Annotated in this window: 50 protein-coding genes (1 of these 50 running past the window's edge); 23 read left to right on the top strand and 27 right to left on the bottom strand. The window is 67.5% G+C overall.

Going from position 1 to position 56426, the window contains the following annotated elements; translation table 11 throughout:
* On the top strand, positions 1 to 337 hold the 3' portion of the coding sequence (locus INR38_RS23690) for a tripartite tricarboxylate transporter substrate-binding protein (protein WP_207443556.1). 638 nt of this gene lie to the left of the window's left edge; 337 of the gene's 975 nt are visible here — the last part of the coding sequence; its start codon lies beyond the left edge, outside the window; it ends in the stop codon at positions 335 to 337.
* Between the two features lie 30 nt (positions 338 to 367).
* Here the strand turns inward: INR38_RS23690 and INR38_RS23685 are convergent, their stop codons facing one another.
* Positions 368 to 1219 (bottom strand): LysR substrate-binding domain-containing protein, encoded by an 852-nt coding sequence (locus tag INR38_RS23685; protein WP_043823861.1) that lies wholly within the window; start codon positions 1217 to 1219, stop codon positions 368 to 370.
* A 181-nt stretch (positions 1220 to 1400) separates the two neighbouring features.
* Between INR38_RS23685 and phnD the strand changes: the two genes are divergently transcribed.
* From phnD to phnX, 5 genes are read left to right on the top strand one after another with little or no spacing between them, the layout of a single operon-like run.
* Positions 1401 to 2288: a phosphonate ABC transporter substrate-binding protein gene (gene phnD, locus INR38_RS23680; protein WP_013803445.1), complete on the top strand. Its 888-nt coding sequence runs from the start codon at positions 1401 to 1403 to the stop codon at positions 2286 to 2288.
* A complete protein-coding gene (gene phnC / locus INR38_RS23675) occupies positions 2285 to 3163 on the top strand; it encodes a phosphonate ABC transporter ATP-binding protein (RefSeq protein ID WP_034391485.1) in 879 nt (292 codons plus the stop codon). The genes phnD and phnC overlap by 4 nt, the downstream gene beginning before the upstream one ends.
* Entirely contained in the window at positions 3163 to 4008 is an 846-nt protein-coding gene (gene phnE / locus INR38_RS23670; RefSeq protein ID WP_013803443.1) for a phosphonate ABC transporter, permease protein PhnE, read from the top strand. Before phnC ends, phnE begins: the two co-directional genes overlap by 1 nt.
* A gap of 47 nt (positions 4009 to 4055) precedes the next feature.
* On the top strand, positions 4056 to 5144 hold the full coding sequence (gene psrA, locus INR38_RS23665; protein ID WP_207443557.1) for an iron-containing alcohol dehydrogenase PsrA: 1089 nt from the start codon (positions 4056 to 4058) through the stop codon (positions 5142 to 5144).
* Between the two features lie 54 nt (positions 5145 to 5198).
* Positions 5199 to 6044, top strand: a complete 846-nt coding sequence (gene phnX, locus INR38_RS23660) for a phosphonoacetaldehyde hydrolase (protein ID WP_141829278.1) — start codon at positions 5199 to 5201, stop codon at positions 6042 to 6044.
* A 163-nt stretch (positions 6045 to 6207) separates the two neighbouring features.
* Here the strand turns inward: phnX and fghA are convergent, their stop codons facing one another.
* Positions 6208 to 7080: an S-formylglutathione hydrolase gene (gene fghA / locus INR38_RS23655; protein ID WP_278251427.1), complete on the bottom strand. Its 873-nt coding sequence runs from the start codon at positions 7078 to 7080 to the stop codon at positions 6208 to 6210.
* A gap of 142 nt (positions 7081 to 7222) precedes the next feature.
* The gene (locus tag INR38_RS23650) at positions 7223 to 8332 is read right to left on the bottom strand and encodes an S-(hydroxymethyl)glutathione dehydrogenase/class III alcohol dehydrogenase (RefSeq protein ID WP_012204334.1); all 1110 of its coding nucleotides are present in this window, start codon (positions 8330 to 8332) and stop codon (positions 7223 to 7225) included.
* Between the two features lie 238 nt (positions 8333 to 8570).
* Here INR38_RS23650 and INR38_RS23645 point away from each other — a divergent pair, with 238 nt between their 5' ends.
* Entirely contained in the window at positions 8571 to 9608 is a 1038-nt protein-coding gene (locus INR38_RS23645; RefSeq protein ID WP_012204335.1) for a helix-turn-helix domain-containing protein, read from the top strand.
* Positions 9609 to 9619: 11 nt separating this feature from the next.
* On the opposite strand, the gene INR38_RS23640 is transcribed toward INR38_RS23645, so the two are convergent.
* The 10 genes from INR38_RS23640 to INR38_RS23595 all read right to left on the bottom strand — a co-directional run bounded on the left by INR38_RS23640 (position 9620) and on the right by INR38_RS23595 (position 18594).
* Entirely contained in the window at positions 9620 to 10936 is a 1317-nt protein-coding gene (locus INR38_RS23640; RefSeq protein ID WP_207443558.1) for a DEAD/DEAH box helicase, read from the bottom strand.
* Positions 10937 to 11228: 292 nt separating this feature from the next.
* The gene (locus INR38_RS23635) at positions 11229 to 11741 is read right to left on the bottom strand and encodes a hypothetical protein (RefSeq protein ID WP_207443559.1); all 513 of its coding nucleotides are present in this window, start codon (positions 11739 to 11741) and stop codon (positions 11229 to 11231) included.
* Entirely contained in the window at positions 11738 to 12400 is a 663-nt protein-coding gene (locus INR38_RS23630; RefSeq protein WP_242699172.1) for a peptidoglycan recognition family protein, read from the bottom strand. The genes INR38_RS23635 and INR38_RS23630 overlap by 4 nt, the downstream gene beginning before the upstream one ends.
* Positions 12401 to 12640: 240 nt before the next feature.
* Positions 12641 to 13951, bottom strand: a complete 1311-nt coding sequence (locus INR38_RS23625; RefSeq protein ID WP_012204342.1) for a citrate synthase — start codon at positions 13949 to 13951, stop codon at positions 12641 to 12643.
* Positions 13952 to 13976: 25 nt separating this feature from the next.
* Positions 13977 to 14276 (bottom strand): succinate dehydrogenase assembly factor 2, encoded by a 300-nt coding sequence (locus tag INR38_RS23620; protein ID WP_012204343.1) that lies wholly within the window; start codon positions 14274 to 14276, stop codon positions 13977 to 13979.
* A complete protein-coding gene (locus INR38_RS23615; protein WP_012204344.1) occupies positions 14276 to 14980 on the bottom strand; it encodes a succinate dehydrogenase iron-sulfur subunit in 705 nt (234 codons plus the stop codon). The genes INR38_RS23620 and INR38_RS23615 overlap by 1 nt, the downstream gene beginning before the upstream one ends.
* Before the next feature lie 27 nt (positions 14981 to 15007).
* On the bottom strand, positions 15008 to 16813 hold the full coding sequence (sdhA, locus tag INR38_RS23610) for a succinate dehydrogenase flavoprotein subunit (protein WP_012204345.1): 1806 nt from the start codon (positions 16811 to 16813) through the stop codon (positions 15008 to 15010).
* A gap of 33 nt (positions 16814 to 16846) precedes the next feature.
* Positions 16847 to 17212, bottom strand: coding sequence for a succinate dehydrogenase, hydrophobic membrane anchor protein (sdhD, locus tag INR38_RS23605; protein WP_012204346.1), 366 nt, complete (start codon positions 17210 to 17212; stop codon positions 16847 to 16849).
* 36 nt (positions 17213 to 17248) lie between these two features.
* Complete coding sequence (gene sdhC, locus INR38_RS23600) at positions 17249 to 17671, bottom strand: succinate dehydrogenase, cytochrome b556 subunit (protein WP_012204347.1); 423 nt, start codon at positions 17669 to 17671, stop codon at positions 17249 to 17251.
* A gap of 134 nt (positions 17672 to 17805) precedes the next feature.
* Complete coding sequence (locus tag INR38_RS23595) at positions 17806 to 18594, bottom strand: GntR family transcriptional regulator (protein WP_207443560.1); 789 nt, start codon at positions 18592 to 18594, stop codon at positions 17806 to 17808.
* 218 nt (positions 18595 to 18812) lie between these two features.
* On the opposite strand from INR38_RS23595, the gene INR38_RS23590 reads away from it, so the two are divergent.
* The 5 genes from INR38_RS23590 (at position 18813) to acnB (ending at position 24910) form a co-directional block, all read left to right on the top strand.
* Entirely contained in the window at positions 18813 to 19799 is a 987-nt protein-coding gene (locus INR38_RS23590; protein WP_013803435.1) for a malate dehydrogenase, read from the top strand.
* Positions 19800 to 19813: 14 nt separating this feature from the next.
* Positions 19814 to 20620: a trans-aconitate 2-methyltransferase gene (tam, locus tag INR38_RS23585; RefSeq protein ID WP_012204350.1), complete on the top strand. Its 807-nt coding sequence runs from the start codon at positions 19814 to 19816 to the stop codon at positions 20618 to 20620.
* Entirely contained in the window at positions 20617 to 21636 is a 1020-nt protein-coding gene (locus tag INR38_RS23580) for an aldolase/citrate lyase family protein (protein ID WP_207443561.1), read from the top strand. Before tam ends, INR38_RS23580 begins: the two co-directional genes overlap by 4 nt.
* A gap of 31 nt (positions 21637 to 21667) precedes the next feature.
* Complete coding sequence (locus INR38_RS23575) at positions 21668 to 22255, top strand: hypothetical protein (RefSeq protein ID WP_013803433.1); 588 nt, start codon at positions 21668 to 21670, stop codon at positions 22253 to 22255.
* 63 nt (positions 22256 to 22318) lie between these two features.
* Complete coding sequence (gene acnB, locus INR38_RS23570; protein ID WP_012204353.1) at positions 22319 to 24910, top strand: bifunctional aconitate hydratase 2/2-methylisocitrate dehydratase; 2592 nt, start codon at positions 22319 to 22321, stop codon at positions 24908 to 24910.
* 76 nt (positions 24911 to 24986) lie between these two features.
* On the opposite strand, the gene INR38_RS23565 is transcribed toward acnB, so the two are convergent.
* Entirely contained in the window at positions 24987 to 25805 is an 819-nt protein-coding gene (locus INR38_RS23565; protein ID WP_207443562.1) for a helix-turn-helix transcriptional regulator, read from the bottom strand.
* Positions 25806 to 25936: 131 nt separating this feature from the next.
* Here INR38_RS23565 and INR38_RS23560 point away from each other — a divergent pair, with 131 nt between their 5' ends.
* Positions 25937 to 26362: a hypothetical protein gene (locus tag INR38_RS23560; protein ID WP_207443563.1), complete on the top strand. Its 426-nt coding sequence runs from the start codon at positions 25937 to 25939 to the stop codon at positions 26360 to 26362.
* 355 nt (positions 26363 to 26717) lie between these two features.
* On the opposite strand, the gene INR38_RS23555 is transcribed toward INR38_RS23560, so the two are convergent.
* Together INR38_RS23555 and INR38_RS23550 are read right to left on the bottom strand one after the other, a co-directional pair.
* Positions 26718 to 26990 carry a hypothetical protein gene (locus tag INR38_RS23555; RefSeq protein ID WP_207443564.1) on the bottom strand — a complete coding sequence of 91 codons (273 nt, stop codon included), beginning with the start codon at positions 26988 to 26990 and terminating at the stop codon, positions 26718 to 26720.
* 493 nt (positions 26991 to 27483) lie between these two features.
* Entirely contained in the window at positions 27484 to 27756 is a 273-nt protein-coding gene (locus INR38_RS23550) for a hypothetical protein (RefSeq protein WP_207443565.1), read from the bottom strand.
* Positions 27757 to 28210: 454 nt separating this feature from the next.
* Here INR38_RS23550 and INR38_RS23545 point away from each other — a divergent pair, with 454 nt between their 5' ends.
* A complete protein-coding gene (locus INR38_RS23545; protein ID WP_063326757.1) occupies positions 28211 to 28630 on the top strand; it encodes a hypothetical protein in 420 nt (139 codons plus the stop codon).
* A 176-nt stretch (positions 28631 to 28806) separates the two neighbouring features.
* Positions 28807 to 31683 (top strand): aconitate hydratase, encoded by a 2877-nt coding sequence (locus INR38_RS23540; RefSeq protein WP_207443566.1) that lies wholly within the window; start codon positions 28807 to 28809, stop codon positions 31681 to 31683.
* A gap of 143 nt (positions 31684 to 31826) precedes the next feature.
* Here the strand turns inward: INR38_RS23540 and INR38_RS23535 are convergent, their stop codons facing one another.
* Positions 31827 to 32726, bottom strand: coding sequence for a LysR family transcriptional regulator (locus INR38_RS23535; RefSeq protein WP_013803426.1), 900 nt, complete (start codon positions 32724 to 32726; stop codon positions 31827 to 31829).
* 136 nt (positions 32727 to 32862) lie between these two features.
* On the opposite strand from INR38_RS23535, the gene INR38_RS23530 reads away from it, so the two are divergent.
* The 3 genes from INR38_RS23530 to INR38_RS23520 all read left to right on the top strand — a co-directional run bounded on the left by INR38_RS23530 (position 32863) and on the right by INR38_RS23520 (position 36919).
* Positions 32863 to 34566, top strand: coding sequence for an acyl-CoA dehydrogenase family protein (locus INR38_RS23530; RefSeq protein ID WP_207443567.1), 1704 nt, complete (start codon positions 32863 to 32865; stop codon positions 34564 to 34566).
* A gap of 75 nt (positions 34567 to 34641) precedes the next feature.
* The gene (locus INR38_RS23525; protein ID WP_034391509.1) at positions 34642 to 35646 is read left to right on the top strand and encodes a tripartite tricarboxylate transporter substrate binding protein; all 1005 of its coding nucleotides are present in this window, start codon (positions 34642 to 34644) and stop codon (positions 35644 to 35646) included.
* 157 nt (positions 35647 to 35803) lie between these two features.
* Complete coding sequence (locus INR38_RS23520; RefSeq protein ID WP_207443568.1) at positions 35804 to 36919, top strand: CoA transferase; 1116 nt, start codon at positions 35804 to 35806, stop codon at positions 36917 to 36919.
* Positions 36920 to 36926: 7 nt separating this feature from the next.
* On the opposite strand, the gene INR38_RS23515 is transcribed toward INR38_RS23520, so the two are convergent.
* On the bottom strand, positions 36927 to 38582 hold the full coding sequence (locus INR38_RS23515; protein WP_207443569.1) for a GDYXXLXY domain-containing protein: 1656 nt from the start codon (positions 38580 to 38582) through the stop codon (positions 36927 to 36929).
* Positions 38579 to 39550, bottom strand: coding sequence for a DUF2157 domain-containing protein (locus tag INR38_RS23510; RefSeq protein WP_141829246.1), 972 nt, complete (start codon positions 39548 to 39550; stop codon positions 38579 to 38581). Before INR38_RS23510 ends, INR38_RS23515 begins: the two co-directional genes overlap by 4 nt.
* Before the next feature lie 253 nt (positions 39551 to 39803).
* Between INR38_RS23510 and INR38_RS23505 the strand changes: the two genes are divergently transcribed.
* The 4 genes from INR38_RS23505 to INR38_RS23490 all read left to right on the top strand — a co-directional run bounded on the left by INR38_RS23505 (position 39804) and on the right by INR38_RS23490 (position 45107).
* On the top strand, positions 39804 to 40337 hold the full coding sequence (locus tag INR38_RS23505) for a hypothetical protein (RefSeq protein WP_207443570.1): 534 nt from the start codon (positions 39804 to 39806) through the stop codon (positions 40335 to 40337).
* Positions 40338 to 40473: 136 nt separating this feature from the next.
* A complete protein-coding gene (ccoG, locus tag INR38_RS23500) occupies positions 40474 to 41943 on the top strand; it encodes a cytochrome c oxidase accessory protein CcoG (RefSeq protein ID WP_207443571.1) in 1470 nt (489 codons plus the stop codon).
* A gap of 245 nt (positions 41944 to 42188) precedes the next feature.
* A complete protein-coding gene (ilvD, locus tag INR38_RS23495) occupies positions 42189 to 44045 on the top strand; it encodes a dihydroxy-acid dehydratase (protein ID WP_207443572.1) in 1857 nt (618 codons plus the stop codon).
* Between the two features lie 69 nt (positions 44046 to 44114).
* Positions 44115 to 45107, top strand: a complete 993-nt coding sequence (locus tag INR38_RS23490) for a Bug family tripartite tricarboxylate transporter substrate binding protein (protein ID WP_012204371.1) — start codon at positions 44115 to 44117, stop codon at positions 45105 to 45107.
* A 228-nt stretch (positions 45108 to 45335) separates the two neighbouring features.
* On the opposite strand, the gene INR38_RS23485 is transcribed toward INR38_RS23490, so the two are convergent.
* The 5 genes from INR38_RS23485 to INR38_RS23465 form a co-directional block, all read right to left on the bottom strand.
* Positions 45336 to 47498 (bottom strand): TonB-dependent siderophore receptor, encoded by a 2163-nt coding sequence (locus tag INR38_RS23485; protein ID WP_207443573.1) that lies wholly within the window; start codon positions 47496 to 47498, stop codon positions 45336 to 45338.
* 248 nt (positions 47499 to 47746) lie between these two features.
* Positions 47747 to 49192, bottom strand: coding sequence for a PLP-dependent aminotransferase family protein (locus INR38_RS23480; protein WP_012204373.1), 1446 nt, complete (start codon positions 49190 to 49192; stop codon positions 47747 to 47749).
* Between the two features lie 32 nt (positions 49193 to 49224).
* Entirely contained in the window at positions 49225 to 50094 is an 870-nt protein-coding gene (locus INR38_RS23475; RefSeq protein ID WP_012204374.1) for a hypothetical protein, read from the bottom strand.
* 122 nt (positions 50095 to 50216) lie between these two features.
* Positions 50217 to 51605, bottom strand: a complete 1389-nt coding sequence (gene yegQ, locus INR38_RS23470) for a tRNA 5-hydroxyuridine modification protein YegQ (RefSeq protein ID WP_012204375.1) — start codon at positions 51603 to 51605, stop codon at positions 50217 to 50219.
* 21 nt (positions 51606 to 51626) lie between these two features.
* A complete protein-coding gene (locus INR38_RS23465) occupies positions 51627 to 52538 on the bottom strand; it encodes a LysR family transcriptional regulator (protein ID WP_207443574.1) in 912 nt (303 codons plus the stop codon).
* Between the two features lie 144 nt (positions 52539 to 52682).
* On the opposite strand from INR38_RS23465, the gene INR38_RS23460 reads away from it, so the two are divergent.
* Entirely contained in the window at positions 52683 to 53453 is a 771-nt protein-coding gene (locus INR38_RS23460) for a sulfite exporter TauE/SafE family protein (RefSeq protein WP_207443579.1), read from the top strand.
* Positions 53454 to 53463: 10 nt separating this feature from the next.
* Here the strand turns inward: INR38_RS23460 and prfH are convergent, their stop codons facing one another.
* From prfH to tolA, 3 genes are all read right to left on the bottom strand, one after another.
* Positions 53464 to 54063, bottom strand: a complete 600-nt coding sequence (gene prfH / locus INR38_RS23455) for a peptide chain release factor H (RefSeq protein ID WP_012204378.1) — start codon at positions 54061 to 54063, stop codon at positions 53464 to 53466.
* The gene (locus tag INR38_RS23450) at positions 54054 to 55208 is read right to left on the bottom strand and encodes an RNA ligase RtcB family protein (protein WP_207443575.1); all 1155 of its coding nucleotides are present in this window, start codon (positions 55206 to 55208) and stop codon (positions 54054 to 54056) included. The genes prfH and INR38_RS23450 overlap by 10 nt, the downstream gene beginning before the upstream one ends.
* Before the next feature lie 399 nt (positions 55209 to 55607).
* Positions 55608 to 56426, bottom strand: an 819-nt coding sequence (gene tolA, locus INR38_RS23445; protein WP_207475999.1) for a cell envelope integrity protein TolA, incomplete at its 5' end; no start/stop codon positions are given.

The following is a 56426-nucleotide window of genomic DNA, read 5'->3' as shown; positions in this document are numbered from 1 at the left end:
CAAGGGTGGAAAAGTCCATGCCGTGGCCCAGACGGGCGTGAAGCGCGCCAAGGCCTTCGCGGAGATTCCCACTGTGGCGGAGCAGGGCTATTCCGGGTTCAACGCGAGCATCTGGTTCGGCCTGGTGGGCCCCGCAAGAATGCCCGCCGATCTGGTGGCCCGCATCAATGCGGACGTCAACCGCATCCTGGCCATGCCCGAAGTGGTGGCCAAGCTCGAAGAGTTCGGCGCAGAGGATGGAGGGGGGACACCGCAGCGCTTTGACGCCTTCATGCGCGATGAACGGGCGAAGTGGGCCCGGCTGATCCAGGCGCGCGGAATCAGGGTGGAGGGCTGAGGCGGTGGCCGAGGTGGCCCGGCGCGGCCCTCAAATCGCCTCCAGAAAAGACCTCACCAGCAGGCTGTCGCTGCGCTCGCGCATGCAATAGACATAGGTGGTGGTGCTGGCCGGGTCGCCCGCGATGCGCAGCGGGCGAAAGCGCGGGTCGGGGATGAATTCGGCTTCGGACACGGCGCCCAGTCCCAGGCCGCGCGCCACGGCTTCGCGTATGGCTTCGCGGCTGCCGATCTCCAGTTCGGTGCGCGGCTGCACTCCGGCGGCCTGCAGCACCGATTCCAGCGCGGTGCGCGTGGTCGAGCCGTGCTCGCGCAGCAGCAAAGGCTGGCCCTGCAGTTCGGACAGCGCGATTTCGCTGCGCCGCGCGAAGGGATGGGCCACATGGGCGAACAGCACGATGGCGTGGCGCGCGTACTCGCGTGCCAGCAGCTCCGGGCGGTCGTAGAGGCCGGCGAGCACGGCCACGTCGGTGTCGTAGCGTTCCAGGTCGGCCAGCACCTGCTGCGAGTTGCCCATGCGGATGGACAGCTGCATGCCCGGGTGCCGTGCGCGGTAGGCGGCCACCATTTCGATCACATGGAAGGGCCCCACGGCGCCGATCTTGAGCTCGCCCTGGTGCAGCTGCCCCGAGTCGCGCAGGAAGAACTCGGCCTCGGCCTCCAGCGCCATGATTTTCTGCGCCATGGGCAGCAGTCTGGCGCCTGCGCCCGTGAGCGTCATGCGGTAGCCGCGGCGGTGGAACAGCTCGATCTGGCTTTGGCGCTCCAGCGTGGCGATCTGGGTGGAGATGGTGGGCTGGCTCACGCCCAGTGCGCGGGCGGCGGCGCTGAGGCTGCCGTGGTGGGCGACGGCGATGAAGGCGCGGTAGCGGGCGTTGCTCACGAAAGTCGGTATCTCATGGTTTTGTCTATGGATGCTGTCAAAACCGATTCTGAAACTTTCACATGGCAGAAATATGTCGCTCCTAGCATTCAGCCATCCCCACCCGCCTGGCGATTTGGCCGGCGATTCACGGATCCACCGATCTGCCGATGTGCCTGACCTGATGCAAAGGAACGCTCCCATGAAGATGAACCGCAAGACCTGGCTGCGCCATGCCGGCGCCGTGCTGGCCCTGGCCGCCACCGCCGCCACCGCTACCACTGCCGCCTTTGCCCAGAGCGCCGAGCTGCGCGTGGGCCTGATCCCTTCGGAGGACGCGCAGGCCATGATCCGCGCCAGCCAGCAGGTCATGGACCAGCTGGCCACCCGCACCGGCATGAAGGTGCGGCCCTTCGTGGCCAATGACTACAACGGCGTGATCGAGGCGCTGCGCTCCAACAAGATCGACATCGCCTTCCTCGGCCCGTTCTCGTACGTGCTGGCCAGCCAGGTGGCAGGCGCCGAGGCCTTTGCCGTGGCCGTGACCAAGAAGACGGGCAAGAGCGCGTACCACAGCATGGTGATCTCCCGCAAGGACAAGGGCCCGGCCAGCGTGGCCGACCTCAAGGGCCGCAGCTTTGCCTTTGTGGACCCGACCTCGGCGTCGGGCCACCTGTTTCCCAAGGCCGGGTTGATGGCCGAGGGCTTCGATGCGGACAAGGGCTTTTCGCGCGTGATCTTCTCGGGCTCGCACGACGCCAGCATCATGGCCGTGGCCAACGGCAAGGTGGATGCGGCGGCCGTGGCCGACCGCATCTTCGACTCGGCCGTGAGCAAGGGCCTGGTCAAGCGCGAGGACTTCCAGATCGTCTGGCGCTCCCAGCCCATTCCCGAGTCGCCCATGACCTGGCGCAAGAACCTGGACGCCGGCACCAAGCAGAAGGTGGCTGCGGCCCTGGCCGAGGTCAAGGACCTGCCCTGGGGTGACCAGGGCGTGCTCGACGGTTTCGCGGCCACGGATGACAAGGCCTACGACGTGGTGCGCCAGACGGCCAAGGCCCTGAAGCTGGACCTGGGGAGCATGAAATGATCCGCATCCGTCAATTGCGCAAGAGCTATGGCAGCAACCACGTGCTGCATGGCATCGACCTGGATGTGCAGCCCGGCGAGTTCGTCGTCATGCTGGGCCTGTCGGGGGCCGGCAAGTCCACGCTGCTGCGCTGCATGAACGGCCTGGCCCGCGCCGACAGCGGCACGCTGGAGGTGGGCGGCATGGACCTGATGCTGGGCGGCGGCAGGCACAGCCGGCGCGAGCTGGCTCGCCACGTGGCCATGGTCTTCCAGCACCACAACCTGGTGCCGCGCCTGTCGGTGCGCAAGAACGTGCTGACCGGGCGCCTGGGCCAGACCGGCACCCTGGCCTCGGTGCTTCAGCTGTTCCGCGAAAGCGATATCCGCCTGGCCGACCAGTGCCTGGAGCGCGTGGGCCTGGCCCACAAGGCGCTGGAGCGCACCGAGGCACTGTCGGGCGGGCAGATGCAGCGCGTGGGCATTGCCCGCGCGCTGGCCCAGCAGCCCCAGGTCATCCTGGCCGACGAGCCCGTGGCCAGCCTGGACCCCAAGACCGCGCGCAGCGTGCTGCAGTACCTGCGCGATGCCACGCGCGAGCTGGGCATTGCCGTGGTCTGCAACCTGCACCAGGTGGACTACGCGCGGGAGTTCGGCGACCGTGTGCTGGGCCTGGCCCAGGGCCGCATGGTCTTTGACGGATCGCCGCAGGCGCTGGACGAGGCCGCGCTGCAGGCCATCTACCATGCGCAGCCCACTGCAGGGCAAGGCGCAGGGCAGGGCGCAGAGCCGGACACACCTCCGGGCACGGCGGCCATAGGGCCTGCCGGCCTGCATGCGCAGGCGCCGGTGCCTGCCTCGTGGATGCGGGCCAGCGCGCCCGCAGGAGGACTGTGATGACCAGCGCCAATTCCTGGAGCCCCGAGCCGCGCGACCGCTGGCAATGGACCGCGCCGCGCCCCCACGGCGCCCTGGGCTGGACCGGCTATGCGGCTGCGGCCCTGGCCATCGCCTGGGTGCTGCACTGGAGCGCGGGCGGCGCGCAGATGAGCTGGGGCGAACTGGCGGCAGGCATGCCCCAGATCGCGGATTTCGTGGCGCGCTCCGTGCCGCCGGACTGGAGCATGCTGCCGCGCCTGATGGCGCCCGCGCTGGAGACGGTGCAGATCGCCATCTGGGGCACGCTGCTGTCCGTGGTGCTGGCGCTGCCGCTGTCCTTCATCGCGGCCAGCAACCTGCATGGCTGGCACTGGCTGCGGCGCATCACGCGGCAGTTCCTGAACGTGGTGCGCAGCATCAACGAGCTGATCCTGGCGCTGGTCTTTGTCTCGGCCGTGGGCCTGGGGCCGTTTCCCGGCGTGCTGGCCCTGGCCCTGCATGGCATGGGCATGCTGGGCAAGTTCTTCGCCGAGAGCATCGAAGAGATCGACGACGGCCCGCTGCAGGCCCTGCGCAGCGCAGGCGCCACGCAATTGCAGCTCATCGTCTTCGGCGTGATACCGCAGGCCATCACGGCCTGGATCGCGGTCGTGCTCTACCGCTTCGAGGTCAATCTGCGCTCGGCCACGGTGCTGGGCATGGTGGGCGCGGGCGGGCTGGGGTTCGAGCTGGTCGGCAGCCTCAAGCTGTTCCGCTACCAGGAGACGGCCACCTGCATCGTGGTCATCACCGTGATGGTGATCGCCGCCGATCTCGTCTCCCACTGGCTGCGCCGCCGCATCCAGCAGGGCACCCGCCATTGAGGGCTGCGCTTTTCCCGGCGCCCCCGTTTCATTCAAAGGACCGATTTGTGTGGACCTATCACAACCCCGTTGCCATCCATGCCGGCCCCGGCCGCCTGGACCGCCTGCCCGAGCTGCTGGCCGGGCGCGACTGCCTGCTGGTGACGTTTCCCGAGGCCGAATCCCTGGGCCTGGTGCAGCAGCTGCGCCAACGGCTGGGCAGCCAGCTGCGCGGCGTGGTGGACGGCATTGCGCCCAACCCCGATGTGCAGTGGCTGGCCCCGCTGTATGACCGCGTGCACCGCGAATACGCCGAGGTCCCGTGCATCGTGGCCCTGGGCGGCGGCAGCGCCATCGACTCGGCCAAGGCACTGATGTGCGCCACGCCCACGCGGCGTTTCGGCGAACTGCTGCAGGCCCTGGAGCAGGGGCTGGCCCTGCCGGCCGCAGGCCACAAGGCGCTGATCGCCATTCCCACCACGGCCGGCACGGGCAGCGAGGTCACGCCCTGGGCCACGATCTGGGACCAGGCCGCTGGCCGCAAGCACTCGCTGCACCAGCACTGGACCTGGCCCGAGGCCGCCATCATCGACGCGCAGCTCATGCAAAGCCTGCCGGCCGGCGCCACGCTGGCCTCGGGGCTGGATGCGCTGTCGCATGCGCTGGAGTCCATCTGGAACCGGCACCGCAATCCCGTCTCCACCACCTTGGCCGTGGGCGCCGCGCGCCGCACCCTGGCCACGCTGCCCGCGCTGATGCAGGACCTGGGCAGCCTGCCGCTGCGAAGCCGCATGGCCGAGGCCGCCCTGATGGCCGGCCTGGCCTTCTCCAACACCCGTACGGCGCTGGCGCATTCGCTGTCCTACGACATCACGCTGCGCCATGGCGTGGCCCACGGCATTGCCTGCTCGTTCAGCCTGCCGCTGGTGCTGGAGATGGCCCTGGGCGCCGACGACCAGGCCGACGCGGCCCTGCTGTCCATCTTCGATGCCGCCACGGGCGAGCTGGCCGTGCAGCGCCTGCGCAACTTCCTCGAAGGCCTGGGCGTGGCCACCGATCCCGCCCACTACGGCGTGCCTGGGGATGAGTGGCAGCAGCTGCTGCAGTCGGCCGCAGCCGGCCCGCGCGGGCGCAATTTCATCCGCACGCTGGAATGAACAGGCGCGTGCGGCCCTCTTCTGTTTGAACCTCTTTCCTAGTCAAAAAGCACCATGAACCACACCACCGTCTCCACCGCCGCCGCCGATCTGTCGCCGCTGCAGGCCGTCATCTTCGACTGGGCAGGCACCCTGGTCGATTTCGGCTCGCTGGCGCCCACGCAGATCTTTGTCGAGGCCTTTGCCAGCTTCGGCATCACCATCACCCTGGCCCAGGCGCGCGGTCCCATGGGACTGTCCAAGTGGCAGCACATCCACGAGCTGCTGCAGGACGAAGGCATCCGCGCGCAATGGCACAAGGCCTTCGGCCAGCAGCCTGGCGACGCCGACGTGGATGCCATCTACGCCCGCTTCATGCCCATGCAGATCGCCAAGGTCGGCGAGTTCTCGGCACCCATCGAAGGGGCGCCCGAGCTGCTGGGCTGGCTGCGCGCGCAGGGCTTGAAGGTGGGCTCGTGTTCGGGCTATCCGCGTGAAGTCCTGAACCAGCTGCTGCCCCAGGCAGCGGCCAACGGCCTGGCTCCCGACCATGTGGTGGCCGGCGATGAAATGGCCGCAGGCGGTCGCCCCGGCCCCTTCATGGCGCTGGCCAATGTGCTGGCGCTGGGCATCGGCGACGTGCGTGCCTGCGTGAAGGTGGACGACACCGTGCCCGGCATCGAGGAAGGCCGCAACGCCGGCATGTGGACCGTGGGCCTGACCCTGTCCGGCAACGAAGTCGGCTACTCCCCCGCCGAACTGGCCGCCGCCCCCGCCGAAGAAGTGCGCGAGCGCGTGGCCCGCGCCGAGGCCAAGCTGCGCGCAGCTGGCGCCCACCACGTGATCGCCAGCGTCAAGGACCTGCCCCAGGTGCTGGAGCGTATTGCGCAGGACATGCGCGCTGGCCATAGGCCAGGTTGAGGCAATCTGCCCTGCACCTGTTGGGCTCATCACCCTTTGAAACTGGCGCGGCCAAAAAAACAGGGACGCCGAGCAAGAGCCGCCTCGCGGCGATGGCGTCGTCCCCCTCCCTTGCGAAGCAAGTAGAGAGGCGCCGTGCCACGGGGGGAAGGCGCGTAGCGCCTCAGGGGGTGTTCAACACCTCTGCATGATGGCGCAGATGGTCATCAATGAAGCTCTGGATGAAGTAGTAGCCGTGGTCGTAGCCGCCGTGGCGGCGCAGCGTCAGCGGCTGGCCGGCCTGGGCGCAGGCGGCCTCGAAGGCTTCGGGCAGCAGCTGCTTTTCGATCAGGAACTTGTCGGCCAGGCCCTGGTCCACGAGGATGCCGGCCGGGTAGGGCGCCTGGGTCTGCGCGGCCATCAGGCAACTGGCGTCATGCGCTTCCCAGGCCTTGCGGTCATCGCCCAGATAGCCTGAGAAGGCTTTCTGGCCCCAGGGGCAGTTGACGGGGTTGGCGATGGGTGCGAAGGCCGACAGGCTCTTGAAGCGGCCCGGATGGCGCAGCGCCAGCGTGAGCGCGCCGTGGCCGCCCATGGAGTGGCCGAAGATGCCCAGCCGCTGCGCGTCGATGGGCAGGCGTGCGGCGATCAGCGGCAGCAGCTCGCCCAGCAGATAGCTTTCCATGCGCCAGTGCAGTGCCCAGGGCTTGGTGGTGGCATCCAGGTAGAAGCCCGCGCCCACGCCGAAGTCCCAGGCATCGGCCTCGCCGGGCAGGCCTGCGCCGCGCGGGCTGGTGTCGGGCGCGATCAGCGCAATGCCCAGCTCGGCGGCCAGGCGCTGGGCGCCGGCCTTGGTCATGAAGGTCTCTTCGGTGCAGGTCAGCCCGGCCAGGTAGAGCACGGCAGGCACCTTCTCGCCGGCCACGGCCTTGGGCGGCAGGAAGACCGAGAACTTCATGTTCAGGCCGATCTCGGCGGAGAAATGCTCGTAGAAACGCTGTGCGCCGCCGAAGCAGGCATGGGCGTTCTTGAGTTCCAGGGGCGGCAGTGCGGACATGGTGTTCCTCAAAAAGAAAAATGCTACGGGCACCTTGGCAAGCGGTGCGTGCAGCATTCAAAGATGGGAGTTGATACGCTATACACGGTCAACGGCCCATGAAACTGGCGCTGCCCAGGCGCGCAGCGCCTCAGGGGGAGCTTCAGTACACGACGACGGAGCGGATGGACTTGCCTTCGTGCATCAGGTCAAAAGCCTCGTTGATCTCCGGCAGGCCCATGGTGTGCGTGACGAAGGGGGCCAGCTGGATCTCGCCGCTCATGGCCTGCTCGACCATGCCGGGCAGCTCGCTGCGGCCCTTGACGCCGCCGAAGGCCGTGCCCAGCCACTTGCGGCCCGTCACCAGCTGGAAAGGGCGTGTGGAGATTTCCTGGCCCGCGCCGGCCACGCCGATGATGACCGACTGGCCCCAGCCGCGGTGCGCGCATTCCAGGGCGGCACGCATCACGTTGACGTTGCCGATGCACTCGAAGCTGTGGTCCACGCCCCAGCCCGTCATCTCGACGATGACCTGCTGGATGGGCTTGTCGAAATCCTTGGGATTCACGCAGTCGGTGGCGCCGAAGGTGCGGGCCAGGTCGAACTTGGAGGGGTTGGTGTCCACGGCGATGATGCGGCCGGCCTTGGCCAGCTTGGCGCCCTGGATCACGGCCAGGCCGATGCCGCCCAGGCCGAACACGGCCACGGTGTCGCCTTCCTGGACCTTGGCGGTGTTCTTGACGGCACCCAGGCCCGTGGTCACGCCGCAGCCCAGCAGGCAGACCTGCTCGGGGTTGGCATCGGGGTGGATCTTGGCCAGCGAGACTTCGGCGACCACGGTGTATTCGCTGAAGGTGGAGCAGCCCATGTAGTGGTAGATGGGCTCGCCGTTGTACGAAAAGCGCGTGGTGCCGTCGGGCATCACGCCCTTGCCCTGGGTGGCGCGCACGGAAACGCACAGGTTGGTCTTGCCGCTCTTGCAGAACAGGCATTCGCCGCATTCGGCGGTGTACAGCGGGATCACGTGGTCGCCGGGCTTGACGCTGGTCACGCCTTCGCCGACCTCGACGACGATGCCCGCGCCTTCATGGCCGAGCACGGCGGGGAAGATTCCTTCCGGGTCGTCGCCCGACAGCGTGAACGCGTCGGTGTGGCAGACGCCGGTGTGGGTGATCTTGATCAGGACCTCGCCCTTCTTCGGGGGGGCCACGTCGATCTCGACGATCTGCAGGGGTTCTCCAGCCTTGAAGGCGACGGCGGCTTTGGATTTCATGGGCGTGTCTTTCTGTCGGGGTGGCTCAGGAACGGCAGTGCGCGCGCTCCGCGAAGCCTTGAATGTAGGCCATGGCCGGGCGGCCCGGCCGCATCATGGCCGCAGCCCCAGGTGATATGTCCGAATCTGAGGGGTGTGGCCGGCGTCGGCCGGGCCTGCTGGCCGTGGGTGCTTGCGTCTTTTCGTATAGTCCGCCCCATTCTTTCCACCCTGACCGCCTCCGAGCCCGCCGTTTCCCATGGACCACCGCCACGCCAGCGCCCACCGCATCGATCTTGTCGTCTACCCCGGCTTCAAGGCGCTGGAGGCCATAGGGCCCATGTCGGTGTTCGACTATGCCAACGTGCACCTGCGCGCGCGCGGCCAGAGCGACGGCTACGAGGTGCGCGTGGTCTCGCAGCGGCAAGGGCCCGTGCGCTCGGACACGCTGATGTCGCTGGAGGCCACGCATACGCTGGCCGGGCTGGAGGCTGCAGGCATGGGCTGCACCGTGGTCGTCGTGGGCTCGCGCCATATCGAGCAGGTGCTGGGCGGCTCGGCCGAGCTGGTCGCCTGGCTGGGCCGCGTGGCGCCGCGCGTGCAGCGGCTGATTGCGCTGTGCTCGGGCAGCTTCTTCCTGGCCGAGGCCGGTTTGCTGGACGGCCGGCGCGCGGCCACGCACTGGAGCGTGACGGCGCAACTGGCCCAGCGCCATCCGCGCGTACAGGTCGATGCCGATGCCATCTACCTGCGCGAGGAAATCCGCGATGGCGCAGGCAGCCGCCAGCTGTGGACCTCGGCCGGCGTGACGGCCGGCATCGACCTGGCCCTGGCCGTGGTGGAGGAGGATTTCGGCCACGCGCTGGCGCTGGAGGTGGCGCGTGACCTGGTCATGTATCTCAAGCGCCCCGGCGGCCAGTCGCAGTTCAGCGTGCCGCTGGCGGCCCAGGCCGCGCAGCACGGCGGCGTGCAGGCCGTGCAGCAGTGGGTGATGGCCCATCTGGCCGAGCCCCTGACCCTTGCGCAGATGGCCGAGCAGGCCCATATGAGCGAGCGGCACCTGCGCCGCGTGTTCCAGCAGGAAACCGGGCAAAGCCCCACGGCCTTTGTGGAGAGCGCGCGGCTGGAGGCGGCCAAGCAACTGCTGGAAAGCCAGGCCCATCTGCCACTCAAGACCGTGGCCGCGCGCGTGGGCCTGGGCTCGGAGCAGGCGCTGCGCCACCTGTTCGTGCGCCACCTGGGCATTACCCCGGTGGCGTACCGGGATCGCTTTGGCGGGCGAGGCGGCGCGGGCTGAACCGGAAACGCTCAGTTCTTTTTTGCGGTCTCGGCTGCTTCGGCGGCCGCGGCGCGCAGCTTGTCCTTCTTGCTGGGGCGGCGGCCCTTGATGCCGCCGTTGCCGTCCTGCGCCACCGGAGGCGGCGGCACGGGCTCGGTGGGCTCGAAGCCCGGCAACTGCTCCAGTTCAAGGTCCAGCTGGTTGCGCTTGCAGATCAGCGCCCAGTGCGCCTGGTCGGCCGGCGTCACGAAGCTGATGGCCGTGCCGTCCTCGCCCGCGCGGCCCGTGCGGCCGATGCGGTGCACATAGTCGGTGGCCGAGCGCGGCAGGTCGTAGTTGACGACCAGGGGCAGCTGGGTGATGTCGATGCCGCGCGCCGCCAGGTCGGTGGTGATCATCACCTGCCAGCGCTTGGCCTTGAAGTCGGCCAGCGCTTCCTTGCGTGCGCCCTGGCTCAGGTCGCCATGGAAGGCTGTGGCGAAGATGCCGGCCTTGTAGAGCTTTTCAGCCACCAGTTCGGCCGTGTGCCGCGTGGCCACGAAGACCAGGGCACGTTCGAGCGTGACAGGGTCGGTGCCCGCAGCGGTGTCGCCCTGCACCAGCTGGCGCAGCAATTGCGTGCGGCGCGCGCGGTCCACGCCAATGGCGCGCTGGGTGATGCTTTGCGGGCTGGCGGCATCCTGGCCTTCGGCGGCATCGACGCGGGCCTGAACGGGATCGTGCAGCAGGCCTGTGGCCAGCGATTGCACGGCATCGGGATAGGTGGCCGAGAACAGCAGGGTCTGGCGCTGCTTCGGCAGCAGGGCCAGCACGCGCTGCAGCTCTTCCTGAAAGCCCAGGTCCAGCAGGCGGTCGGCCTCGTCCAGCACCAGGTGGCGCACGGCGGACAGGCGCACGGCGTTGTGCTCCACCAGGTCCAGCAGGCGGCCCGGCGTGGCCACCAGGAAGTCGGCACTGCCGCGCAGCATCATCATCTGCGGGTTGATGGACACGCCGCCATAGACCACGCCGATGCGCGGCGGCTGCTTGAGCGCGCGGCCCAGGTCGGACAGCGTCTCGCCCACCTGCTGGGCCAGCTCGCGCGTGGGCACCACGATCAGCGTGGTCAGGGTTCGCACAAAGCCGCCCTGGGCACCCTGGGCCTTGCCGCCATCCATCCAGCGCTGCAGCAGCGGCAGCAGGTAGGCGGCCGTCTTGCCCGAGCCCGTGGGCGCACAGGCCCAGAGGTCGCGGCCCGCAAGCACGGGGGCGATGGACTGGGTCTGTATGGGCGTGGGATCGACCAGGCCCAGGTCTTGGAGGCTGGAGACCAGCGCCGGGCTCAGGCCGAGGGAGGCAAAGTTCATGGTGTGCAGGGAGTGGCTGGGGCCGGAACCCCGGCGCAAGAAAGGGCCGGCCACGAGGGCCGGGGGGGCATTGTCGGCGAAACCGCGCCGCTGCGTGAAGCAGGGGGCTTGGCCCCGGCGCTCAGGCCAGGCGGCGCAGCCGGCCAGCAGGTCGTTCACCAGGCCGCCTGCCGTTGCAGCCGGGTCGGTGGCGCGTGCCTGAGCGGCAATCTGGCATCGGCCGCACGAAGCGTTGAGTAAAGCGTCAGAGCAATTGCCAAAACCGGCGCGCAAGAGAAGGCCAGACCGTGACTCAAGGCGGGAGCCGGCCCAGCCTCTTCAGCTCCTTGAGCCGCCTTTCCGTGGCGCGGTCCAAGGCGTCTTGCAGCAGGTGCATCTTGCGTTTGTTGCAAGGAGCGCAGTCGTAGTAGCGTGAGGGCACTCCAAGGGGGTCAAGCTTCCTGTTCACCTCGAAGATTCTGATTCGCCCTGTTGGCTCGATATCCATGACGATGATCTTTCCGCTCTTGAACGTGACGGACGCACCTCCGGAGCATCCGGATCTATCCATGTTTTCTTCGCTGAAATAGGCTTTTTCCGAAATTCGGCGTATATGCTGCAATGCATATCGCACATCCTCCTCGGTCAGGATCACATCGTCGCAATCGAGCCATTTTTTATCCTCCCAAGCGGGGTTGCTTGATGAGGGGGCGAAGATATTGATTTTCTGGATGTTCTTTGCAGAATACCGGGCGTCAGCAGCATGAATCGTTGAGGCCATGACCATCGCTGAAGTTATTGCCCAAAAAAATTGGTGGTACTTCATGGTGTGTTCGTAGGAAGGTTCCAGTTTGCACCTTCTGCTTCGGTCAGATTTTTCCAACTTACCTCGGGATGTTTGAAGACTTCACCGGGCGACAGTTGCATGGAGTCCTGCAGTGCTTCAACAAGCCATGTCAGTGACCGGTTCTGAGCTTGGGTCGGGGCGGGATAGAGGCCGCGCTCTCCTCGCAATCTCTCGGGGGGCAAATCCGCTTCGTTGGAGGAAGGTTTGAACCCCTTCGGCAGCTCTGCTCGGCCGACCATCTCGATACCTATGGCCTCCATATTGCTCGGATAGCGTTCACCAGGAGCCTTCAGCATCTCGATGCGGTGTACCCCCTTTGCCTTCAGTCCTTCATAGTCCCTGGCCTTGCATTTCCCCACAAGCAGGCATCTCGCCTTCAGCGGGCCCACATGGTTGGCACGCTGATAGATGGCCGCAGTCTGGTAGATGGTGCCGTCCTTGTCGATCAGGAAGTGCGCCCCATTGGCCTTCGGGTTCCTGTAGCTGTTGAGCGAAGACTGGGCCGTGTTGGCATCGGTCTGGTGCACGACGATGCCGGTGATGGCGGCGGTCCGCTTTCCTCTCTCGATGGCGGGGCTGCGCGCATTCCTGACGCGCGCATGGATGAGCATTCCGTCCTTGTTGATTTCGACAAGCATGTGAGTCCCGGGGTTGCGTTGAATGGCAGCGGGCATTGCGCTGCGGCTCCATCCCGTTTGAGGGCGGGTCAACGGCCACCTTAAGGTGGATAGACTCAATCAATGGGCATGCCACGATAGGGACAATGGTGTTCCTAGGACTGGTGCGGCCTTCTGGGGCGGTGGGCTCGCAAATGAAAAAAGCCCCATGCAAAGGCATGGGGCTTTTGGGTGCCGGGCCGCTGAGGCCCGGACTTGCTATCAGCGCTGGCCGATCGGCTTGACGTCGCGGGACACGGAGCCCGTGAACAGCTGGCGGGGACGGCCGATCTTGTACTCGGGGTCGGCCATCTGCTCGTTGAGCTGGGCGATCCAGCCCACGGTGCGGGCCAGGGCGAAGATGCCGGTGAACAGGTTCACGGGCACGCCGATGGCGCGCTGCACGATGCCGGAGTAGAAGTCCACGTTCGGGTAGAGCTTGCGCTGCACGAAGTAGTCGTCTTCCAGGGCGATCTTCTCGACTTCCTTGGCCAGGGCGAACAGGGGGTCCTTTTCCAGGCCCAGTTCGGCCAGCACTTCATTGCAGGTTTCCTGCATGAGCTTGGCGCGGGGGTCGTAGTTCTTGTAGACGCGGTGGCCGAAGCCCATCAGCTTGACGCCGCTGTTCTTGTCCTTGACCTGTTCCATGAACTCGCCGACCTTGGCAACGCCGCCGTTGGCCTGCAGGTATTCCAGCATGTTCAGGCAGGCTTCGTTGGCGCCGCCGTGGGCAGGGCCCCACAGGCAGGCCACGCCGGCCGAGATGGCGGCGAAGGGGTTGGTGCCCGACGAGCCGCACAGGCGCACGGTGGAGGTGGAGGCGTTTTGCTCGTGATCTGCGTGCAGGATGAAGATGCGGTCCAGCGCGCGCTCGACCACGGGGTTCACCTTGAACTCCTCGCAGGGGTTGCCGAACATCATGCGCATGAAGTTGCCGGCGTAGCTCAGGTCGTTCTTGGGGTACATGTACGGTGCACCGATGCCGTACTTGTAGGCCATGGAGACCAGCGTGGGCATCTTGGCGATCAGGCGGATCGCGGCGATGTCGCGGTGCTCGGCGTTGTTGATGTCCATGTTGTCGTGGTAGAAGGCCGACATGCCGCCGACCAGACCCGTCAGGACGGCCATGGGGTGGGCGTCACGGCGGAAACCACGCAGGAAGAACTGCATCTGCTCGTTGACCATGGTGTGCTTGGTCACGCGCTCGACGAAGTCGGCCTTCTCGGACTCGTTGGGCAGCTCGCCGTACAGCAGCAGGTAACAGGTCTCGAGGTAGTCGCAGTTCTTGGCCAGCTGCTCGATGGGGTAGCCACGGTACAGCAGCTCGCCCTTGTCGCCATCGATGTAGGTGATGGCGGACTGGCACGAGGCGGTAGAGAGGAAGCCCGGGTCATAGGTGAACATGCCGGTCTGCGCGTACAGCTTGCGGATGTCCACCACGTCGGGACCGACGTTGCCCTGGTAGACGGGCAGCTCGACGCTGGGAGCGCCGTTGCTGAATGACAGCGTTGCTTTGTTGTCTGCGAGTTTCATTTCCAAACTTCCTTCTCTAGATTGCCTAGCCTACTAGCGGGAGAGAACCGGGCTTGCGCTTGCGCACCAGTTCCAGAACTTCCCTGATTTCTTGGGTATCGAGTTCACCTTCAGGCTCCTTGCGGCGCAAGAAGAGGTCCATCAGGTCGTTGTCTGCCAGGTCCATCAAGGCAGACAGACCGCTCGCGTGTCTCCGCGTGAGCTGGTCTCCGTAGGTGGCGAAGAACTGCGCGATGAACAGGTCGTTCTCGACCAGGCCACGCCGGCAGCGCCAGCGCAGCAGGTCTCGCTCGCGTTCGTCGAGCAGAGTATTCGTCATGGTCATCAGATGGCCCGGCGGACCATCAGTTCCTTGATCTTGCCAATGGCCTGCGTGGGGTTCAGGTGCTTGGGGCACACGTCCACGCAGTTCATGATGGTGTGGCAACGGAAGAGGCGGTACGGATCTTCCAGGTTGTCAAGGCGGTCACCCGTGGCCTCGTCGCGGCTGTCCGCGATGAAGCGGTAGGCCTGCAGCAGGCCGGCCGGGCCCACGAACTTGTCGGGGTTCCACCAGAAGCTGGGGCAGCTGGTGGAGCAGCTGGCGCACAGAATGCACTCGTACAGGCCGTTGAGCTCTTCGCGCTCTTCAGGCGACTGCAGGCGTTCCTTGGTGGGAGACGCGAAGCTGTCGTTCTGCAGGTACGGCTTGATCGAGTGGTACTGCTTGAAGAACTGCGTCATGTCCACGATCAGGTCGCGGATCACGGGCAGGCCGGGCAGGGGCTTGAGAACGATGTCGCCCTGCAGGGTCTTCATGTTCGTCAGGCAGGCCAGGCCGTTCTTGCCATTGATGTTCATCGCGTCCGAGCCGCACACGCCTTCGCGGCAGGAGCGGCGGAACGAGATGGAGGGGTCCATCTCCTTGAGCTTGACCAGGGCGTCCAGCAGCATGCGCTCGTGGCCGTCCAGCTCGACCTCGACGGTCTGCATGTAGGGCTTGGCATCCTTGTCCGGGTCGTAGCGGTAGATCTTGAAAGTGCGCTTCATTTGTCTGTTCTCTCGTGGGCTGCTGGATTAGAACGTGCGGACCTTGGGCGGCACGCTGTCCACCGTGAGGGGCTTCAGGTTCACGGGCTTGTAGTCCAGGCTGTTGGTGGCGCTGTACCACAGGGTGTGCTTGAGCCATTCCTTGTCATTGCGGCCCAGCGGGAACTCGGCGTGGTCGGCAGGATGCTCGTAGTCGTACACGGTGTGGGCGCCGCGGCATTCGTGGCGGGCAGCGGCCGAGATCATGGTGGCCTGGGCCACTTCGATCAGGTTGTCCACTTCCAGCGCTTCCATGCGGGCGGTGTTCCAGACCTTGGACTTGTCCTTGAGGGTCACGGAGCCCACGCGTTCGCGGATGGCGTTGATCTTGACTTCGCCTTCGTCCATGCTCTTTTGCGTGCGGAACACGCCGGCATGCTGCTGCATGGTGGCGCGGATGTCGCCAGCCAGGTCCTGGGCGTAGGTGCCTTCCTTGGAGTCGTCGAGCTGGTTCAGGCGCGTGAGCGTGCGCTCGGAGCCATCGGCCGGCACGGCCTTGTGGTCGCCGAAGCCGTTGACGAACTGCACGATGTGCTTGCCGGCCGACTTGCCGAAGACCAGCAGGTCCAGCAGCGAGTTCGTGCCCAGGCGGTTGGCGCCGTGCACCGACACGCAGGAGCATTCGCCCACGGCATAGAGGCCATTGACCACGTTGTTCTGCTGGCCGTCCCACACCACGACCTGGCCGTTGATGTTGGTGGGAATGCCGCCCATCTGGTAGTGGATGGTGGGCACCACGGGAATCGGTTCCTTGGTGATGTCCACGTTGGCGAAGTTGTGGCCGATCTCTTCCACCGAAGGCAGGCGCTTGCGGATGGTGTCTGCACCCAGGTGGTCCAGCTTCATCAGGATGTAGTCCTTGTTGGGACCACAGCCACGGCCTTCCTTGATTTCCTGGTCCATGGAGCGGGACACGAAGTCACGCGGTGCCAGATCCTTCAGCGTGGGAGCGTAGCGCTCCATGAAGCGTTCGCCTTCGCTGTTGAGCAGGATGGCGCCTTCGCCACGGCAGCCTTCGGTCAGCAGCACGCCCGCGCCGGCCACGCCGGTGGGGTGGAACTGCCAGAACTCCATGTCCTGCAGCGGGATGCCTGCGCGTGCAGCCATGCCCAGGCCGTCGCCGGTGTTGATGAAGGCATTGGTCGATGCCTGGAAGATGCGGCCTGCGCCACCCGTGGCCAGCAGCACGGCCTTGGCGTGCAGCTCGTACAGGTCGCCGGTTTCCAGTTCGATGGCGGTCACGCCGACCACGTCGCCCTGGGTATTGCGGATCAGGTCCAGCGCCATCCACTCCACGAAGAAGTTGGTCTTGGACTTGACGTTCTGCTGGTACAGCGTGTGCAGCATGGCGTGGCCGGTACGGTCGGCCGCGGCGCAGGCGCGCTGCACGGGCTTTTCACCGTAGTTGGCCGTGTGGCCGCCGAAGGGGCGCTGGTAGATGGTGCCGTCGGGGTTGCGGTCGAACGGCATGCCGAAGTGTTCCAGCTCGATCACGACGTTGGGCGCTTCGCGGCACATGAACTCGATCGCATCCTGGTCGCCGAGCCAGTCGGAGCCCTTGATGGTGTCGTAGAAGTGGTAGTGCCAGTTGTCCTCGCTCATGTTGCCCAGCGAAGCGGACACGCCGCCTTGCGCAGCCACGGTGTGCGAGCGCGTGGGGAAGACCTTGGACAGCGAGGCCACGGACAGGCCGGCGCGCGACAGTTCCAGCGCGGCACGCAGGCCGGAGCCGCCAGCGCCGACGATGACGACGTCAAACTTGCGCTTGGTGATGTTTGCTTTGGAGTAGCTCATTCTTAACCTTCAATCGTGGAGACCGCGTCTCTATCAGATACGCCACAGGATCTGGATGCCCCAGCCGGCGCAGCCGACGAGCCAGACCAGGGTGAAAACGTTCAGCACCAGGCGCAGGCCCACGGGCTTGACGTAGTCCATCCAGATGTCGCGCACGCCGACCCAGACGTGCCAGGCCAGCGAGACGATCACGGCGAAGGTCAGGAACTTCATCCACTGCGGGGCAAAGATGCCGGCCCACAGGTCATAGCCGACGGAGCCGGTGCTGAAGATCAGCTTGGCCAGCAGCACGATGGTGAACAGTGCCATCAGCACGCCGGTGACGCGCTGCACCATCCAGTCGCGGATGCCGTAGTGCGCACCGACCACGGTGCGCTTGGAGCCGTAATTCACGGACATGGTTCTTTTTCCTTATCGTGAGGGAGAGATCGTGAATCAGTACAGGCCGAACAGCTTGGCACCCAGGATCAGGGTCAGGCCAACGCTCAGGACCAGCACCACCAGGGCCGAGGACTTGCCGAACTGCTTGTTGACGGCGTGGTGGTTCACATCCATGAACAGGTGGCGGACGCCGGCGCAAAAGTGGTGCAGGTAGGCCCAGATCAATGCCAGGCACACGAGCTTGAGGAACCATCCGAAGGGACCCGCGAAAACCGAGGTGAAGCCGTCGAAGGAGATCTCCGAAGTCAGCGACATGTCCATCATCCACAGGATGAAAGGCAGCAGGATGAACATCAGCAGGCCGCTGATGCGGTGCAGGATGGACACGATGCCGGCCGGCGGCAACCGGTAGGTGGGGAGGTCCTTGAAGAAGTTGATGTTGCGGAACTCTGGCCGCTTTTTGGCTTGCTCAGTCATGGCAGGGTACTTTCGTGGATGTAACTGCTTCGTAATCGCTCAGGGGCGGCGATGCAAAATTCTATTGCAATGCAATAAAAACAGCTTTGCTGGGAATTGCGTATTTTCGCCCGCTTCTCTGGGGAACGGATCGTTCAGCTCAGCGCGTTGCGGTAGTGATGGGTGTCGGTGCGGTACAGGCCACGGCGTAACTCCATGGGAACATCGTTGTATGTGTAAGCGGTGCGCTCCACGCTCAGCAGGGGCGTGGTGCTGGGGACATCCAGCAGCAGGGCCTGTTCTGCCTCGGGCAGCACGGCGCGGATCTTTTCGTCGGCGCGCACCATGCGCACGCCGTAGTCCAGCTCGAACATGGCGTAGGTGGGGCCCTGGTAGGCGGACATCTGCTCGGCCGTCAGGCCCTTGAAGGCGTGGCCCGGCAGCCAGATGTCTTCCAAAATGGTCGGGATTGCGGAGAACGACAGCACGCGGCGCACATGCATCACGGCGTCGCCGCTGCGCAGCGCCAGGCCGCGCGCCACGTCCGCCGATGCGCGCAGGCGCCGGCAGTCGATGATGCGGCGCTCGGCACGGCCCTCGCCCTGCTGGTCGCCGCCGTCGGGCTGCAGCTTGAGGAAGCGGTACTGCACATGCTGGGCCGCGTGGGTGGCCACGAAGGTGCCCTTGCCCTGGCGGCGCATCACCAGGTTCTCCGCGGCCAGCTCGTCGATGGCCTTGCGCACCGTGCCCTGGCTCACGCGAAAGCGCGCGGCCAGCTCCATTTCGCTGGGAATCAGTTCGCCGGGCCGCCATTCGCCTGCTTCAAGGCTCTGCAGTATCAGTCCCTTGATCTGCTGATACAAAGGGCTGAAGGCCGGGGTCGATGCGCCCGCGCCGATGGTGGGAGCGGCGGTGTCTGAGGCGAGGGGAGGCAGGACTGGCATGGAAAAGTTCGGGGTGGGGAGGCTCCCGGCGACGCAGATGAAAGACTTGGAAACAGACGTCGATCATATCTTATATAAGACATAAGACAAATTGACCGGGCTTCGAAATCGGGAGTACACTTTCGCGTTGTTTGCGGAGCACGGGCTGCTGGTTTCTGACGCTGGTGCGACCTGGCGCCGATAACACCTGATTTTTTCCCCATCCCTGGAGTTTCATCATGAGCAAGAAGCCCGTTCGTGTCGCCGTCACCGGTGCCGCCGGTCAAATTGGTTACGCCCTGCTGTTCCGCATCGCCTCCGGCGAAATGCTGGGTAAGGACCAGCCCGTCATTCTGCAACTGCTGGAGATTCCCGACGAGAAGGCCCAGAACGCGCTCAAGGGCGTGATCATGGAACTCGAAGACTGCGCCTTCCCCCTGCTGGCCGGCATCGAAGCCCACTCCGACCCCCTGCAAGCCTTCAAGGACACCGACTACGCCCTGCTGGTCGGCGCGCGTCCCCGCGGCCCCGGCATGGAACGTGCCGACCTGCTGGCTGCCAACGCACAGATCTTCACGGCCCAGGGCAAGGCGCTGAACGCCGCTGCCTCGCGCAACGTGAAGGTGCTGGTCGTCGGCAACCCCGCCAACACCAACGCCTACATCGCCATGAAGTCGGCTCCGGACCTGCCGGCCAAGAACTTCACCGCCATGCTGCGCCTGGACCACAACCGCGCTGCCTCGCAGCTGGCTGCCAAGGCCGGCTTCAAGGTGGGCGACATCCGCAAGCTGACCGTCTGGGGCAACCACTCGCCCACGATGTACGCCGACTACCGCTTCGCCACCGTCAACGGTGAAAGCGTCAAGGCCAAGATCAACGACCAGGCCTGGAACAAGGACGTGTTCCTGCCCACCGTCGGCAAGCGTGGCGCCGCCATCATTGCCGCCCGTGGTCTGTCCTCGGCTGCCTCGGCTGCCAACGCTGCCATCGACCACATGCGCGACTGGGCCCTGGGCTCTGGCGGCGAATGGGTCACCATGGGCGTGCCCTCCAACGGCGAATACGGCATCCCCGCCGGCATCGTCTTCGGCTTCCCGGTCACCACCGAGAACGGCGAGTACAAGATCGTCGAAGGCCTGGAAATCGACGCCTTCTCGCAAGAGTGCATCGACAAGACCCTGGCCGAGCTGCAAGGCGAACAGGACGGCGTCAAGCACCTGCTGTAAGCCGCCGGCAAGCCATGCTCGACTGGAATCCCGCGCTTTACCTGCGTTTCGCCAATGAGCGTACGCGCCCCGCAGCCGAGCTGCTGGCGCGTGTGCCCTTGGCCCAGGCCCGCCATGTGGTGGACCTGGGATGCGGGCCGGGCAATTCCACCGAGCTGCTTGCACAGCGCTATGCCGGTGCCACGATCACCGGCATAGATAACTCCCAGGCGATGCTGGCCACCGCGCGCCAGCATCTGCCTGAGGCCCGCTTCACGCTGGCCGACATTGCTTCCTGGACGCCCGCCCCCGGCGAGAGCGCTCCCGACCTGATTTATGCCAATGCCTCCCTCCAGTGGGTGGGGGAGCATGAAACGCTGATACCCCGCCTGTTCGCCCAACTGGCGCCAGGGGGCGTGCTGGCGATACAGATGCCCGACAACCGGCAGGAAGCCACGCACCGCGTGATGCGCGAGATCGCCAGCCTGCCCAAGTTTGCCGCCTACATCGGCGACGCCGCCAAGGTGCGGGCCGACATCCTGCCCATCCGCAGCTACTACGACCTGCTGGCCGGTCCGCAGGAGCAGGCCGGCGTCGAGGCCGGCGCCGTCGATGTCTGGCACACCGTCTACCAGCATCCGATGGACTCGGCCGGCGCCATCGTCCAGTGGCTGCGCGGCACCGGCCTCAAGCCCTTCGTCGAAGGGCTGCCCGAAGCCCTGCAGGCCGACTTCCTCACCGAATACGAAAACCGCGTGGACGCCGCCTACGGCGTGCGCGCCGACGGCCGGCGCCTGCTGGCCTTCCCCCGCCTGTTCATCGTCGCCCAGCGCAAGCCATGACCGCCGCCACGTCCACACCCTCTCGCGCACACCCGGCCCAGGTGCTGCTCGATGCGCAGGGCGGTGCCCTGCACCTGCCCGTCTGTGACCACTACAGCGGCGTGGAAGTGCGCATGCGCAAGAGCCTGCAGCTGCAGGCCGAGATGATGGCCGAGTTCGGCACCTGCGTCTTCGACGTCACGCTGGACTGCGAAGATGGCGCCCCCGTGGGCCAGGAGGCGGCCCATGCGCGCCTGGTGGCCTCGCTGGCGCGCGATGCCGCGCCCGGTGCCCGCGTGGCTGCGCGCGTGCATGCCGTGGACCACGCCAGCTTCGCGCAGGACCTGGACATCATCGTCGGCGAGGCCGGCGACCGCCTGTGCCACCTCATGCTGCCCAAGGTGGAAAGCGTGGACGACGTGCTGCTGGCCGAGCGGCATCTGGGCCGACTGGGCTGCCGCGAACTGCCGCTGCATGTGCTCATCGAGTCGCCCGCCGCCGTGCACCGTGCCTTCGACATCGCGGCACACCCGCGCGTGCAGAGCATTTCCTTCGGCCTGATGGACTTCGTCTCGGCCCATGGCGGCGCGATTCCTGCCTCGGCCATGGGCTCGGCCGGCCAGTTCGACCATCCGCTGGTCGTGCGTGCCAAGCTGGAGATCGCAGCCGCCTGCCACGCGCACGGCAAGGTGCCTTCGCACTGCGTGGTCACCGAATTCAGGAATCCACAGGCGCTGCAGGCCGCTGCCACACAGGCGTCACGGCGGCTCGGCTATACCCGCATGTGGAGCATCCACCCGGACCAGATCCGCCCCATCCTCGCCGCCTTCGCGCCCCAGGCCGACGAAGTGGCGCAGGCCGCACAAATACTTACCGCCGCCGAGGCCGCCGATTGGGCGCCCGTCAGCGTGGATGGTGTATTACATGACCGGGCGAGCTACCGCTATTTCTGGCAGTTGCTCACACGTGCCCACCAGACCGGCCAGGCGCTGCCCCCACAGGTGCGGCCCTGGTTTGCATCAGAATCACTTGCTTAGCCCACACCGGGAATTTGCAGGAGCCCAACGTATGAAGACAGCTATCGCCTCCATCCTGATCGCAGCCCCCTTGCTGGCCATGGGCCTGGGTGCCAGCGCCGCCGAGCCCGCCACCGCAAAGAAGGCACCGGCCAAGGCCGCTGCCAAGCCTGCGGCCAAGAAGGCCCCCGCCAAGAAGGCCACCACGGCCAAGGCCGCTGCCGGCGCTGCCGCCGTCGGCGGTGCGGCCGCCGTCGCAACTGCTGCCCAACAGCCGCTGTCCGCCGAAGACCTGGCCATTTCCGAGCGCGTGCACACCGGCCGCATCCCCTGCGAGCTGGGCGCCTTCGTCAATGTGACGGCCGACCAGGCCAACCCGGGTTACTTCAACATCGACGGCAAGGGCTTCAAGTACCACATGTCGCCCGTCAAGACCTCGACCGGCACCGTGCGCCTGGAAGACAAGCATGCCGGCGCCGTCTGGCTGCAGATCGCCAACAAATCGATGCTCATGAACCAGAAGGTCGGCCAGCGCCTGGCCGACGAATGCATGAGCCCCGATCAGCTTCAGGTGGCCGAGGCCATCAAGAAGAACCCGCCTCCCAGCCTGCTGGAAGCACCCAAGCCCGCCGGCCAGTAATCCAGGCCCGGACCTGAGCGTCCCGCAAGCAGCCCCACTTTAGAAAACCATGGAGAGAGAATCATGTTGAAAGCCTACCGTGACCACGTGGCCGAACGCGCCGCGCTCGGTATCCCCCCGCTGCCGCTGGAAGCCAAGCAGGTTGCCGAACTGATCGAGCTGATCAAGAACCCGCCCGCTGGCGAGGACGCCTTCCTGCTCGACCTGCTCACGCACCGCGTTCCTCCGGGCGTGGACGATGCCGCCAAGGTCAAGGCCAGCTTCCTGGCAGCCGTGGCCCACGGTGACATCCAGGTGGCTCTCATCTCCAAGGCCAAGGCCACCGAGCTGCTGGGCACCATGGTGGGCGGCTACAACGTGCATCCCCTGATCGAGCTGCTGGACGACGCCGAAGTCGCCGGTGTGGCCGCCGATGCGCTGAAGAAGACGCTGCTGATGTTCGACTTCTTCAACGACGTGGCCACCAAGGCCAAGGCCGGCAACGCCAAGGCCCAGGAAGTCATGAAGAGCTGGGCTGACGCCGAGTGGTTCACCTCGCGCCCCGAAGTGGACAAGAAGATTACCGTCACCGTCTTCAAGGTGCCCGGCGAGACCAACACCGACGATCTGTCGCCCGCGCCCGATGCCTGGAGCCGTCCGGACATCCCGCTGCACTACCTGGCCATGCTCAAGAACACCCGTCCCGACGCGGCCTTCAAGCCCGAGGAAGACGGCAAGCGGGGCCCGATGCAGTTCATCGACGACCTCAAGAAGAAGGGTCACCTGGTCGCCTACGTGGGCGACGTGGTCGGCACCGGCTCCTCGCGCAAGTCGGCCACCAACTCCATCGTCTGGGCCACGGGCCAGGACATCCCCTTCGTGCCCAACAAGCGCTTCGGCGGCGTGACCCTGGGCGGCAAGATCGCTCCCATCTTCTTCAACACGCAGGAAGATTCGGGCTCGCTGCCCATCGAAGTCGATGTCACCAAGCTGGAGATGGGCGACGTCATCGACGTGCTGCCCTATGACGGCAAGCTGGTCAAGAACGGCGAGACCGTCGCCGAGTTCCAGCTCAAGAGCGACGTGCTGTTCGACGAAGTGCGCGCCGGCGGCCGCATCAACCTGATCATCGGCCGTTCGCTGACCGCCAAGGCCCGCGAATTCCTGGGCCTGTCCGCATCCACCGTGTTCCGCCTGCCCCAGGCGCCCGCTGCTTCGAACGCCGGCTTCACGCTGGCCCAGAAGATGGTCGGCCGCGCCGTCGGCCTGCCGGAAGGCCAGGGCGTGCGCCCCGGTACCTACTGCGAGCCGCGCATGACCACCGTGGGTTCGCAGGACACCACCGGCCCCATGACCCGCGACGAGCTCAAGGACCTGGCCTGCCTGGGCTTCTCGGCCGACATGGTCATGCAGTCCTTCTGCCACACGGCTGCCTACCCCAAGCCCGTGGACGTCAAGACCCACCGCGAGCTGCCTGCCTTCATCAGCAACCGCGGCGGCGTGGCCCTGCGTCCCGGTGACGGCGTGATCCACTCCTGGCTCAACCGCCTGCTGCTGCCCGACACCGTGGGCACGGGCGGTGACTCGCACACGCGCTTCCCCATCGGCATCTCCTTCCCCGCAGGTTCCGGCCTGGTGGCCTTCGGCGCCGCCACGGGCGTGATGCCCCTGGACATGCCCGAGTCCGTGCTCGTGCGCTTCAAGGGCGAAATGCAGCCCGGCGTCACCCTGCGTGACCTCGTGCATGCCATTCCCCTGTACGCCATCAAGGCAGGCGCACTGACCGTGGCCAAGGCCGGCAAGAAGAACATCTTCTCGGGCCGCATCCTGGAAATCGAAGGCCTGCCCGACCTCAAGGTGGAACAGGCCTTCGAGCTGTCTGACGCCTCGGCCGAGCGCTCGGCTGCCGGCTGCACGATCAAGCTCAACCCCGAGCCGATCAAGGAGTACCTGACCTCGAACATCGTTCTGATGAAGAACATGATCGCCGACGGCTACGCCGACGCCAAGACGCTGCAGCGCCGCATCGAGAAGGTCGAAGCCTGGCTGGCCAAGCCCGACCTGCTCGAAGCCGACAAGGACGCCGAATACGCTGCCGTGTTCGAGATCGACCTGGCCGACATCAAGGAACCCATCGTCTGCTGCCCCAACGATCCCGATGACGCCAAGTTCCTGTCCGAAGTGGCCGGCACCAAGATCGATGAAGCCTTCATCGGTTCGTGCATGACCAACATCGGCCACTTCCGCGCAGCAGCCAAGCTGCTGGGCGGCCAGCGCGACATCCCCGTCAAGCTGTGGGTGGCTCCGCCCACCAAGATGGACCAGAACGAGCTGATCAAGGAAGGCCACTACGCTGCCTTCGGCACGGCCGGTGCCCGCACCGAAATGCCGGGCTGCTCGCTGTGCATGGGCAACCAGGCCCAGGTCCGCGAAGGCGCGACGGTGATCTCCACCTCGACCCGCAACTTCCCCAACCGCCTGGGCAAGAACACCAACGTGTTCCTGGGCTCGGCCGAGCTGGCCGCCATCGCATCGCGCCTGGGCAAACTGCCCACCAAGGAGGAATACCTCAAGGAAATGGGCGTGATCGATGCCGACAAGTCCAGCGTCTACCGCTACATGAACTTCGACCAGATCGAAGAGTACGCGGACGTGGCCAGGGGCGTGAGCGCCTGAGTCCGGCCTGATCCGGCTCCATGAGCAAAGCCCGCTTCGGCGGGCTTTGCTGCTTTCTGGCTCTGTACTTTCCGGTTTACGCAGCCTGCCTCAACCGCCCCAGCACCTCCTGCGTCTGCGCATCCGCCGGAAAGAACGACTCCACGGCCAGCTCCTGCAGCGTCACATCCACCGGCGTGCCGAAGATGGTGATGGTGCTGATGAAGTTCAGGCGGCCATGGTCGGTGTCCAGCGCGAAGGGCACGGCGATGTGGCTGGCAGGTGCTGCGCCATGTGAGTCCGCTTCATCTTCCTTGAACGGGTAGGCGGCAATCTCGTCGTGCAGCGCCTGCAACTGCACATCCGACGTGGCGGCAATCTGCTGCTGCAGGCGGTGCAGCAGATGCGCGCGCCAATGGGCTGCGTTGGCCAGGCGCGGGCCCAGGCCTTCGGGATGCAGGCTCAGGCGCAGCACATTGACGGGTGGCTCCAGCAGCCAGGGCGCCACGCCGGCCAGCAGCAGCGGCACGATGGCGTTGGCGGCCACCAGGTTCCAGTGCCGGTCCACGGCCAGGGCGGGATTGGGTTCGTGGCCTTTGAGCACCAGGTCCACGGCCTGGCGCGCGGCGGCCAGGTCCGGGTGGTCCAGCGGCCGGGCCTGGTACATGGGCGCATAGCCTGCGGCCACCAGCAGGGCATTGCGCTCGCGCAGCGGCACGCCCAGGCGCTCCACCAGGCGCAGCACCATCTCGCGGCTGGGTTGGGCGCGGCCGGTTTCCACATAGCTCAGGTGGCGCGTGGAGATCTCGGCCTCCAGCGCCAGGCCCTGCTGGCTCAGGCGGCGGTGCTGGCGCCAGTGGCGCAGATGGTCGCCGAAGGGCGAGCGCGCGGACGGTGGATGGGCGGTGGAGGTCATGGTCCGCATCGTAGCGGCGGGGCCGGCGTGGCGGCCATGACCTGCGAGGTTATCGACCCTGTGCAGCCTGCGGCGGACCATGCAGTCCATGGCATGCACGGTGTGTGCCTGTTGCTCTCAAGGAGTTCGCCATGTCGATGTTTGCTTCCCCCCGTTTCCTGCCCCGCGTGATGTGGGCCGATGCTGCTTCCTGCGCCGCCTCGGGCGCCTTGCAACTGGTGGCGGGGCAGCCGCTGTCGGATGTGACGGGGTTGCCTCTGGCGCTGCTGCAGTCCACAGGCTGGTTTTTGCTGGGCTATGCGCTGCTGGCTGCGTGGATGGCGGCGCGCTCGCCTGTGCCGCGGCGGTTGATCGGGCTGGTCGTTGTGGGGAATTTCGGGTGGGCTGTGGGCTGTGTTGCGCTGTTGGCGTTTGGTGGGTTGGGGTTGTCTGTCTGGGGTGTGACGTGGGTGTTGGCTCAGGCGCTGGTGGTTGTGGTGTTGGCTGAGTTGCAGTGGACTGGGTTGCGGCGCACGCGCGATGTTGTCGGCGGTGCGCGGTCCGTGGTTGTCGGGTGATGGGACTGTTTCTGCCCCTGCCGGGGGGTGTTTTTTCGAGGCCGGGTCTCGGCCCGGCAGCCGACCTACCTTTCTTTGATTCGTCACCGGTACGCCGGCCGAAGAAAGGTAGGCCAAAGAAAGACGACCCGGATGCCCGCGACCCCTTCGCTGCGCTGCGGGGCAACCTGCGTCGGGCCGCCTGCGGGGTTCGCCGTGAAACTCACTTCGCGCTGCGCGCTACGTTCAAACAATCACGGCGAGTCAGATCACGAGGCAGTCCTGTCCTTCGGCAGGACTGCAACCCCGCAGGCGGCCCGACGCAGGCGCTGGCATACGGGGAGCTGGTGCGGGCCTTCGCTGCGCTGGGCCCGGTTCAGGGGGCTGTGCTGCTTTTGACGTGGTGGGAGCAGCCCACGGCGACGACTTCGCCGCTGGTTTCGCTGGCCAGCATGTCGGCGCTGTTGCGGATGGTGCGCAGGGCGCTGGCGAGCACGTCCAGGCGGCTGCTGGTCTCGGGCGTTTCCAGCCACAGCAGGGCCATGCGGGAGAGTGCCGAGATCTCGGCACAGCCTTGCTGGACCAGGCGGTCCACCTCGGTCACGACCTGGGTGAAATGCTCGGCGCTTGGTGGGGGTCTGGGTGTCATGGCTCGGCTCTCCCTGCAAGGTTGAGAGAGGCCGTGGAAAGGCAAACGTTGCGCATGCTTCCGTGCTCCTAGTCGAGGCTTGAGACCACCGGGTTGCGTTTTCAAGCGCAGGCAGGTGGGCGGGATGTTGAAAACACGAGACTAGTCGTGCGGGCAGCCTTGCGGTGAGCCCCATCCCGCCCGAAATCGCACAGACGTGGGCAAGCGCCCACGAATACAGGATTCAGACGTGACAAAGCCTCGCTGACGGGGAGGCTGCACCGCTAGTCTTGGAAAAGGTGTTTTCAAGCACCAGCCCCGTGACAGGGGGCTGGTGCGGATTGTGGCATAGCGACTGGAGTTGCTCCAGCGGGGCTGGCATGACCTGGCAACTGCGGCGAGTCAGTTGACGAAGCAGTCCTGTCCTTCGGCAGGACTGCAACCCCGCAGGCGGCCCGACGCAGGCACTGGCATACGGGGAGCTGGTGCGGGCCTTCGCTGCGCTGGGCCCGGTTCAGGGGGCTGTGCTGCTTTTGACGTGGTGGGAGCAGCCCACGGCGACGACTTCGCCGCTGGTTTCGCTGGCCAGCATGTCGGCGCTGTTGCGGATGGTGCGCAGGGCGCTGGCGAGCACGTCCAGGCGGTTGCTGGTTTCGGGCGTTTCCAGCCACAGCAGGGCCATGCGGGAGAGTGCCGAGATTTCGGCACAGCCTTGCTGCACCAGGCGGTCCACCTCGGTCACGACCTGGGTGAAATGCTCGGCGCCTGGTGGGGGGCTTGTTGTCATGGCTCGGCTCTCCTTGCAAAGGTGAGGCGGGCCATCGAGAGGGATGCGATGTACATGGTTCCGTGCTCCTATTCGAGACTGAACCACCAGGCCGGGTTTTCAAGCACAGCAATGGTGGACGGGATGTTGAAAACACGAGAATAGTCGTGCGGGCAGCCTTGCGGTGAGCCCCATCCCGTCCCAAACCGTTCGGATGCAGGCAAGCGCCCACGATCCAAGCAAATCAGACGTGACAAGGCCTCGCTATCGGGGAGGCCGCTCCGCTATTCTTCAAAGGTGTTTTCAAGCACCGGCCCCGTGACAGGGGGCTGGTGCGGATTGTGGCATAGCGACTGGAGTTGCTCCAGCGGGGCTGGCATGACCTGGCAGGTCATGGACTCAGGGGGCGGTGGCGGCGGAGCATCGGTGGGGCCGGCTTGCGAGGTGCATGCCCGGCAATCCACAAGGAGTGCTGATGCCGATGTTTTCCCATGCCCGTTTCCTGCCCCGCACCCTGTGGGCCGACGCCATCTGCTGCGCCGCTGCCGGCGCGGTGCAGCTGGCCTTTGCGCAGCCGCTGGCCGTTGTCACGGGGTTGCCGCAGGCGCTGCTGCTGGGCACGGGGTGCTTCTTGCTGGCCTGGGCCTGCGTGGCTGGCTGGGGCGCGTGCCGCATGCCGCGCAGCAGGGGGCTGGTAGCGCTTGCCGTGTTCGGCAACTTCGGCTGGGCCCTGGCCTGCGGGGTTGTGCTGTACAGCGGCGTGCTGGAGCCTGCGCCCGCAGGCTGGGCATGGGTGCTGGGCCAGGCGGCCATCGGCGTGGCGCTGGGCGATCTGCAGTGCGCGGGGTTGTGGCGCAGCAGGGCTTCGCTGGCCGGTTCGATGACAGCCCAGTGAAAGCCTGCCGCTTTTGCCGCGCGGACAGCGTTGTCCGCGTGTGACTATCGCCAATGGACCACAGCATCCGCGGGCACTTCTGGGCACAATGGAAATCAGAGTCTTGGTGCATGCCCAGCAGCCCGGAAAAGGCGGCGCGCATGTGCCTTCCCAGAGTTTCATCCAGGAGTCTCACGATGCGCCACGAATATGAAAACACCCTCAAGTCCTTTGCTGCGGCGGGGGGCAAGAAGGGCAAGTTCTTCTCCCTGCCTGAACTGGCAAGGCAATATCCACAGGTCCGGCGATTGCCCGTGTCGTTGCGCATCGTGCTGGAGTCCGTGCTGCGCAACTGCGATGGCAACAAGGTGACGCGCGAGCATGTGGAGCAGCTGGCGAACTGGAAGCCCCAGGCCGAGCGCGTGGACGAGATCCCCTTCGTGGTATCGCGCGTGGTGCTGCAGGATTTCACGGGCGTGCCGCTGCTGGCCGACCTGGCCGCCATGCGCAGCACGGCCGCCAGGCTGGGCAAGAAGCCCAAGTCCATCGAGCCGCTGGTGCCCGTGGACCTGGTGGTGGACCACTCCATCATGGTGGACTACTTCGGCACCAAGAAGGCGCTGGACCTGAACATGAAGCTGGAGTTCCAGCGCAACAAGGAGCGCTACCAGTTCATGAAGTGGGGCATGCAGGCCTTCGACACCTTCGGCGTGGTGCCGCCGGGCTTCGGCATCGTCCACCAGGTGAACCTGGAGTACCTGGCGCGCGGCGTGCACAAGACCAAGGACGGCGTGCACTACCCCGACACCCTGGTGGGCACGGACAGCCACACGACCATGATCAACGGCATCGGCGTGGTGGGCTGGGGCGTGGGCGGCATCGAGGCCGAGGCGGCCATGCTGGGCCAGCCCGTGTACTTCCTCACGCCCGATGTGGTGGGCTTCGAGCTGTCGGGCCAGCTGCGCGAGGGCGTGACGGCCACCGACCTGGTGCTGTCGGTGACCGAGATCCTGCGCCGCGAGAAGGTGGTGGGCAAGTTCGTGGAGTTCTTCGGCGAAGGCACGCGCACCCTGGCGCTGCCCGACCGCGCCACCATCGGCAACATGGCGCCCGAGTACGGCGCCACCATGGGCTTTTTCCCCGTCGATGAAAAAACCATCGACTACTTCAAGGGCACGGGCCGCAGCAAGGCCGAGATCGAGGCCTTCGAGGGCTATTTCCGCGCACAGGAACTGTTCGGCGTGCCGGCCGCCGGCGAGATCGACTACTCGCATGTGGTGCGCCTGGACCTGGGCACGGTGGCGCCCAGCCTGGCCGGACCCAAGCGCCCGCAGGACCGCATCGAGCTGGGCAATGTATCGTCCAAGTTCGATGAGCTGTTCAGCGCCCCTGCGGCGCACAACGGGTTCAACCAGCCGATCGAACGGCTGGGCCGGAGCTTTCGCGTAGGCGGTGGCGGCGAGGGCGAGGTGGCGCCCGAGACGCCGGCCCATCCGCCCGGCGCGCAGCGCTCGCTGGCCGAGATGGAGGCCAACAAGCCCAAGCTGGAGGCCGCCCACAGCGAGGCACCGGTCGATGCCCCCGCCCCTGCCAAGCGCCTGAGCATCGCCAACGGCGACGTGCTGATTGCCGCCATCACCAGCTGCACCAACACCTCCAACCCCAGCGTGATGCTGGCCGCCGGCCTGCTGGCCAAGAAGGCGGTGAAGGCCGGGCTCACAGTGCAGCCGCACATCAAGACCTCCCTGGCGCCGGGCTCGCGCGTGGTGACCGAGTATTTGACCGAAGCCGGCCTGCTGCCCTACTTGGAAAAGCTGGGCTTTGCGCTGGCCGGCTACGGCTGCACCACCTGCATCGGCAACGCGGGCGATCTCACGCCGGAGCTCAACGAGGCCATCACCAGCAACGACCTGGTCTGCGCGGCCGTGCTGTCGGGCAACCGCAACTTCGAGGCGCGCATCCACCCCAACATCAAGGCCAACTTCCTGGCCAGCCCGCCCCTGGTCGTGGCCTATGCCATTGCCGGCACGGTGCGCCGCGACCTGATGACCGAGCCCGTGGGCCAGGGCAAGAACGGCCGTGACATCTACCTGGGCGACATCTGGCCGACCAGCGAAGAGATCCACGCGCTGATGAAGTACGCCATGAACGGCAAGGCCTTCCGCGAGAACTACGAGAAGGTGCGCTCCGAGCCCGGCAAGCTCTGGGAAAAGATCCACGGCGTGACGGGCGCCACCTATACCTGGCCCGAGAGCACCTACATTGCCGAGCCGCCGTTCTTCGATGATTTCCGGCTCCAGCTGGACGCGCCTGCCGCCGGCGCCGAGGGCTCCAACCCCTACGTGGTGCACGGCGCGCGCGTGATGGCGCTGTTCGGCGACTCCATCACCACCGACCACATCTCGCCGGCCGGCTCCATCAAGGAAAGCTCGCCCGCAGGCCAGTGGCTGCTGGCCCACGGCGTGCAAAAGGCCGACTTCAACAGCTACGGCTCGCGGCGCGGCAACCATGAGGTGATGATGCGCGGCACCTTTGCCAACGTGCGCATCAAGAACCTGATGATTCCGGCGCAGGCCGATGGCTCGCGCGAGGAGGGCGGCCTGACGCTGTACCGCGACGGCACGGGCCAGGTCACCAAGATGCCCATCTACGACGCGGCCATGAAGTACCAGGCCGAGGGCCGTGCCACCGTGATTTTTGCAGGCGAGGAATACGGCACGGGATCGAGCCGTGACTGGGCCGCCAAGGGCACGCAGCTGCTGGGCATCAAGGCCGTGGTGGCGCGCAGCTTCGAGCGCATCCACCGTTCCAATCTGGTCGGCATGGGCGTGTTGCCGCTGCAGTTCCTGGGCACGGACAGCTGGCAGACCTTGGGCCTGACGGGCGAGGAGTTCGTGGAAGTGATTCCCGCCGCCGACCTGGCACCGCAAAGCGAGGCCCAGCTGGTGATCACGCGTGCCGATGGCAGCAAGCAGACCGTGGTGGTCAAGCTGCGCATCGACACGCCCATCGAGGTGGACTACTACCGGCACGGCGGCATCCTGCCGTACGTTCTCAGGCAGCTCCTTGAATGAAGTTGGAAACCCCCTGAGCCGCTATGCGGCTTCCCCCTGCAAAGGGGGGCGACACCCTGGCGGCGGGGCGACCCTTGCTCGGTGTCCCTCGCTTTTGGGCCACGCCAGTTTGGGACAGAGTGAACTGAGCAAGGGTGTGGCGTTTATGGCTGCTGCCCCAGCCTGCCCACGCTGTCGCGCAGGTGGGCCAGCAGCGATTCGACCAGGGGCTGCACATGGCCCGGGTGCCACATGGCCTGCATCTGCGACTGCGGGTGCCGGCCCTGGATGGGCACGAAGGCCAGCCCCGGAAAGCCCACGCGCTGCAGGCAGGACGGAACCAGGGACACGCCCTGGCCCAGCGACACCATGGACAGCACGGACAGCCAGTGCCGCACCTCGTGGTGCAGGTCGGGCGTGAAGCCTTCGCTCTGGCAGATCTGCCAGATCTGCTGGTGGTAGTCGGGCGAGACCTGGCGCGAGAACAGCACCATGCGCTCGCCCGCCAGCTGGCGCACCTGCAGCGTGCGCTGGCCGGCCAGCGCATGGCCTGCGGGCAGGCAGGCCATGAAGGGCTCGCTCACCAGGGTGTGTGATTGCAGGCCGGGCGCGGGGCGCGTGGCGTGCAGCAGGCCCAGGTCCAGCCGCTCCTGCTGCAGGGAGGCGATCTGCTCTGCGCTGTTGAGCTCCAGCATGTCGATGCGCACCAGCGGGTGCCGGGCGCGAAAGCTCTCCAGTGCCTCGGGCAGCCCGCGGTAGATGGCCGAACCCACAAAGCCCAGCCGGATGCGGCCCTGCACGCCGTCGGCGATGGCGCGCATGTCCTGGCGCACGCGCTGGGCCTGTTCCATGATGTCCTGGGCCTGCACGCGCAGGTGCTTGCCGGCGGCCGTGAGCCGCACCTCCTTGCTGGTGCGCTCGAACAGCTGGGCGCCCAGCTCTTCCTCCAGCTGGCGGATGGCCACGCTCAGCGGCGGCTGGGAGATGGACAGGCGCTGGGCTGCGCGGCTGAAGTGCAGCTCCTCGGCCAGCACCAGAAAGTACCTCAGTTGTCTCAGCTCCATGGTGTTCTATCCGGTTTGACTATTGATCAATACGTTATCGATATTTGACTCGAATAGGACTGTTTCCAAGAATGGGGGCATCCCCAAGACCCGGAGCCCATGCGCCCGGTCCCGGTTCCCGCACAGGAGACAGACCATGAACCCCGAACCGCAGGCGCTGGCCGCCATGCAGTCTTCCCCCGCCCAGGCTTTCCAGGCCGTGCCCGACCGCCACGGCAGCAACCTGTACACCACCGATTCGCAGTTGCAGCCGCTGCTGGCGCTGTACCTGCCGCCCGAGGTGAACGCGCACCTGCAGCCCCATCTGGAGCGCATGGGCGCCCTGGCCGGCCGCGAGATCGATGAATGGGCGCTGACCGCCGACCGCAACCCGCCCGAGCTGGAGCACCGCGACCGCACGGGGCGCGATGCGCAGCGCATCGTCAAGCACCCGGCCTATGTGGAGATGGAGCGCATTGCCTATGGCGAGTTCGGCCTGGCCGTCATGTCACACCGCACGGGCGTGCTGGGCTGGGATGGCAAGCTGCCGCCGCTGGCCAAGTACGCGCTGACCTATCTGTTCGTGCAGGCCGAGTTCGGCCTGTGCTGCCCGCTGTCCATGACGGACTCGCTGGCGCGCACGCTGCGCAAGTACGGCGAGCCGGCCCTGGTCGAAAAGTACTGGCCGCGCATGACGCAGCTGCGTTTCGAGGACCAGGCCCAGGGCGCCATGTTCATGACCGAGCAGGCGGCCGGCTCGGACATCTCCAACACCCAGACGCTGGCCCGCCCGGCCGCCGACGGCAGCTGGCGCCTGTCGGGCGACAAGTGGTTCTGCTCCAACCCCGATGCCGACTTCGCCATGGTGCTGGCGCGCGTGGAAGGCGCGCCGGCGGGCATGAAGGGCATCTCGCTGTTCCTGCTGCCGCGCCGGCTCGATGACGGCTCGGCCAACCACTACCGCATCGTGCGCCTCAAGCACAAGCTGGGCACGCGCTCCATGGCCAGCGGCGAGATCGTGCTCGACGGCGCCGTCGCCTACCTGGTGGGCGAGCAGGGCCGGGGCTTCGTGCAAATGGCCGACATGGTGAACAACTCGCGCCTGTCCAACGGCGTGCGCTCGGCCGGGCTGATGCGCCGCGCCGTGGCCGAGGCCGAGTACGTGGCGCGCGAGCGCCGCGCCTTCGGCAAGGCCTTGCAGGACATGCCGCTGATGCAGCGCCAGCTCGACAAGCTGCGCATCTACTCCGAGCAGGCCCGCACCATGGTGCTGCAGACGGCCCAGGCGCTGCAGCGTTCGGACGCAGGCGAAGACGGCGCCTACGCGCTGCTGCGCATCCTCACGCCCATGATCAAGTTCCGCGCCTGCCGCGACGCGCGCAAGGTCACGGGCGACGCCATGGAAGTGCGCGGCGGATGCGGCTACATCGAGGAGTGGAGCGACCCGCGCCTGGTGCGCGACTCCCACCTGGGATCGATCTGGGAAGGCACCAGCAACATCGTGGCGCTGGACGTGATCCGCGCCATCAAGCGCGAAGGCTCGCTGCCCGTGCTGCGCGACCACGCGGCCCAGCTGCTGGCCCAGACCGAGGCGGCCACGGACTTCAAGGCCGCGCTGTCGGCCAGCATGGACAAGGCTTCCGCGCTGGCCCTGCGCGCGGCCGAGGAGGGCGGTGACCGCCTGGCACGCGCCGCCGCCTCGGGCCTGTACCACTGCTTCACGGCCACGGCCATGGCCTGGGAGGCCTCGTGCACCGGCAGCGCCGAACGCATGCGCTGGGCCCAGCTGGTGCTGCTGCACCGCGTGCTGCCGCGCGACCCGCTGGCGGCAGGCGACCTGCCCGAAGGCTGGACACGCTGAGCCCATCGACCGCACCGACCCAGAACAAACATCCCGTCCACAGGGATGACCGCACAAGTACCGGAGACAAACACCATGCCTTGCACTGACCCGAAGCCGTCCTTCCAGAAACGCCGATTCCTGTGGGCCTGTGCGCTCGCAGCCACCGCCGCGCTGCCGGCCGCCGCCCTGGCCGAACGCTTTCCCGAGCGGCCCATCAGCTTTGTCGTTCCCTTCCCGCCCGGCGGGCCCACGGACGCCATGGCCCGCACGCTGGCGATATCGCTGACCGAGACGCTGGGCCAGAGCGTGATCGTGGAGAACAAGGCCGGTGCGGGCGGCAACATCGGTGCCGACTTCGTGGCCCGCGCCAGGCCCGACGGCTACACCATCATGTTCGGCACCTCGGGGCCGCTGGCCATCAACAAGCACCTGTACCGCAAGATCAACTACGACCCGCAGACCAGCTTCGCGCCCATCATCCGCGTGGGCCACCTGCCCAATGTGCTGGTGGTCAATCCGGCGACCAAGGCCACCACCGTGCAGGAGCTGATCGCGCAGGACAAGGCCAAGCCGGGCAGCCTGGACTATGCGTCCTCGGGCAACGGTGCCTCCTCGCACCTGGCGGGCGTGCTGTTCAACAAGATGGCCGGCACCTCGCTGCAGCACATCCCCTACAAGGGCACGGGCCCGGCGCTCAACGACCTGCTGGCGGGGCAGGTGAACATGACCTTCACCGACATCCTCACCGCCATGCCCTACATCAAGGCCGGCAAGTTCAAGGCCATTGGCGTGGCCACGGAAAAGCGCTCCCAGGCCATGCCCGACATCCCCACCATCGCCGAGCAGGGCCTGCCCGGCTACGACGTGAGCGTGTTCTTCGGCGTGGTGGCACCGGCCGGCACGCCGGCCGACCGCATCGAGACGCTGAACGCGGCCTTCCGCAAGGCCCTGAGCAGCGAGCGCATCCGCAAGACCTTTGCCGACCAGGGGCTGGAGCCGGCATCGGATCTGTCGCCAGCGGGGCTGTCGACCTTCATCGCGCAGGAAGTGACCAAGTGGAAGGCTGTGGTCGATGCCTCCGGCGCGAAGCTCGACTGAACAGATGGAGAACACCCCCTGAGCGGCTACGCCGCTTCCCCCTCTCTCGCACGCGGGAGTGGGACGGCGCCTTCGCTGCGGGGCGGCCCTTGCTGGGCGCCCCGGTGGCTTGAAGCACGCCAGTCTTGCACCTTGTGCCAATGAAGAAAGAAACTTTATGAGCAGAGCCAATGGTGCCCTTCAGGGCATCCGTGTCCTCGACCTTTCCCGCATTCTTGGTGGCCCGCTGTGCGGCCAGATCCTGGGCGACCACGGCGCCGACGTGCTCAAGGTGGAGCCGCCGCAGGGCGACGATACGCGCGCCTGGGGGCCGCCGTTCCAGGACGGTGTGTCCTCCTACTACCGGGGCCTGAACCGCAACAAGCGGCTGCAGTTCCTGGACCTGTCCCAGCCCGAAGGCCAGCAGGCCGTGCTGGCGATGATGGAGCAGGCCGACGTGGTGGTGGAGAACTTCAAGATCGGCACCATGGAGAAATGGGGCATTGGCTGGGAGCAGGTGCGCGAGCGCTTTCCGCGCCTCATCTGGTGCCGCGTCAGCGGCTTCGGCGCCGATGGCCCGCTGGGCGCCTGGCCGGGCTATGACGCGGCCATCCAGGCCATGACGGGGCTGATGAGCGTCAACGGCGAGGCCGGCGGCGATCCGCTGCGCGTGGGCCTGCCCGTGGTGGACATGGTCACGGGCATGAACGGCGTCATCGGCGTGCTGCTGGCGCTGCAGGAGCGCCAGCGCAGCGGTCTGGGCCAGCTGGTCGATGTCTCGCTGTACGACAGCGGCATCTCGCTGCTGCACCCGCATGCGGGCAACTGGTTCATGAGCGGCAGGACGCCGGGGCGCTCGGGCAATGCCCATCCCAACATCTATCCCTACGACAGCTTTGCCACGGGCACCACGCCGGTCTTCCTGGCCGTGGGCAACGACCGCCAGTTCCGCCTGCTGTGCGAGCACCTGGGATGCCCGCAGCTGGTGGCCGACGAGCGCTTTGCCACGGCCGGTCAGCGTTCGCACCACCGCGATGCGCTCAAGCCGCTGCTGGAGCAGGCCCTGCAGTCCTGCGACGGCCCCGCGCTGGCCGATGCGCTGATGGCCATCGGCGTGCCCGCCGCGCCCGTGCTGGGCGTGGACGCGGCGCTCAACCACCCGCATACCCTGCACCGCGAGATGGTGGTGGAGATGGAGGGCGGCTACCGGGGCCTGGGCGCGCCCGTCAAGCTCAGTCGCACGCCGGCCAGCTACCGGCATGCGCCGCTGGCCGAGGGCGACAGTTTCGAGTGAGCTGCATTCAGGGCACGATGGGGCGCAGTTGCGCGTCAGCCATGCCCACCAGCAGCGCACGCCCGTCGGGCTCCACGCGGAACTCGCCGTAGCGGGCCTGCTCCCAGCGCTGGCCATCGCCTTCGCGGAAGTACCAGGCATCGGTCACCAGCGTCCACCGGCCGCCGCGCGGGGTGAGTTCAAAGCGCTGCTCGCCGGGCGCCAGCGGCTCGCTGGCCGTGCCGGTGCGCAGCCACTGCACCACGCCCTGCTCATCGAGCTTGCCGATGGCGTAGAGGCGTCCGCTGCGCAGGTTCTCTTTCTCCACGTCCCTGTCCTCGGAAGGCAGGCGGAAGTTCAGGCGCATGTAGTCGCCCTGCATCAGGGAGCGCGGGTCCACCGGCGCCAGTTCCACGAACACCTTGCGGCCCTGGGCGATGGTGCGTTCCTTCTGCGCAATGCCGATATTGGCCACCGCCAGCGTGCAGGCCGCCGTCAGCACCACCAGCCACGGCGCCCAGCGCTGCAGGGGCGCGGCGCCTGATGCGGCGGCGGTCTCCGCGCTGCCTGGCAGGGATGCGGCGCGCGGCCCTGCCCAGGCCAGCAGGCCCAGCAAGGCGCCGCAGCCGGCCAGCACCATGGCCTTGGTGGCCAATGGCCAGGCCAGCTGGTAGTAGAAGCTGCCCACGATCCAGGCCGCAGCCAGGGCGGCCGCTGCGGCCTGCCGCCAGCGGCCGCTGGTGCCGGTCACCGCCAGCGCCAGCAGGCAGGCGCCCAGCCAGGGCAGGAAGGCACTCAGCACGGCCAGCACCATGGCAGCCACGGCGGCGCGCAGCTGCCGCAGCGTGGGCCATGCGCGCTGGGCGAACCAGGCGGCTGCCAGGGCCAGCACGGCCGAGCCGGCCTGCGTCAGAACGCCCATGGAGATGTTCGGGGCGGCTTCCTGCGCCAGCTCGCCCGCCAGGCCGCCGCCCAGCACGCCGGCCACCATGAAGCTCCTGCCGGACAGAAAGGCCAGGCCGGCCAGCACCGCCAGCAGCCAGCCCGTGGCAAAGGGCTCCAGCGCCGCCGCCATGCGGGTCTGTGCCGCAGACTGCCCCAGCGCGCGCCACTGGGCTGCCAGCAGCAGCATCCAGAGCAGCAGCGCCGCATGCACGATGACCCAGGTCGGCAGGCCTGCGTACAGGGTGGATGGATCGTTGTCCGGCCAGAGCATGGTGCAAAACAGCAGCGCGCAGGCGGCGCCCAGCAGCACGCGCAGCCAGGGCCTTGGAATGGCGGCCGTGCAGGCCAGCGCAATGGCCAGGCCTATCGCGCCCGCAGCCTGCCCCGACAGGTCGCGCGCCAGGCCAAAGCCCAGCAGGCCGGCGCCGGTCAGCATGGCAGGCAGGGCCAGTTGCTCCAGGAAGACGGGCAGTTCCTCGGCGCGCAGCACGGCCACGGCTGCGGCCAGCATCATGGCGCCGATCACATAGGTGCCTGCGCCGCGCTCTATCCAGTCGGACAGGGCAAACGCAAACAGAATCAGCAAGGGAAGAAGGGCCAGCCAGGCGCCCAGCGCCGTGAGCAGCACCACCGCCCAATGGCGGTCGTTGGCGGCAGGGCGGCGGTCCTGCAAGGCGGCAGGCGGCAGGATGCCCTGGTCCACGGCCTGGCGCAGCAGGGTGTCGTGTTCGTGGCTCATTGAAGGCCTCCTTCCGCGTTGCGTGACATTCGAAGCACCAGGCTGACCGTGGCCGCCAGCAGGCACGCAGCGCCCAGGCCCACGAGCAGCAGCATGCCCGTGAAGTCCGCCCCCAGTTTTTCCAGCAGCAGGTAGACCAGGCCGCACACCAGCAGCACGTTCAGGCCCAGCGCCGCACCGCTGAGCAAAAAGATATCGAAATGCCTGCGCAGGCCCGCCAGCGCCGCCGCGCCTGCCAGCAGCACCAGCCCCAGCGGGTACTGCGGCGCCACCGTGCTGTGGAACAGCCCGCTGACGGCGGTGGAGGTGATCATCGCCAGCGCCAGCGCGCCCGCACCGCGCAAGGCCCACAGCCCCGCGCCCGTGAAGCGCCGCAGGGCCGGTGCCATGACCGCGGTGACGGCAAGGGCGGCGCCCAGGGCCACGGCATGCACGCCCAGGTCGCGCGACTCCACCTCCCAGAACTGCGGCGTATGGGCCTGCGCCCACAGCGCAATGCCCGTCATGGCAACCACCACCCAGGGCACCCAGACGCCATCGCTGCGCGCCGCCAGGGCCAGCGGCAGGGTCAGCGCTGCCCACAGCGCAAACAGCTGCCAGGGGTCCGCTCCCGTCTGGTAGGTCTGCCCGAAAAAGGCGAACAGCGCACCCGTGCCCAGCAGCGCCAGCACGGACAGCGGCACGCGCGCCGCCGCGCGCCATGCCGCGCCAAGACACATCACGAGCACGAAGCCCTGCAGCAGGGCAAAGCGCTGCATGCGGCCCATGCTCTCCCAATTGGCGGCAATCCACAGCACGATGCCCAGCCCGCCCAGCGCCGCGCCCAGCAAGGCCACCACGGGCCACAGGCGGGTTCTGAGCGCAGCCGGTTCCTGCTCGAATCCCGCCAGTGCAAACAGCTGCACGGCGGCCTTGCGGTCCAGGCCATGTTGGCGGACAAGGTCATGCAATAGGGGGCGCAGGTTCATGGTGCGGACGTTCCTTGGCTTGAAGAGTCGGATGCCCGACTGTGCCAGAACCTCGCGTGCATGGATGGCGGCGCAGGACGGCATTCCGGCGAGCCGGGGGAGCCGTGGGAAGATCGCGGCCAGAGTCCTGCCATCCTCTTGCCATTGCTCCTTTGCCCAATCCTGCCGACATGCCTTTCCTGCCTGCCCCTTGCCCTGGTGCGCAAACGCACCAGCACCCGCACCCGCACCCACAACCTGCAGGGCAGGCGCGATGAAGCGCGGCGATGCGCTGGACGGGCAGATCGAGTGGCAGCCGGTCACCCGGCCTGCCGCCATCGCGCTGACGGCCTTTGCCGCCTGGATCATCTGGGGCCACTTCTTCAGCCAGGGTCACTGGCTGCTGCTGCTGGACAACGCCAACCTGGCACTGCACGAAGCCGGGCATCCGCTGGTGGCCCTGTTCTCGCAGCATCTCTCGGTCTACGGGGGCACGCTGTTCCAGCTGCTGTTCCCGGCCCTGTTCATGCGCCATTTCCGCAGGCAGGGCCAGCGCACGGGCTGGATCGCCTCGCTGATGTGGCTGGGAGAGAGCCTCATGAACGTGGCCCACTACATGAAGGACGCGCGCGCCCAGGTGCTGCCGCTGGTGGGCGGGGGCGACCATGACTGGACGGAGATCTTCAGCCGCTGGGGCGTGCTCCAGGCCGATGTGCGCATCGGCACGCTGACGGCGCTGCTGGGTCTGTGCCTGGTGCTGTGGGGGCTGCGGCTTGCCGTTGCGGCGCTTCGCTCGCCGCAGGCCTGACCCGCCATCTGATACGGTCGAATCCGCTGCATCTGCTGCTACCGCCGGGGCAGGGCGCTGGGCATAGTCCAGGCAGTCCCCGGCAATTCATGACAAGCCCGCATCAATGGCGCACCGGCCGGGGCGAGGGCCCCGCATGTCAGAACGACCGAAACCGCTTCCCGATGAAACCGCCGCAGCCCCCCGGCCGCGGCCCGCGCCACGCAAGGTGATTCCCATCGCCGATGCCAGCGCGGATTCCCCGCTGTTCGAATCGCGCAGGAAGATCCAGCCGCGCTCCATCACGGGGCGCTTCACCCATTGGCGCTGGGCCATGGTCTGGCTCACGCAGCTGTTCTTCTATGGCATTCCCTGGCTGCAGATCCATGGCCGGCAGGCCCTGCTGTTCGACCTGGAGCAGCGGCGCTTCTACGTCTTCGGCTGGCTGCTGTATCCGCAGGACTTCATCTACCTGGCGGTGCTGCTCATCGTCTCGGCACTGGCGCTGTTCCTGTTCACCACGGTGGCCGGGCGGCTGTGGTGCGGCTTTTCCTGCCCGCAGACGGTCTACACCGAGCTGTTCATGTGGGTGGAGCGCCGGCTGGAGGGCGACCGCAGCGCGCGGCTGCGGCTGGACGGCAGCGGCTGGAGCGCGGAGAAGATCGCGCGGCGCGGTGGCAAGCATGCGCTGTGGCTGCTGATCTCGCTGTGGACGGGGCTGACCTTCGTCGGCTACTTCGTGCCCATCCGCAGCCTGCTGCCCGAGGTGCTGGCGCTGACCGGCGCATGGCAGATCTTCTGGGTGCTGTTCTATGCGCTGGCCACCTACGGCAACGCGGGCTTCCTGCGCGAGCAGGTCTGCAAGCACATGTGCCCCTATGCGCGCTTCCAGAGCGCCATGTTCGACAAGGACACCCTGGTCGTCACCTACGACACCGCGCGCGGCGAATCGCGCGGCCCGCGCCACAAGGGGGTGGACTACCGGGCCCAGGGGCTTGGCGACTGCATCGACTGCACGCTGTGCGTGCAGGTCTGCCCCGTGGGCATCGACATACGCGACGGCCTGCAGTACGAATGCATTGGCTGCGGCCTGTGCATCGACGCCTGCAACAGCGTCATGGACCGCATGCATTACCCGCGCGGGCTGATCCGCCTGTCCACGCAGAACGGCGTGGCCCGGGGCTGGCGCCAGAGCGAGCTGGTGCGCCGCATCTTCCGCCCGCGCGTGCTCATCTACGGCACGGCGCTGGTGGCCATCTCCACGGCCATGGTGGCCAGCCTGGCGCTGCGCACGCCGCTGAAGGTGGACGTGGTGCGCGACCGGGGCACGCTGTCGCGCATCGTGGCCGGCGGCCAGATCGAGAACATCTACCGCGTGCAGATCGGCAATGCCACGGAGCAGGACCAGCACTATGTGCTGTCGGCCTCGGGCATCGAAGGCCTGCGCGTGGCTTCGGAGACCGAGGTGGACGTGGGCGCGGCCCAGGACCGCTGGGTCGTGGTGCGGCTGCAGGCGCCCTATGGCGGGGCCGGCCCTGGCTCGCACGGCGTGGAGATCACGGCCACGGCGGTGGGTGACCCGGCGCTTTCCAAGCAGGCGCACAGCACGTTCCTGGTGCCGCGCTGAAGGGCTGGTTGGATGGATTGATTCAGGAGTACGGCGCAGTTGTTGTGCACGATGCCTGGCCCGCTGCAGCGCGGGCTGGCATCGGTTTTGAGGCCCCGGAAGTTTGTTCCGGGGCCTTTTTTTCCGTCCATCTGGCGCCGAAGGGCGGCCGCCCAGGCGACTCCCGGGCGACACGATCTGGTGTAAATGCTCATAGGGAAATCCGCAGACCCCGCTATGGTGGGCGGCTGTTTTCCGTCCCGCGTATGAACAAGAAACCTGCCTCCCCCGACAACGTCTTTTCCGAGTCCAGCGCCTCCGCATCGCTGGCCGCCTCCACCACCACAGCCGGCACCACCAGCACCACCGGCAGCAGCCCGGCAGCGGCCACGCCCACGCCCTTTCGCTCCGCCCTGATCCGCTCCGGCACCATCCGTGCCACCACGCGCAGCTTCCTGCATGCCCTGGGCCAGGACGACGAAGACATAGAGCGCCCGCACATCGGCGTGTTCCACACGGGCGGGGAGATGAGCCCCTGCAACCTCAACCTGCGCGACCAGGCCCAGCATGCCAAGACCGGCATCTATGCCGGGGGCGGTACGCCGCATGAATGCCCGGTGGTGTCGGTCAGCGACGGGCTGACCATGGCGCATTCGGGCATGCGGTTTTCGCTGGTCTCGCGCGAGCTGATCGCCGACAGCGTGGAGGCCTCGGTGCGCGGCCACCAGTGGGATGGCATCTTCGCCATCGGCGCCTGCGACAAGAACCTGCCGGGCCTGATGATGGGCATGGTGCGCTGCAATGTGCCCAGCGTCTTCGTGCATGGCGGCTCGGCCCTGCCGGGGCAGGCGCCCGGCGTGCACGGGCGCGACCTGAACGTGGTCGATACCTACGAGACCATCGGCCAGGTGCTGGCCGGCACCGCCACGGCGCAGGACCTGGAGGCCATGAGCCGCGCCTGCCTGCCCACGGCCGGCGCCTGCGCAGGCCAGTTCACGGCCAACACCATGGGCATGGTGAGCGAGGCGCTGGGCCTGGCGCCCATCGGCTCCAGCATGGTGCCCGCCGTGTTCAGCGAGCGCGCACCGCTGATGCGCCGCGCCGCCCGCCAGCTCATGCAGGCCGTGTGGGCCAGCGCCGAAGGCGGCGGCCCGCTGCCGCGCGACATCATCACGCGCCGGGCACTGGAGAATGCCTGCGCCGTGGTCAGCGCCACGGGCGGATCGACCAATGCCGCCCTGCACCTGCCGGCCATCGCGCACGAGGCCGGCATCCGCTTCCACCTGGACGACGTGGCCGAGATCTTCGCGCGCACGCCGCTGATCGCCGACCTGCGTCCCGGCGGGCGCTTCCTGGCGCGCGACGTGTACTACATCGGCGGTGCCGGCGTGATCCTGCGCACGCTGATGGAGCAGGGCTTTGTCCACGGCGATGCGCTCACCTTCACGGGCCGCACCCTGGCCGAAGAACTGGCCGATGCCGCGCCGCCCGATGGCGAGGTGGTGCGCACGCCCGGCAATCCCATCACGCGCGACGGTGGCCTGACCGTGCTCAAGGGCAACCTCTGCCCCGATGGCGCGTTGCTGAAGACGGCCGGCCTCAAGGCCCTGGTGCACCGGGGCCCCGCGCGCGTCTTCGAGTCCGAGGAACAGGCCCAGGCCGCCGTGCAGGCCATGCAGTACGCGGCCGGCGACGTCATCGTCATCCGCAACGAAGGCCCGCGCGGCAGCCCCGGCATGCGCGAGATGCTGGGCATCACCGCGCTGCTGTATGGCCAGGGCATGGGCGACAAGGTGGCCCTGCTGACCGATGGGCGCTTCTCTGGTGCCACGCGCGGCCTGTGCATCGGCTACGCAGGCCCCGAGGCGGCCGACAACGGCCCCATTGCCGCGCTGCGCGACGGCGACCTCATCGCCATCGACGCCCGCGCCGATGCGCGCAGCATCACGGTGGAAATCGGCGAGGCCGAACTGGCCGCACGTCTGGAACAATCGGCCGCCGCGCGCCGCCAGATGCCGCCGCTGGGCGGCGTGCTGGAAAAATACGCGCTCACCGTGCGCCCGGCCCACCAGGGCGCGGTCACGCATTCGGGCCAGGTGGTCTGGCTGCGCGACGACAGTTGAAGCCGCCGGGCTGGCACGCATTTCCCCCACTGTTTTTTCAGAGTTTCAATTTCAACCGGAGACATACGCATGAACATCGACCGCCGCCAATGGCTGGGCACCGCTGGAGCGGGTGCGCTGCTGGCCAGCCTGGGCCAGCAGGCCTGGGCGCAGGCCCAGGGCCCCATCGAGACCCTGAACATCATCACCGGCTTCGCGGCCGGAGGCACCTCGGACGCCATCTGCCGCCGCGTGGGCACCAAGCTGTCGGGCTATGCCAAGACCGCCGTGGTGGAGAACCGCACGGGCGCGGGCGGGCAGATCGCCATCAGCTACGTCAAGGGCCGGCCCGCAGACGGCGCCACCTTGCTGCAGACGCCCACGTCCATGCTGTCCATCTACCCGCACATCTACAAAAAGCTGCCCTATGACCCGGTGGCCGACCTGGCGCCGGTCACCGTGGGCTGCATATTCGACTTCGGCTTCGCCGTCGGCCCCGCCGTGCCCGCCAGCGTGACCACGGTGCCCGAATTCTTCGCCTGGGCCAAGGCCAACCCCGCAGGCGCCAACTTCGGCTCGCCCGCTCCCGGCTCCACGCCGCACTTCATCGGCGCCCTGCTGGGCCAGCATGCCGGCGTGGACTTCAAGCACGCCGGCTACCGCGGCACCCAGCCGGCGCTGCTGGACATGCTGGGCGGCAACGTCTCCGCCGTCTGCGGCCCCGTGGGCGACATGCTGCAGCACCTGGCCGGCGGCAAGATGCGCATCCTGGGCGTCAGCGGCGCCAAGCGCAGCCGCTTCGCACCCCAGGTGCCCACGCTGGTGGAGCAGGGCTACAAGGACATGGCGCACAGCGAATGGTTCGCCTTCTTCGTGCCCGCCAAGACCCCCGCCGAGACCGTGCAGCGCCTGAACGGCCACATGCGCAAGGCCCTGGCCACGCCCGACGTGGTGGACAGCCTGGCCACCTTCGGCCTGGACGCCCAATCCTCCACCCCCGCCGAACTGGCCGCGCTGCTGCAGTCCGAACTCGCCAAATGGGGCCCCATCGTCAAGCGCGTGGGATTCACAGCAGAGGGCTAAAAAGACCAAAACGGGCCGAGCGAAGCGAAGGCCCGCCCCATGCCCACTCCCCGTATGTCAGCGCAGGTTGCCCGCAGCGAAGCGGAGGGTCGCGGACATTCGGGGCGCCTTCTTTGATCTGACCTTTCTTGGCGAATCAAGAAAGGGCAGTCGGCCGCCGGGCCGAGACCCGGCCTCAGAAAAATACCACCCGGCAGGGTCAAAAACAGACCCACGTAAACCAAAGCCTCAGAACGGCAACGTCCCCTGCACATACAACGTCCGAGGCATCCCCACATACTTGCCCCCGTTGTTGTCCGTAGACCGCGTGTAGTACCTGCGATCGAACAGATTCTTGACCCCCACGGCCACCCGCAGATTGCTCAGCGACTTGCCAAAGTCATAGCCCGCACGCAGGCCCACGGTCGCAAACCCGGGAATATCACCCAGCCGCCCCGCAGCATCTTCCTGCGTCACATACTGCGTGCCCGACCCCGGAGAGCGCTGCTTCGATTGCGCGGCCAGGTCCGCATTCAGCGTCCACTGCCCCAGCGCATAGCGCGCCCACAGCTGGCCCGTGTGGCGCGAGTACAGCGGCAGGTCGCGCCCCGCGAAATCGCCAGCGCGCGAGACAGCCTCGGTGTAGGTGTAGGACACACCCGCCGTCAGCCCCTTGAGCGCGGCATTCCACTGGCCCAGGTCGTAGCGCAGCGAGGACTCGATGCCGCGGTGGCGCGTGGCGCCCAGGTCGGTCCAGATGCCGTCCACGCCCACGCGGGTCAGCAGCAGTTCCTTGTCGAAGTCGATGTTGAACAGCGTCAGCTCGGCGTTCAGCGCCGGGCTGTTGTAGTGCGTGCCCACCTCATAGGTCTTGGCCGATTCGGGATGCAGGCCGCGCTCGGTCTGGGCCAGCTGCGCGTACTGCTGCGGGCCGAAGGACTTGCCCGCGTTGGCGAACAGCGACCACTGCGCATTCATGCGGTAGAGCACGGACAGCGTGGGCAGGAACTCGCTTGCATCGGCCTTGGGGAACAGCTGGCTGGTGACGGTGCTGCCATCGGCGCCCAGGTTGCTGACGTTGTTGAAGGAGTTGATGCGTTCGTAGCGCACGCCGGGCGTGATGGTCCAGTTGCCGATGTCGATGCGGTCATCGATGTAGAAGGCATGGGCCGTGGTGCCGCCCTGGCTGGTCTGGTAGGGCGTGATCGGCAGGGCCATGGCGTTGGCCATGGTGGCGGGGTTGTAGTAGGCGGTGCGCAGCGCGACCTCGGAACTGCTTTCCTTGAGGTAGCGGTAGCCCACGCTGACTTCCTGCACCACGGAGCCGGTCTCGAACAGGCGCGAGTAGCGCGGCTCGATGCCGAAGTAGTGGTAGCTGCGCGGCGCGGCCGTCAGGCGGCGCTGGTTGGCGTTGTCCTGCTCGATGTAGCTGCCGCGGAACGAGTCCACGTAGTAGCCCAGCACCTCGAAGTTGTTGCGCCCGTCCTTGTGGTTGTACTTGAACGAGGCATCGGTGCGGCGGCCGTCGAAGCTGTCGTAGGAGCGCGTGGACTGGAACGGGTCGGCCGCGTACTGCGCCGTGGTCAGGCCGCCGGGCATGCGGCCTGAGCCCTCGAAGTGGTGCAGCGAGACGGCGATGTCGTCCTGGGCCGAGATGCGGTAGGCGCCCTTGAGCAGGATGTCGTCGATGTCGGTCTTGTCATTGCCTGCGCGCCAGCCGTCGCCATGCGTGCCCGAGTACAGCAGGGCCAGGCCCAGGCCGGATTCGTTGGTGCCGCCCACGAACAGGCTGGGCGTGGTCTTGGCATTGCCGCCGTGGCTGTAGATCTCGGTGCCCACCGAGGCCTCTGCGGCAAAGGTCTTGGGAATGGCGCGCGTGACGAAGTTGATGATGCCGCCCACGTTCTGGGGGCCGTAGCGCACCGAGCCCGCGCCGCGGATCACATCCACCGACTCCAGGTTGCCCAGCGACACGGGCGCCAGCGACAGCTGGGGCTGGCCGTAGGGCGCGTAGGAGACGGGCACGCCGTCCATCAGCACATACGAGCGCGGCGACAGGCGCGCCGTCAGGCCGCGCACGCCGATGTTCAGAGACACGTCGCTGCCGCCCGTGCCGTTGCTGTCCTGCACCTGCACGCCGGGCACCAGGCGCAGCACGTCGCGCAGGCTGGAGGAGCCGGTTTCCTCGATGCGCGCCCGTTCGACGATGGTGCGCGCGCCGGCATGGTCCAGCACCTTTTCCTCGGTGGGGTTGTCCAGCCAGTTGCCCGTGACGGTGATGGCGGACAGGCCGGCCTCGGGTGCGGTGGTGGTGGGGGATGGCGCCTGTGCCGACGCCTGCAGCGACAGCAGGGCGGCGGCGACAGCGGCCGCGCAGCGTGTGAGCCTGGCGCAGTGATTGCTGGAAACCATGGAAAACTTCCTTTGTGCCTCTGGGATTGGTGCAGCGCTGAAGGGTCGGCTGGCAGGCTGCAGGACGCGTGGCGGCGGGCGAGGCGGAAGCAGGAGACAAGGACCGGTCAGCATGCATGGCGGCGATGCCGGTTCGGGGTGCGAGTCTAAATGAGAATCATCCAGCTTGCACCAGGCTGACAGCAGCTGTGCCGGGCCGCGTTGCCCGGGCGCTACAGCGCAGCAGGTGCTGCCAGCGCAGCGGGCGCTTACCTTGCTGCTTTTGCTGTTGGACGGGGCTGCATTGCGCGGGCCAGTTCGCCCAGCGTGGCCAGGGCCTGCCCGGTCTCGTCGCTCCAGTCATGGCCGTAGTTCAGCCGCAGGCAGTGGCCGAAGGCCTGCGAGGCCGAGAAGATCGGCCCCGGCGCCACGCTGATGCCGCGCGCCAGCGCCGCGCGGTGCAGGGCCAGCGCATTGCAGTACGGCGGCAGCTCTATCCACATGAAGTAGCCGCCCTCGGGCCGCGTGGCCCGCGTGCCTTGTGGAAAGTGGCGGGCAATGGCCGATGCCATGTGGTCCCGCTGCAGGGCCAGGCTCTGGCGCAGGCGGCGCAAGTGGCGGTCGGCGCCGCCGCTTTCCAGGTAGTCGGCCAGCGCCTGCTGGGTGGGCGCATTCGTGGCCAGCGTGGTGGTGAGCTTTTGCCGGGCCACGGCGCGCGTGAAGCGCCCCGGCGCGGCCCAGCCCGTGCGCCAGCCCGGCGCCAGCCATTTGGAGAACGAGCTGCAGTGCAGCACCCAGCCTTCGGTGTCGAAGGTCTTGGCCGGCGGCGGGCGGCGCTCGCCGAAGTACAGCTCGCCGTACACATCGTCCTCGATCAGCGGCACGCGGTGGCGCGTGACCAGCTCCACCAGTGCGCGTTTGCGCGCCTCTGGCATGAGGCTGCCCAGCGGGTTCTGAAAGCAGGTCATCAGCCAGATGGCCTGGGGCCTGTGGCGCTGCAGTGCTGCCTCCAGCGCGTTCAGGTCCATGCCCTCGCCCGGATGGGTGGGCACCTCGATGGCCGACAGGCCCATGCGCTCCAGCGCCTGCAGCGCGCCATAGAAGCAGGGCGATTCGATGACCACGGCGCCGCCGGGCCGCGTGACGGCGGCCAGGCACAGGTTCAGAGCCTCCAGCGCGCCGTTGGTGATGACCAGGTCGGCCGGCGTCAGCGCCAGGCCGTCGGCTAGGTAGCGGCGTGCGATCTGGCGGCGCAGCGCCAGGCTGCCGGGCGTGAGGTCGTCGATGGCGCTGCGCGGGTCGGCCTCGCGTGCGGCATGCGCCAGGCACTGGCCCAGGCGGCGCAGCGGGAACAGGCCCGGCGAGGGAAAGGCCGAGCCCAGGGGCACGACATCGCGGTCCATGGCCGACTCCAGCACCTCGAACACGCGCTCGCTCACATCGACCACGGCAAAGCTGTCGCCCTCGGGCGAAGACGGCTCGGTGGGCTCGGGCGGCGCGCTGCGCGGGCGCTGGGCCACGAAGTAGCCCGATCGCTCGCGCGCGCGCACCAGGCCGCGCGCCTCCAGCAGGTAGTAAGCCTGGAAGACGGTGGAGGCGCTGACGCCGCGCCGCTCGCTGGTCTGACGCACCGAGGGCAGCTTGTCACCTGGGCACAGAACGCCTGCGGTGATGGATGCCTCGATATCGTCGGCCAGCTCCTGGTAGCGCGTCATGGCGGCGTGCGTGCTTGGGTGCGGGCGCCGCTTCAGCCTTGCTCGGCCAGCAGTTCCTGCAGCGCCTTGATCTGCTGGCGCAGGCGCTCGTTCTCGGCTTCGAGTTCGTTCACGCGTTGCTGCAGTTCCTCGGGCGAGGCGGTCACGGCCGCGCCTTCGCCGTCGGCCGCTTCGGCTTCGGGTTTGGCGGCCTTGGGCTTTTTCTTGGCATCGCGCACGCGCTTGGCGGCCTGCTTGAGTTCGTCGGCGCCTGCGGCGGCCACGGCCTGCTGCTCGTCCACGGGCAGGCTGGCGACCACGGCGGCGGTGCTCAGCGAGATGTCGCCCGAGCGCACGGCGGCCACCACTTCGGGCGCGGCCTTTTGCTGGATGGTCTCGATCAGCTTGACCTGGCTGCTGGACAGGCGGGCCACGCGGGCCAGGGCTTCGCGCGTGTCCAGGGCCTCGTCGGGCACCTTGGCCACGCTGGCCAGGGCGGCGGCGACCACGGGGTCGGTCTCGCCTTCCCAGGGGGCTTCACCCTCGGCCTGGGGCGCATCGGCCTTGGCGGCCATCACGGCAGCGGCGGCGGCCGAGCGGCGTGTGGCAATGATCTCGCGCTTGCGCAGCGCCAGCACGCCGCGCTGGAAGTCGGACACGCTGCGGCGGCCCAGGTGCTGGTCGATCATCCACAGGTGCACGTCGTCCATGTTCTTGAACTGCGTGGCCTGCACGGTGTTGAAGGGCAGGCCGTGCTTTTGGCAGATGGCGTAGCGGTTGTGGCCGTCGATGAGCAGGTCGTTCCAGAGCACGAGCGCGTCGCGGCAGCCTTCGGCCACGATGCTGCGCTCCAGCGCGTCGAGTTCATCGGGGGTCAGCGGGTCGATGTAGGCCTTGAGTTCTTCGTTGACGACGATGTCCATGGCAGTGCAGAAATGAGGAATGAAAGGAACGGCGGCCGCTCCGGGCCATTGCAGCAATGGCCCTGGACAGCCGCCAGGAAAAAATCACGGGCAAGGAGGGCAGGGCGGCCTGCGCCCCGGCTTCACAGCAGGCGCGAGATCAGCGCACCCTCGGCCGGCGCATCCAGCGGAATGCGCACGCGGATTGGGTTGCCCTGGGCGACCTGCACGGGTTCGCCGTCGAGGTTGAACATCTTCTCCAGCAGCACCTGGCGGTTGCCCTGCGGGTGGATGATCTCCAGCGTATCGCCCACCGAGAAGCGGTTCTTGGTCTCCACCTCGGCCATGCCGTCGGCATAGCTGCGCACCTCGCCCACGAAGTGGCTGCGCTGCAGCACCGAGTGGCCGGTCTCGTAGTTCTGGTAGTCCTGCGAGGGACGGCGCTCCAGCAGGCCGCCCGTGTAGCCGCGGTTGGCCAGGCCTTCGAGCTCGGTGATCAGGTGCGGGTTGAAGGGGCGACCAGCCACGGCATCGTCGATGGCGCGGCGGTAGACCTGGGCCGTGCGGGCCACGTAGTACAGGCTCTTGGTGCGGCCCTCGATCTTGAGCGAGTCCACGCCGATCTTCACCAGGCGCTCCACATGCTCCACGGCGCGCAGGTCCTTGGAGTTCATGATGTAGGTGCCGTGCTCGTCTTCCATGATGGGCATCAGCTCGCCGGGGCGGCCCTTTTCCTCCAGCAGGTAGACCTGCTCGGCCTTGGGGTGGCGTGCGCCGTCGCCGCAGGTGCTGGTGAACTGGCTGTCGGCTTCCTCGCGGGCCTTCTCGAAGCTGAAGTCCTGCTCCATGGTCTGGGCCAGGGCCTCGCCGGTATTGGGATCCACCGCCGCGTCATGCGTCTTGTAGTCCCAGCGGCAGGCATTGGTGCAGGTGCCCTGGTTGGGATCGCGCCGGTTGAAGTAGCCCGACAGCAGGCAGCGGCCCGAGTAGGCGATGCACAGCGCGCCGTGCACGAAGACCTCGATCTCCATGTCCGGGCATTCCTGCCGGATCTTCTCGATCTCGTCCAGCGACAGCTCGCGCGACAGGATGATGCGCGAGACGCCGGCCTTCTGCCAGAACTTCACCGTGGCCCAGTTGGTGGTGTTGGCCTGCACCGAGAGATGGACCTCGGTCTCGGGCCACTTTTCCTTGACCATCATGATCAGGCCGGGGTCGGCCATGATCAGCGCGTCGGGCTTGCACTCGATCACGGGCTCGATGTCGCGGATATAGGTGCGCACCTTGTCGTTGTGGGCGATCAGGTTGCTGGTGACGAAGAATTTCTTGCCCCGCGCATGCGCCTCGGAGATGCCCTGGGCGATCTGTTCGAGGCGGAATTCGTTGTTGCGTGCGCGCAGGCTGTAGCGGGGTTGCCCGGCGTAGATGGCGTCGGCGCCAAAGTCGTAGGCCGCACGCATCTTGTCGAGCGAGCCGGCCGGCAGCAGCAGTTCGGGGGCTTTGAGGGTCATGATCCCCGTATTGTCCCGCATCGCGCTTTCCAACACGGTTCGCTATGGCTCCGCCAGGCCCAGTCCCTTCAGATGCACCAGCAACTGCCTTGCATGGGCGGGCAACTGGTCTTCCCGGGCCGTGCACAGCAGCAGCTGGCGCCGGGCCCAGGCATCGCTCAAGGGCACGGCGCGGGCGCCACTGGCCGGGGCCAGGCGCTGCGCGGCGGCGGCGGGCATGACGGCCACGCCCACGCCCTGGCCCACCAGCTGGCAGATGCTATCCAGGTGCTGCAGCTGGGCGCGCCAGCGCAACTGCCCTCCCGACGGCCCTTCCAGCAAGGCGGCCTGCTGGCGCACCAGCACCTGCAGGGCGGCATCGTGCGGCAGGCCTACCCAGTCTTCGGTCAGCAGGTCCTGCAAGGCCAGCCGCTTGCGCCGGGCCAGGCGGTGGGCGCGCGGCAGCACGGCCACCAGCGGGTCGGGGCGCCAGGGCGTGGCCTGCAGGCCGCGCAGGTCCTGGGCATCGCTGGCCACGCCGATGTCGCACAGGCCCTGGCGCAGCCGGTCCAGCACTTCGGCGCTGCGGCATTCCTGCAGCTCCAGCGCCACGCGCGGATGGCCGCGCAGGAATCCGGCCACGGCCACCGGCAGGTGCTCGCTCACGGCCGAGGTGTTGCCGCATACGCGCACATGCCCGGCCAGGCCCGCGCCGTACTCGGCCATGTCGCCGCGCAGGCGTTGCATCCGGGCCAGAACGTCACGCGCATGCTGGCCCAGCGTGTGGCCGGCCGCCGTGGGCCGCACGCCGCGCGCCTGGCGCGCGAGCAGGGCGCAGCCCAGTTGCGCCTCCATGCCGCGCACGCGCTCGCTGGCCGAGGCCAGGGTCATGTGCGCGCGCCCGGCCGCCGCCGTGAGCGTGCCGCAGTCGAGGATATGGACGAACAGCTGCAGGTCGGTGAGGTCGAATCGCATGGACTGTGGTGCTGAAGGATCAGGCCATGCCTGAGCCTTGGTTTGAAGATTCCCGATTGTGATCCCTTTGTTGGTGCACGAGCATGGTGCCATGAGGTTCAGGAAGGGCCTGAGCCAGGTCAGTGAAAGTGCAGGGTGGCCGTGATGTGGGATGCGTGGTGGGTGATGGCGGCGGCGGTAGCCGTGTTCGGGCTGGCCGGTGTCGTCAAGGGAGTGGTGGGCCTGGGCCTGCCCACGGTGTCCATGGCGCTGCTGGCGCTGTTCATGCCGGCCGGGCAGGCGGCGGCCTGGCTGCTGCTGCCGTCCCTGGTGACCAATGTGGTGCAGATGCGGCCCCTGCCATCGCTGCGGCCTCTGCTGCGGCGCCTGGGCTGGATGCAGCTGGGCATTGTCGCGGGCACGGTGGGCGGCATGCTGTGGTGGGGCCCGGTGGGCGAGGCCGCCGTGGCGCGCACGGCGCTGGGCGTGGCCCTGGTTATTTATGCCCTGTGGGGCCTGTGGGGGCCAGGCCTGCAGGTGCCGCAGAGGCATCAGGCCTGGCTGGGTCTGTTGTGTGGTCTGTTGACGGGCGGGATCACGGCGTTGACCGGCGTGTTCGTGGTGCCGGCCGTGGCCTTTTTGCAATCGCTGGCGCTGGGCCGGCAGGCGCTGATGCAGGCCATGGGCCTGTGCTTCACGGTGTCCACGCTGGCGCTGGGCGCGGGCATGGCGCTGGCGCAGGGGCCGGGCCATGCCGCTTCGTCCTGGACGGGCTGGGGGGCCACGGCCCTGGTTTCCGCACTGATGCTGCTGCCCGCCCTGGCCGGCATGGCCTGGGGCGAGCGGCTGCGCCAGTCGCTGTCGCCCCAGGTTTTCAAGCGCGTGCTGATGCTGGGCCTGCTGGCCCTGGGCATCTACATGTGCGCCAGGGGCTAGCCCCGGGCGTTCAGGCGCGGAACACCTTCACGGGGCTGCCGCGCTCCACCTCCCAGTGCTGCTGGCTGCGCGTGCGCCGGGCCTGGCCCTCGCCCTGCGCGTTGAGGCGCGCCAGCTTCAGGGCCAGCAGCTCGCGCGCCAGCCGCTTGTTGGCGTGCTGGCTGCGCTCGCTCATGACCTTCACCGAGATCCCGCTGGGCACATGCAGGGCATGGACGGCGGAGTCCGTGGTGTTGACATGCTGGCCACCCTTGCCCGAGGCCTTGCAGGCCTGGAAGACGATTTCGCCATCTGCCGGCAATTGCCGGGGCGGCTCGCACTTCTGCACGGCAACAAACCAGTTCCTGCGCGGGTGGTGGGGCCGCAGGGGACTGTCGAAGACCCACTGGATGGTGCCCAGCCAGGCGCCCAGCGTGCCGTGAAGCAGGCCGGTGTCGCCCTCGCAGCGCAGCAGCACGGACTTGTAGCCGGCCGGCGTGGGCGTTTCCTCCAGCACGTCCACTGCGATGCCGCTGGCGGCGCAGTCGCGCAGCAGCTCGCGCAGGGTCAGGCGCACGGCATGCTCGCACTCGGCGGGGCCGTGGGATGCGGTCAGCTGGATCAGCAGCATTGCATGGCTCCCTTCTTGTAGGTCAGCAGGGGGCGCAGCCTCGCCACCAGTTGCACCAGGCCTGCTTGCTGCAGGCTGGCGACGACGGAGTCCACGTCCTTGTAGGCCTGGGGGGCCTCCTCGTAGACCAGTTCGCGGTCGGCGCAGACCACGGCGCTGCCGAATTGGGTACGCAGCAGTTCGTCCAGCGTGAAGCGCGGGCGCAGGCGGCCCATGCAATCGGTGCGTGCCCACTTGCGGCCCGCGCCGTGCGCCAGCGAGTGCAGTGCCTCGTCACGCCCGGCCACGGGCCGCACAAGGTAGCTGTAGTCGCCGCGCGAACCCGGGATCACCACCAGGCCCTGGTCGGCTGGCGTGGCGCCCTTGCGGTGCAAAAAGCCATCCTCGCCGCGCCAGTGGTGGGCGATCACGTGGTTGTGGGTGATGTCCAGCAGTGCCTGGCCGCGCGTGCGCAGGACGCGCAGCAGGCGTGCCGCAATGCTGGCGCGGTTGAGCTGGGCGAAGGCGATGGCGGCCGCGTGCTGGCGCAGGTACTGCGTGGCGGCATCGCTGCTGGCGGCCAGGCCGTCGTGGCTGAAGGCTTCCACATGGGCGCGCAGGATGGCGCCGCCCAGCCCGCGCGAGCCGCTGTGCACCATGAGGTGCACGCGTTTCCTGTCGAGCGCGCCGTCCTCGTACAGCGTGTCCACCACCTGCAGTTCGGCAAAGTGGTTGCCGCCGCCAATGGTGCCCAGGCTGTCCTGCAGATACGCCAGGTCGGCCACGCCGCTGGCCTGGGCGATGTGCTCCAGCTGCTGCATGTCCACGGCGTCCAGCAGTTCCTGGGGCAGGGGGCCGTCGATGTTGCCCACCGCCTTTTCCAGCTTGGGGGCCGAGGTCTTGTGCGCCGCCAGCTCCGTGCTGTACAGCGACATGCCGCAGCCGATGTCGCCGCCGACCAGGGCCGGGTAGAAGCGGCCCACGGAAAAGAAGGCCGCCCCTACCGGGTAGCCCCGGCCCGGGTGCAGGTCGGGCAGGCCCACGGCGGCGCGCATGCCGGCCAGGTTGCGGGCCGTTGTTTGAAGTTGTTGGATGGCGGCGTCTTCAATCCAGACGCCGCGGTTGGCGAACACCTGAAGATGGATGTCCGAAAGGGAATTGCCCATGAATGGCTTTCGATCGAGTGCTTGGGGCACATTCCGGCAGATGCGGAATGCGCAATGGGCAGTCGCCGCAAGCTCGATGGACAGGCATCAGGAAAAGCGCACGCGCAGCCGAAAGCCGGGCCTCTTGCGGGGCCGGGAATCAGGTCTGCAGCGTGGCCTGGAGGCGCTAGGGCTTCAAGCGTGCACGACTGCAAAGGGACGTGTCGAATGGGACATGGGTTCTCTCCTTTGCGATGGTGGACGGGTGCCGCGAATGCGGCAAAGACGGGGATGCTAGGGACAAGCGGCCGGTGCCGCAAGCGAAGTCGCAGGCGCGTGGCGGATTGCATACAACGCAAGATGGAAAAAGCCCCGCAGGCAGGTACCGGCGGGGCTTTTTGATGAAGGGCCTGTGCCCGTTCAGTCCTGCGGGCGGAATCCGATGACCAGGTCCGAAGGCACGCGGCCATCGATGTCGCGCGGCAGCGTCTCGGTCTTTTGCAGCGCGCGGATGACGGCGTCGTCCCAGGCCTTGTTGCCGCTGGACTTGGCAATGGTGGCGCCGGTGATGGTTCCATCGGGCGCGGTGCGCACGCGCACCTCGGCCCGCGGATTGCCGCTGATGGCGTCCGGGTAGACGATGTTGGGCTTGACGCGCGCGGCCACCTTGGCACCATAGCCGGCCGAGGGGCCTCCGGCCGAGCTGCCCGAGCCACCGCTCTTGCTGCCGCCTGCGCCTTCGCCGGCCGAGCCGCCGCTGCCGGCCAGGCCCTGCATGCGGCGGATGTTCTCCAGGCGGCGTGCCTCGGCTTCCTTGGCCTCGCGGGCTTCCTTGGCGGCCTGTTCCTTCTTGCGCTTGTCCTCGGCGGCCTTCTTCTCGGCTTCGGCCTTGGCGGCCTTTTCCTTGTCGGCTTTCTCGGCTTTCTCGCGCTCGGCCTTGTCCTTGGCGGCTTTTTCCTTGTCCGCCTTTTCCTTTTCGGCCTTGTCCTTCTTTTGCTGCTCCAGGCGGTCCTTGCGGTCCTGCTCGGCCTTGTCCTTTTTCTGCTGCTCGAGCTTGTCGCGGCGGTCCTTCTCGGCTCTTTCCGCCTTCTCGCGCTCGGCCTTGTCCTTGGCCGCCTTGTCGGCCTTTTCCTTGTCCAGGCGCTCCTGGCGTTCCTTTTCGCGCTGCTCACGGGCGGCCTGTTCGGCGCGCTCCTTCTTTTGCTGCTCGATCTTGCGCTTCTTCTCCAGCGCGATCTC

Source organism: Delftia sp. SD018 (assembly GCF_017355445.1).
Classification (GTDB): Bacteria; Pseudomonadota; Gammaproteobacteria; order Burkholderiales; family Burkholderiaceae_C; genus Comamonas; species Comamonas acidovorans.
Note: the sequence above shows the minus strand (reverse complement) of the source record. Positions and strands in the feature narration are given on the sequence as shown.

Bases quoted from the DNA above. Each gene is read 5' to 3' on its own strand.
- phnD (WP_013803445.1), top strand. From the start codon at position 1,401: ATGAAGATGAACCGCAAGACCTGGCTGCGCCATGCCGGCGCCGTGCTG.
- phnC (WP_034391485.1), top strand. From the start codon at position 2,285: ATGATCCGCATCCGTCAATTGCGCAAGAGCTATGGCAGCAACCACGTG.
- phnE (WP_013803443.1), top strand. From the start codon at position 3,163: ATGACCAGCGCCAATTCCTGGAGCCCCGAGCCGCGCGACCGCTGGCAA.
- phnX (WP_141829278.1), top strand. From the start codon at position 5,199: ATGAACCACACCACCGTCTCCACCGCCGCCGCCGATCTGTCGCCGCTG.
- fghA (WP_278251427.1), bottom strand. From the start codon at position 7,080: ATGTCCGCACTGCCGCCCCTGGAACTCAAGAACGCCCATGCCTGCTTC.
- INR38_RS23650 (WP_012204334.1), bottom strand. From the start codon at position 8,332: ATGAAATCCAAAGCCGCCGTCGCCTTCAAGGCTGGAGAACCCCTGCAG.
- INR38_RS23645 (WP_012204335.1), top strand. From the start codon at position 8,571: ATGGACCACCGCCACGCCAGCGCCCACCGCATCGATCTTGTCGTCTAC.
- INR38_RS23640 (WP_207443558.1), bottom strand. From the start codon at position 10,936: ATGAACTTTGCCTCCCTCGGCCTGAGCCCGGCGCTGGTCTCCAGCCTC.
- INR38_RS23635 (WP_207443559.1), bottom strand. From the start codon at position 11,741: ATGAAGTACCACCAATTTTTTTGGGCAATAACTTCAGCGATGGTCATG.
- INR38_RS23630 (WP_242699172.1), bottom strand. From the start codon at position 12,400: ATGCTTGTCGAAATCAACAAGGACGGAATGCTCATCCATGCGCGCGTC.
- INR38_RS23625 (WP_012204342.1), bottom strand. From the start codon at position 13,951: ATGAAACTCGCAGACAACAAAGCAACGCTGTCATTCAGCAACGGCGCT.
- INR38_RS23620 (WP_012204343.1), bottom strand. From the start codon at position 14,276: ATGACCATGACGAATACTCTGCTCGACGAACGCGAGCGAGACCTGCTG.
- INR38_RS23615 (WP_012204344.1), bottom strand. From the start codon at position 14,980: ATGAAGCGCACTTTCAAGATCTACCGCTACGACCCGGACAAGGATGCC.
- sdhA (WP_012204345.1), bottom strand. From the start codon at position 16,813: ATGAGCTACTCCAAAGCAAACATCACCAAGCGCAAGTTTGACGTCGTC.
- sdhD (WP_012204346.1), bottom strand. From the start codon at position 17,212: ATGTCCGTGAATTACGGCTCCAAGCGCACCGTGGTCGGTGCGCACTAC.
- sdhC (WP_012204347.1), bottom strand. From the start codon at position 17,671: ATGACTGAGCAAGCCAAAAAGCGGCCAGAGTTCCGCAACATCAACTTC.
- INR38_RS23595 (WP_207443560.1), bottom strand. From the start codon at position 18,594: ATGCCAGTCCTGCCTCCCCTCGCCTCAGACACCGCCGCTCCCACCATC.
- INR38_RS23590 (WP_013803435.1), top strand. From the start codon at position 18,813: ATGAGCAAGAAGCCCGTTCGTGTCGCCGTCACCGGTGCCGCCGGTCAA.
- tam (WP_012204350.1), top strand. From the start codon at position 19,814: ATGCTCGACTGGAATCCCGCGCTTTACCTGCGTTTCGCCAATGAGCGT.
- INR38_RS23580 (WP_207443561.1), top strand. From the start codon at position 20,617: ATGACCGCCGCCACGTCCACACCCTCTCGCGCACACCCGGCCCAGGTG.
- INR38_RS23575 (WP_013803433.1), top strand. From the start codon at position 21,668: ATGAAGACAGCTATCGCCTCCATCCTGATCGCAGCCCCCTTGCTGGCC.
- acnB (WP_012204353.1), top strand. From the start codon at position 22,319: ATGTTGAAAGCCTACCGTGACCACGTGGCCGAACGCGCCGCGCTCGGT.
- INR38_RS23565 (WP_207443562.1), bottom strand. From the start codon at position 25,805: ATGACCTCCACCGCCCATCCACCGTCCGCGCGCTCGCCCTTCGGCGAC.
- INR38_RS23560 (WP_207443563.1), top strand. From the start codon at position 25,937: ATGTCGATGTTTGCTTCCCCCCGTTTCCTGCCCCGCGTGATGTGGGCC.
- INR38_RS23555 (WP_207443564.1), bottom strand. From the start codon at position 26,990: ATGACACCCAGACCCCCACCAAGCGCCGAGCATTTCACCCAGGTCGTG.
- INR38_RS23550 (WP_207443565.1), bottom strand. From the start codon at position 27,756: ATGACAACAAGCCCCCCACCAGGCGCCGAGCATTTCACCCAGGTCGTG.
- INR38_RS23545 (WP_063326757.1), top strand. From the start codon at position 28,211: ATGCCGATGTTTTCCCATGCCCGTTTCCTGCCCCGCACCCTGTGGGCC.
- INR38_RS23540 (WP_207443566.1), top strand. From the start codon at position 28,807: ATGCGCCACGAATATGAAAACACCCTCAAGTCCTTTGCTGCGGCGGGG.
- INR38_RS23535 (WP_013803426.1), bottom strand. From the start codon at position 32,726: ATGGAGCTGAGACAACTGAGGTACTTTCTGGTGCTGGCCGAGGAGCTG.
- INR38_RS23530 (WP_207443567.1), top strand. From the start codon at position 32,863: ATGAACCCCGAACCGCAGGCGCTGGCCGCCATGCAGTCTTCCCCCGCC.
- INR38_RS23525 (WP_034391509.1), top strand. From the start codon at position 34,642: ATGCCTTGCACTGACCCGAAGCCGTCCTTCCAGAAACGCCGATTCCTG.
- INR38_RS23520 (WP_207443568.1), top strand. From the start codon at position 35,804: ATGAGCAGAGCCAATGGTGCCCTTCAGGGCATCCGTGTCCTCGACCTT.
- INR38_RS23515 (WP_207443569.1), bottom strand. From the start codon at position 38,582: ATGAGCCACGAACACGACACCCTGCTGCGCCAGGCCGTGGACCAGGGC.
- INR38_RS23510 (WP_141829246.1), bottom strand. From the start codon at position 39,550: ATGAACCTGCGCCCCCTATTGCATGACCTTGTCCGCCAACATGGCCTG.
- INR38_RS23505 (WP_207443570.1), top strand. From the start codon at position 39,804: ATGAAGCGCGGCGATGCGCTGGACGGGCAGATCGAGTGGCAGCCGGTC.
- ccoG (WP_207443571.1), top strand. From the start codon at position 40,474: ATGTCAGAACGACCGAAACCGCTTCCCGATGAAACCGCCGCAGCCCCC.
- ilvD (WP_207443572.1), top strand. From the start codon at position 42,189: ATGAACAAGAAACCTGCCTCCCCCGACAACGTCTTTTCCGAGTCCAGC.
- INR38_RS23490 (WP_012204371.1), top strand. From the start codon at position 44,115: ATGAACATCGACCGCCGCCAATGGCTGGGCACCGCTGGAGCGGGTGCG.
- INR38_RS23485 (WP_207443573.1), bottom strand. From the start codon at position 47,498: ATGGTTTCCAGCAATCACTGCGCCAGGCTCACACGCTGCGCGGCCGCT.
- INR38_RS23480 (WP_012204373.1), bottom strand. From the start codon at position 49,192: ATGACGCGCTACCAGGAGCTGGCCGACGATATCGAGGCATCCATCACC.
- INR38_RS23475 (WP_012204374.1), bottom strand. From the start codon at position 50,094: ATGGACATCGTCGTCAACGAAGAACTCAAGGCCTACATCGACCCGCTG.
- yegQ (WP_012204375.1), bottom strand. From the start codon at position 51,605: ATGCGGGACAATACGGGGATCATGACCCTCAAAGCCCCCGAACTGCTG.
- INR38_RS23465 (WP_207443574.1), bottom strand. From the start codon at position 52,538: ATGCGATTCGACCTCACCGACCTGCAGCTGTTCGTCCATATCCTCGAC.
- INR38_RS23460 (WP_207443579.1), top strand. From the start codon at position 52,683: ATGTGGGATGCGTGGTGGGTGATGGCGGCGGCGGTAGCCGTGTTCGGG.
- prfH (WP_012204378.1), bottom strand. From the start codon at position 54,063: ATGCTGCTGATCCAGCTGACCGCATCCCACGGCCCCGCCGAGTGCGAG.
- INR38_RS23450 (WP_207443575.1), bottom strand. From the start codon at position 55,208: ATGGGCAATTCCCTTTCGGACATCCATCTTCAGGTGTTCGCCAACCGC.